Genomic DNA, 46247 nt, shown 5'->3' with positions numbered 1-46247 from the left:
GGAGATGCCCGGCAGGGCAGAGGGGGGTGTGACGGCCGTGACGCTGGTGCCTCGCTCACGTCGCCAACTTTGTAACGGTCACATTTTTTCATTGGTGCGCAACGTGCCTTTGCGGGCATCATGAGAAGACACCCTCTCTTTTGCTGGACCTCGCATGACCGCCACCACCCCTCCCGGCATCGCCGACATCCATGCCGCCGCAGCCCGGCTTTCCGGCCTGATCGTCGAAACACCCCTGATCGAATCGGCTGAGCTGAACAAGCGCTTCGGCGGGCGTATCCTGTTCAAGCCTGAGACGCTGCAGCGCACCGGTTCGTTCAAGTTCCGCGGCGCCTACAACAAGCTGTCGTCGCTGAGCGAAGAGGAACGCAGCCGTGGTGTCGTCGCCTTTTCCTCAGGCAATCATGCGCAAGGCGTCGCTGCTTCGGCCGCCATGTTCGGCGTCAAGGCGGTTATCGCAATGCCTGCCGACGCGCCGGCGATGAAGATTGGCAATGTCCGCAAGATGGGCGCGGAGGTGGTGCCGTTCGACCGTTTTCGCGACGACAGGATGACCGTGGTTCGCCCCTATATCGAAAGGGGCATGGTGCTGGTGCCGCCCTTCGACGATCCGGCCATCATTGCCGGGCAAGGCACGATCGGCCTCGAGCTGATGCGACAGGCCAGGGCGTTCGGTGTCAGCCTCGATGCCGTCGTCATTCCCTGCGGTGGCGGCGGCCTGTCGAGCGGCATTTCGGTCGCGGTCAAGGATGCGTCGCCCGGCACCGATGTCTGGGCGGTCGAGCCCGAGCATTTTGACGACACGCGCCGCTCGCTCGCCGCCGGCGCCCGGGTTTCGAACGAACCGGGCTACAGCTCGATCTGCGACGCGATCCTGACCGCTGAGCCTGGCGCCATCACTTTCGAGATCAACCGCAAAAACCTCGCCGGCGCCATTGCCGTTTCCGACGGAGCGACCGCGCAGGCGATGCGCGACGCCATGGCCTATCTGAAGCTGGTGGTCGAACCCGGCGGCTGCGTCGCGTTTGCCGCGCTGTCTTCGGGCGAGATCGAACTGTCCGGCAAATGCGTTGCCGTGGTGCTGTCAGGCGGCAATGTCGATTTCGGCACCTATGCCGAGATCATGGCGGCCGCCTGATCGCAATTCCGGACGGAAACCGTTCCCACTTTCCTGGAACAGCCCTAGTCCAGCGTGCGCCTGAAGCGTAAAAGCGCTGTGCCCGCGAACACCAGCACGAACACGACCAGCCAGCCGATCTCGGCGGCGATGGCATGGAAGTCGGCGCCCTTCAGCATGACCGCGCGGGTGATGCGCAGGAAATGCGTCAGCGGGAAGATTTCGCCCAGCGCCTGGGCCCAGCCCGGCATGCCGCGATARGGGAACATGAAGCCSGACAASAKSAKCGACGGCAGGAAGAARAAGAAGGTSAGCTGCAKCGCCTGCATCTGCGWGCGGGCSATGGTCGAGATGGTATAGCCGAGCAGCACCAGCGACAGCACGAAGACAAGCACCGACGACAACAGCAGCGTCAGGCTGCCGACGAACGGGATATCGAACAAAAGCTTCGCCGCCACCAGCACCACCGCGACCTGCACCGCGCCGACGACAAGGAAGGGCAGCACCTTGCCCAGCATGATCTCGGCCGGGCTGGACGGCATGGCGAGCAGGTTTTCCATCGTGCCGCGCTCGGTTTCGCGGGTCAGCGCCATCGCGGTCATCATCACCATGGTCATCTGCAGGATGACGCCGAGCAGGCCGGGCACGATGTTGTACTGCGAAATGCCTTCGGGATTGTAGCGCTGGTGCACCACCACTTGCAGCTGCTGCCTGGCATTCTCGGCGGCAGCGGCCTGCATGCCCTGGGCGCGCAGCAGCGCCTGGCTCGCCACCTTGCTCAGCGTGGAAATGGCGCCGCTCGCCGCCGACGGATCGGTCGCGTCCGCCTCGATCAGGATCTGCGGATTGTCGCCGCGCTCGACACGGCTGGCGAAGTCGGCCGGGATGGTGACGACGAAGGAAACGTCGCCCCGCGCCATCAGGAATTCCGCCTCTTCGGCGCTCGCGGTCACATGGTCGAAACGATAGTAACCCGTCACCTGCAGCGCGGAGACCATGGCGCGCGTATACTGGTCGTTGCTCATCGCCACCAGCGCCGTCGGCAAACCCTTCGGATCGCTGTTGATGGCAAAGCCGAACAGAACCAGCTGCAGCAGCGGCACGCCGAGCATCATGGCGAAGGTGATGCGGTCGCGCCGCATCTGGATGAATTCCTTGATCAGCAGCGCGCCGAGCCTGGCGAAGGAGAAGATGCTGTTCATGCCATATTGTCCTTCGACCCCGACATGAACTGGATGAAGACGTCCTCCAGGCTGGTTTCGCCCGGTGCCACCGTCACGCCCTTGTGCTCCTTTTCGACATCGGCAAGCGCTGCTTCGAGCTTCTTCCTGTCGGAACCGACGACATGCAGCGTGGCACCAAACGGCGCCACCTGGTCAACGCCGGGGCGGCCCTGCAGTTCTTCGGCCACCTTGGCGAGCTGCGGACCCTGCACCACGAAGGTGGTCAGGCCGGCGTTTTTCACCACCTCGGCGACGGTGCCGGTGGCCAGCATCTTGCCGTAGGAGATGTAGCTGATGCGGTGGCAGCGCTCGGCTTCGTCCATGTAGTGGGTGGAGACCAGCACGGTCAGCCCGCCGCTGGCGAGGCGATGGATCTCGTCCCAGAACTCGCGTCGCGCCTTCGGGTCGACGCCGGCCGTCGGCTCGTCGAGCAGCAGCAGCTTCGGCTTGTGCATGATGCAGGCGGCCAGCGCCAGCCGCTGCTTCCAGCCACCGGACAGCGTGCCGGCCAACTGGTTGCGGCGCGAGGTCAGGCCGAGCTCTTCCAGCGTCCTCGCAACGTACTCGCCGACCGGCCTCAACTGGTAGAGCCGCGCCACGAATTCGAGGTTCTCGCCGATGGTCAGATCCTCGTAGAACGAGAATTTCTGCGTCATGTAGCCGACTTCGCGCTTGATGCTGAGCGAGTCGGTGCGGATGTTGAAGCCCAACACCGTGCCTTCGCCCTCATCCGGCGTCAGCAAGCCGCACATGATGCGGATGGTTGTCGTCTTGCCTGAACCGTTGGGGCCGAGGAAGCCGACGATCTCGCCTTCGGCGACCGACATCGTCACATGGTCGACGACGGTCTTGTCGCCGAAGCGCTTGACCAGGCCATGAACGTCGATGGCGTTCATTTTGTCGTTTCCGCAAGATCGACGTCGACGATCTGGCCGGGCTGCAGCAGGCCGGCATCGCCTTCCGGCCGCGCCTCGACGAGATAGACCAGCTTCTGGCGGTTCTCCAAGGAATAGATTACCGGCGGGGTGAATTCGGGATCGGGCGAGACATAGCTGACGCGCGCCTTCACGTCCGAACCGCAGCCGTCGCAATGAACGCTGAGCAGGCTGCCTATCTTGACCGAGGAGAAGGCGGCCTCCGGTATGTAGACGCTGAGCTTCACCGCGCCGTCAGGCAGCATCGAGATGACCGGCGCGGTCGGGCCGGCGGTGTCGCCGGGATTGCGGATGACGTCGTTGACGCGGCCGGGCGAGGGTGCCTCCAGCACCCGTTTCGACAGCCGCCATTGCGCTTGCTCGAGCGTCGACTGCGCCTGCTTGACCTGGTTGTCGGCGGCCTTGATCGTCTCGGGCCGCGCCGGCAGGCCGCCGACGGCGAGATTGGCCTCGGCCTGGCCGACCTGGGCATTGGCGGTCTCCAGCGTCGCCGAGGCGGTGTCGTAGTCGGCTTGCGTGCCGGCGCCACGCTTGAACAGATCGGCGGCGCGGTCGTATTTGCGCTTGGCGTCGGCCGCCTGGGCTCTCGCCATGTCGACCTCGGCCTTGAGCACGGCGATCTCTTCCGGCCGCTTGCCGACCTGCAGGTCGGCAAGCTGCGCCTGCGCCTGCGCAAGGCCGGCTTCGGCTTGTGCCACCGCGATCCTGGCGTCGGCGCTTTCCAGCGTCACCACGGGCGTGCCCGGCGTGACGCGATCGCCGCGCTTCACGGTAACCGTATCGACCTGTGCCACCTCGATGGGCGCCAGCAGCACATAGTCGCCTTCGACATAACCGACGGCGAGCGGAGCGGCGGGCGCACAGGCACCGAAGAGCTGAGCGGCAAGCGGTAAGGAGCAGAGGAAACTCATTGTCTTGGTCCTCTTGGGGGTTTTGATCCCAGTGGGGGTTTTGATCCCGTTCGGGCGGCCAGTATGGCGCTGAGATTGTCAGATACGGCGGACACCACCTTGGCCGCCTCGGCAGCGCCGATGTCGTGCCAGCCCATGCGGCGCATCACCGCCTCGCGGCCGATGCGGAAATAGATGACCTGGCCGATCAGCGTGAACACGGTGAGCCGGGTGCGCTCGCTTTCGGCCGGCTCGCCGGTCGCCTGCTCCCAGAGCTGGCACAGCCGGCGATGCGTCGGCTCGAACACGCCGTTGTAGATGCGGTCGAGCGCCGCCGTCGGATGCGAGAGTTCGCGCAGCACGAATTGCACGATCTCACCGGCCTGCGGCTGCGCCAGGATGAAGCTGCCCATCCGCTCCAACGCCGCGAACAGCTGCGCGCGCGCCGCCTCCGGATCGGGCGCGGACTGACCGCTGCCTGGCACCTGGCCGGCGCCCAGTGCCTGGCCAGCGACCGCCTGGATGGTCTCGACGATAAAATCGGCGGCAGCGGCGCGAAGGCCTTCCTTGCCGCCGAAATGATAGGCGATCGAACCGATATTGGCTTGCGCCTCGGCCGCGATCTCGCGGGTCGAGGTGCCGTCGAAACCCTGCCGCCCGAACAGTTTCAGCGCGGCGCGGACGAGTGCGGCGCGGGTGAGATCCGCGGGCGACGTCTCGCGGCGGGGATTTTTGGGGTCAGGCAATTTGATCATGATTGAACTTTAATCAATCGATTGATTAAAGTCAACTTGTGTTCGCTTCTGTCTTGCCATCGCCCACGGCAAACGCTTTAGTGCCCGGCCATGGGCAAGGAAGTCGAGCGCAAGTTCCTGGTCTCCAGCACCGCGTGGCGGAGCCTGGTCGAGGTGGATATCCGCATTCTCCAGTTCTATCTCGCCACCGCACCTGGGCGAACCGTCCGCATCCGCATCAGTGACGGCGCTTCCGCCAAGCTTACGCTCAAATTCGGCAGCGGCGCGCGTGAGCGTGACGAGTTCGAATATCCGATCCCACTTGGCGAGGCGGTAGAGATGCTGGATTTCGCCATCGGACGTGTCATCGAGAAGACACGTCACCATGTTAGGCATCGCGGCTATCTCTATGAAGTCGATGTCTTTGGCGGTGCACTCGCGGGACTTGTGGTGGCCGAACTCGAGACTCCGGAAGATGTGCCGGACGAAATGCTGCCTGACTGGCTCGGCCGTGAAGTSACCGGCCAGCAGAAATTCTACAACGCGTCGCTCGCCCTYGGGGGGRTWCCGGAGATCGCCGCATGAGCTTTCGCATCGACCCGCGCCTGCCGCTGACCGGCGAGGTCAGGCGCATCCTTGCCGAGGAAATCGGCAAGGCACTCCAGCATCTGGATGCGGCGCGCAGCCGGCCGGAACAGGGGCTGCACAAATGCCGCAAGCGGCTGAAGAGCGCGCGTGCCTTGCTGCGCTTGGTTCATTCCGGAGACGAAACATTCTGCACGACGGAGAACCAATGCTATCGCAACGTGGCGGCGCTGCTTGCCGGCCCGCGCGAGGCGACGGCGCTGATCGAGACCGTCGACCGGCTGGCGGCAGCTTTTCCCAGGGACAGCGCCGATGGCGGGCTCGATGCCGTGCGCGACAGGCTGATCGCCCGTCAGCACGATATGCATGAAGGCGCCGGCCTCGAAGCGGCGATCGGCGCGGCGACAGCCGCCTGCGAAGACGGCATGAAGCGGATCGAAAGCCTGGCCTTGCCCGACCAGCCGGAACAGGCGGCCGACGTGCTTGCCGAAGGCGCCCGCGTCACTCTGCGCCGTGCCAGGAAGGCACTCGACAGGGCCGGCGCGCGCGGCGAGGCCAATGATTTCCACGATTTGCGCAAGGCGGCCAAGACGCATGGCATGCACCTGTCGCTGCTGGGCAGGCTGTGGCCGACGCCGATCAAGGCGCGGCGCAAGGCCGTCGATGAGCTGGGCGAACGGCTCGGCGACCTGCATGATTTGTTCGTCCTGCGCGCGCTGCTCGAGGCGGACGGCGAACCGCTTGGGCCGCACGAGGACACAAAGCTTCTCGGCAAGCTCCTGAAGCGCTCGGAAAAGAGCCTGCGGAAATCCTGCCTTGCCGAGGCCGCCGAGCTGTTCGGCGACAGCCCCAAGCACGCGACGAAGAAGCTCGCCCGCAAGGCGCGCGATGATCTTGCCGGCGCGTCTGCGGAGGATTTGGCCACCGCGGCCAACTGATGTCTCAGCTTCTCCCGCGACGGGAGAAGGAAAGGCGGCGACCGTCGCGCTAGCACTTCCCCTCCGGCCTGTGCTAGTCACGCTCCATCATGACCGAGCCCAGCGATACGCTCCTGGACCGACTTGGCCGCTGGCTCGCCGGCCGGCTGCAGGAAGAGTCCTCCGGCTATGAACCCTACACCCCGTCGGACCCTGAAACGCTGCGCCGCACACTCGAACCCGGCGACATCCTGCTGATCGAGGGCAACCAGAAGATCTCGGCGGCGATCAAGTATCTCACCCAGTCGACCTGGTCGCATGCGGCCTTCTATGTCGGCGACACCTTGCCCGAGCCGGAGGACGGCTCGGAGCGGCCGCGGCTGATCGAGGTCACGATCGGCGAAGGCTGCGTGGCGGTGCCATTGTCGCGCTATCGCACCTACAACACCCGCATCTGCCGGGCGAATGGCCTGACACCGGAGGACCGCGACACGGTCGTCGCCTTCATGGTCGGCAAGCTCGGCCTGAAATACGACCTCAAGAACATTTTCGACATGTTGCGCTATTTCCTGCCGACGCCGCCGGTGCCTGTACGCTGGCGGCGCCGCATGCTGGCCTTCGGCTCCGGCGACCCGACGCGCGCCATCTGCTCGACGCTGATYGCCGAGGCCTATGGCCAGATCCGCTATCCGATCCTGCCCGAGATCACCCGCGCGCCCGGCCGTGCCTCGGCGCAGTCGAACTATWYGCGCAAGGAAATCCTGCATATCCGCCATCACTCGCTSTACACGCCGCGYGATTTCGACCTGTCGCCCTWTTTCCGYATCGTCAARMCRACGCTGGAATATGGCTTCGACTACCGGGCGGTGACMTGGGAYGACAAGGCCGCCGACGCAAAGGCCGCCGAATAGCATTCCTTTCAAGCCGGAAGCGGGCGGCGTCCTTTTGCGGCGGACTGCTCGGATGTCCGTGCGCCGGCATCTCGCGCGTACGGGCCTGCTTGAGGCGGACGACGCGCCGCTTGGGCCGCACGAGGACACAAAGCTTCTCGGCAAACTCATCAAACGTTCGGAAAAGAGCCTGCGGAAATCCTGTCTTGCCGAGGCCGCCGAACTGTTCGGCGACAGCCCTAAGCACTCGACGAAGAAGCTCGCCCGCAAGGCGCGCGATGATCTTGCCGCACCGCAGGAAGAAGCGAACGCGGCCTGATCATGACCGCCTTGCCTCGTTGCTGGCGCCTTAGCCTGGAGGTGCGCCGTCTTCTGCAGGGGGTGTCGGTGCTTCGGTCTCTTTGGGAGTGGGGTATCCGGTTTCTACGCAGACACCGCTTACTATTTTAAGGGCGATCCCGCCCGCCCAGTTGTGAGATCGCAAGATGGCGATGGATGTCTCAAGCTCGGCGGCGGCGATTTCTTTTCGACCGGCGTGGGAATGTGCCAATGCCCGGAAGGCAGCATTCAAGCAGCGATTGAAGTCGTCGGAGTCATCGGCCTGCGCAAGGATATTCAGCGCCTCCTCGTGGCGCCCCAATCGTGCCAGCGCCGCGCCGCGTGTGCCTTTCAGCGTAGGGAGCTCCGGAGACATGGCGACGGCACTTTCCGTCAAGCGATCGAGTAAAGCATCGAGACGAGAGCTCGGCTGGGTGGGTTGAGCGAGGATTTTCGTGGCGGCGGTGTCAATGAGGAGAAGTCGCTCGCTTGCGGACGCCGTGTGGGTCAGCTCATCTTCGAGCGCTGTAATGTCCTCGTCCGTCAGGTCAGGTTTGAACAAATAGAAAGCGATACGATCCGACTGACCCGTGGGGTGCCACGGCGGATCGTCCGGACTCATATACGGCCGCAACCGGTCCAGATAGTCCTGCCAGAGCACCTCGAACGGATCGCGACCTCGGGCAAGTTTCCACAAGGCCAGCATATCGTTGGGCAGTCGCTGGCCGTAGACCTTGGAACGAAGCGGAAGAACGTTGCCGACGACCATTGCCATCTGAACTATAACGGCCGGCGCCAAGATGGTGCCTACAAGTTCTGTGCCGTGAAAGATAGTCATTGCGCCGCTCAGAACACCCAACCAAACGATGTCCATAATCGGCCCTGCGGCCACAAAAAACAGGTTGGCGGGCTTCGAAAAGGATAATTGAGGAAACGTTCTTGTCCAGCCTCCTAGCGGGATAGTCCCTACATGGACCTCCATTCTCAGCAAGCGGGTGTCGAGTGTTGTTGGTCCCAAGCCGAGATGAATTTCTCTTATTTGCAATTTTGCCAGATGTCCGGCGAGAGCATGAGAAGACTCATGCAGGACCAGGCTTATCCAGGCGCCAATGAATGCGGAGGCAGCGACAAGGAGGGGCAAGAGCAAGGTCTTTCAGGAATGAGAGTGGCCCGAGGTATTGCGAATCGTATCTTTATAATTCAGCGCAATCCGCCCTTACGCCAGAAGATCTTGTACCCATCCGCCACCGTTTTCACCATCGCCGACGCTGGAGCGCGACTTCAACCCAAGGGCGGTGCCCTGAGACGCCGAGGCCGTCGAGCCTTCGGCCGGCCAATCGCTATGCCGGCATACGCGGCCTGCCCACCTGTGCACCCGCATCTCGCGGGTGCGGGCCGATCGGCATGATCGCCGGAAACGGCGTCGCGCCAAAGGCAAACGTAAATTTGTAGCCGGTGAGCCCGTCCTCGGGAGTGGTGTGCTGGTCATGATGGGCGAGCAGTTTCACGCGCTCGGCCAGATCTTCCGCCTCGCGCCGCACCATCTCCGCCGTTTCCGGCCGCATCCGTCTGGAGAAGCTGACGAAGGTCGCCTCCTTGTCGATGTGGGTGATGGCCCAGCCGATGAAATTCTTGTTGGTCATCTCGAACAGTGCCTTGAGCGGTCCTTCGAAATTCCACTGGATCGGCGTCTCGACCAGCAATCTTGCCGAAAGACCGCGCCCGATTTCGATCAGGCCGAGTTCCTCGAGGTCGCGCAGATAGAGGAACATCGAGGCYTCGCTCARGCCKTGCGAGCGCATGATGCCTTCGGGCGTGAATTTYTCCGACAGCATGACGAAGATGAACAGCAGTGCCGGCCGGCCAGCGAGCCTGCGCTCGATCTCAGGCGCGATGTGGTTGACCGGCCCCGGCCCGCGATTCATCGAGCCGAGCACGTTTTCCAGCTCGACGCCGGCAGCCGCGCAAATCTCCACCAGCCGGTCGAGCTTGCAATTGCGCTCGTGGAAGATGCGCTTCACCGTTGGCTCGGAAACGCCCATGCGTTCGGCAAGCTCGCGATAGGTGACACCCCTGGCCTTCAGCGTCCGCTTCAGCGCCTCGAAGATCAGAGCGTTCATGGCGTGCACCTCTTGCCCGCAGTTTCGTATCGATATTCGATACTAGCGGTAATCGGACTTCCCGAAAAGTATCGAAAATCCTAGCTGTCCGCCTGTCATCACAGGAGAACAGCCATGAACCGTCTCATCATCTCAGCCTTTGCCGCCACCATCGGCATCGCGGCCGCACCCTCCGCCCAGGCCGGCGAACTCTGGCGCGCCACCGGCTTCGAACAACCGGAATCGGCGCTGTTCGACGCTGCCAACAATCGCATCATTGTCTCCAACATCGTCGGTAATGCAGGCGATGTAGACGGCAACGGTTATCTCAGTGTGCTGTCCCTGGACGGCAAGATTGTCACCCAGCACTGGACCGACGGCATGGACGCGCCCAAGGGCATGGCGATATCGGGCGGCAAGCTCTATGTCGCCGACATCACCAAGGTTCGCGTCGTCGATCTGGCCAGCGGCAAGCTCGTTGACAGCATCGCGGTGCCGAATGCCGTCTTCCTCAACGACATGACCTCGGACAAGGCGGGCAAGGTCTATGTCAGCGACATGCTGGCCGACACGATCTACCGCATCGACGGCGACAGACCGGAGTTGTTCGTCAGGGATGCTTTGTTGGCCTCGCCCAATGGCGTCTTCGCCGACGGCGACAGGCTGATCGTCGCCTCCTGGGGCAAGGGCATCAAGCCCGACTTCAGCACGGCGGAGCCGGGCGGGCTGCTGTCGGTCGACCTCGCCAGCAAGGCGATTTCACCGTTGCCCGGGGCGCAAAAATTCGCCGACCTCGACGGCGTCATCGCCATTGGCGATACCATCTATGCCACCGCCTACATGACCGGCACGCTCTACCGATACAAGACCGGCGGAACGCCGGAAGCGGTGGCGCATTTCAAGCCGGGCAGCGCCGACATCGGCACCGACGGCAAGTCGATCCTCTACGTGCCGCTGATGAACGAGGGCGAGGTCGCGGCGTTGAAGCTCGATTGAGAGTTGTTCCTAGCGGGCCTTCCCTCTGGAAGGTCCGCTCGGGACCGGCGTATGGTGCAGCGGCCGACAGCCAAGGAGTTAAGATGGAAGATCGGGAGATTCGCGCCGCTCTGGATCGCCATTGGGCCGCCTCGGATGCCGGTGACTTCGAGACGGAACATGAGATCTACCGGGAGGATGCGGTGCTCGACTATCCGCAATCGGGCGAGCGCATTCGTGGGCGGCGCAACATCCAGTCGTCGCGCGCCGCGCAGCCGAACCGCAAGCGTTTTGCGGTGCGGCGGATCACCGGCACGGGCAACCTCTGGGTCACCGAATATGTCCTGACTTATGACGGGCGACCGTCCTACACGGTCAGCATCATGGAATTCCTGGACGGCAAGGTGGCTCACGAGACCCAGTATTTCAGCGACCCTTTCGAGCCGGGACCGTCGCGCGCGCAATGGGTCGAGCGGATACCTTGAGCCACAGGGACGATCATCCGCCGATCGCTCGTTTAGAGCTGCCTGAGGATACGGCCGCTCTCGCCCGTTATCTCATCGGCAAGCTGGTGATGCGCGACTTGCCCGAAGGCATCGTCAGCGGCCGCATCGTCGAGACCGAAGCCTATGTCGTCGGCGACGCCGCCGGGCATGGTTTCAGGGGAATGACCGCGCGCAACCGTTCGCTGTTCCTCGAGCGCGGCCACGCCTATGTCTATCTCGCCTATGGCATCTCCWAGATGCTGAATGTCTCGAGCGAGGCGTMGGGGATTGGAACCGGCGTGCTGATCCGGGCGCTCGAGCCGCTCGAAGGCATCGCCATCATGCGGCWSAACCGCGGCGTCGAGCGCTTGCGCGACCTGGCGCGCGGGCCGGGACGGCTGGCGGCGGCGCTGCGGATCGATCGTTCGCTCGACGGGCTCGATCTCTGCCGGAAAGGCCCGCTATGGCTCGCAAGCGATGACTTTGAGCCCGGCGAGATCGGGCAAGGCATCAGGATCGGCATTTCGAAAGATGCCGACCGACCGCTGCGTTTCTACGTCAGAGGCAGCCCGTTCGTCAGCGGCTCAAGGTCGCTTCGGGAATAAGAGACCAGTCAGCTTTAGCAGCGCGACGCGCTCAGACGGCGATTTGAAGCGTCCCGTAACGCTTCACCTCGGCCTCGATCTCCCTGACCAACGTCTCGAGCGCGGGGTTCCGGGGGGAGCGCGCGCGCCTGATKACATARGCYARGTCTGGAGGCTTGGGGAATTTGTTGTCGACAATCTCCATRTYGGGCTGCAGGTASCGCTGGCTCAAGAGGGCGACGCCGAGCCCGGCGGTCACGCCCGCAATGATCCCGGCAGCGCTGGAGCATTCGAACACGGTCTCCAGCACCGTATCCTCGTCCTGCCCGACATCGATGCCCCAGCGCCGGTAAAAGCAATTTTCATCGAAGGACAGAAACGGGACCGGCTTCCCGGACGACAGAACCAGGTCGCGCGATTTCACCCAATGCAGCGTCTCGCGGAACAGGAGGATGTCGGCGGGGCGGACCTCGTGCTGGAAGACCTGGATGATGGCGGCATCAAGGGCTCCCTGGCTCAGTTGCTCCTGCAACACAAGGCTCATGCGCACCTGCGTGCGGACGCTCACCTCCGGGTAGAGCCGGCGAAACCGGCCAAGAATGCGCGAAAGGTCCGTGCAGGTCGTATCCTCGGTCATTCCCAGCGCGATCTTGCCTTGCAAAGTGCTTTTCGACAGGCTCAGGACCGCCTCGTCATGGATGCCCAGAATGCGCCGCGCATAGCCAAGCAGATCCTGCCCGGCCGTGGTGAACATCGGCGCGTTTGCTTTCCGGGCGAGGATTTCGCAGTCGAGACTCGTTTCGAGTCTTCTGATCTTGTGGCTGACGGCCGACTGCGACAGACCGAGAATTTCGGCCGCGCGCGTAACGCCGCCGTGCTTCTCGATGGCGACCAGTGCGCGCAAGGCGTCGACATCCAGGCGGCGGTTCATCAGTCCGGCCATGACAATCCTCGTTCGAAACAAGAGCAGGGCGCCGATTTCTGATCCGCAGGCGCCTCTCAAGCAAGCTTGTATGCTCGTTTTAGCGGCTATTTCATGGACGTATCGAAATTTGTCATGTGCAAACGACCGTTGGTGTCTCCAATAGTCCGAGCCAACACCGGCCGTGCTCCGCTTCGGGGGCCACGGGCGGGCCTGAATAAGAGATCCCATGACGCTCCTGCCCACCAAAGCCCATCGCCTCCTGTGGCCAATGATGGCGACGGCGCTGGCCGTAAGCTGGAGTTCCGGCTTCGTCGGCATCCGCTATGCCAGCGAGAATGCCGATGTCATGCTGGTGCTGTTCTGGCGGACATTGATGTCCGGGTTGATCCTCTTGCCGTTTGCTCTCCTGATCGGACCGCGCATRARCGCSCGTGCCYTKRTCCAGCAGATGRTCTTCGGCGTGGCGATRATGTTCCTCTATCTMGGCGGATTCGCRCTTGCCATCGGYCAGCGCGTGCCAACCGGGCTTGTCGCGCTGATTTCCGATCTTGTGCCTCTCGCCATCGCGGCCTTGTCGCAGCCGGTTCTGGGACACCGGTTGACCGGGAGACAATGGATCGGAACGGCGCTGGGTGTGACCGGTGTTCTCATCGTCTCGCTGGACAGCCTGAGCCTCGGGACGGCCCCGGTCTGGGCATATGTGTTGACGGTCGCTTCCATGATGGTTCTGGCGCTGGCCACCCTGGTGCAGAAGCGGATGGGGACGATCAATATGCCCATCCATCAAAGCCTGTGCATTCAATGCCTGACGGCGGCGATCCTTTTCGCCGGTTGCGCCCAATGGAATGGCGGGCTGATGCCGCCCCTCGATGCCCGTTTCGGGTTCGGCATCGCCTGGCTGGTGCTGTTTTCGACCTTCTTCTGCTACGGCACCTATTATGCGAGCCTGCGCCTCTACACGGCCTCACAGGTCAGCAGCGTGATCTATCTCAGCCCACCGGTGACGATGCTCTGGGGTTGGTCGATGTTCGGCGAGCCGCTTTCGAAAGCGATGTTGGCTGGCCTTGCGGTGACACTGTTCGGTGTCTGGTTCACCTCGTCGGGCAGCGCGGCGTCGAAGGACATTCAGCTCAATCAGCAGCAGATCGGCTAATCCCCGAGGCGAAATCGACTTCATGATCGATCCCGATCCACGCCGGCATCGCTCACTCACGGACATTCACTCATGGACATCAAGGAGAGGTACCTCATGAAGCTCACAGATTTCAAAGCCCTGACCTTCGACTGCTACGGCACGCTGATCGATTGGGAATCCGGCATGATCGACGGCCTGAAGCCGCTGACCGAACGGGCCGCCCGCAAGTTGAGCCGGAACGACATTCTGGAGGCGCAYGCCCGGCACGAATCCAGYCAACARARATGGACKCCRGGGAARCGYTAYCGCGACCTYCTGSCGRTCGTTTACAAGCGACTTGCGGAGGAGTGGGGTGTCATCGYMACSCKAGAGGAATGCSTGGCGTATGGCGAGAGCGTGAAGGATTGGCCGGCYTTTGCCGAYTCMGCGGASGCCTTGCARTAYCTCARAARGCACTACAAGCTGATCATCCTCTCCAACGTCGACAACAAAAGCTTCTCGTTCAGCAACAGGAAGCTCGGCGTGGATTTCGACGCGATCTACACGGCGGAAGATATCGGCTCCTACAAGCCTTCCGACCGGAATTTCGACTATATGCTCGAAAAGCTCGGCACGATCGGGATAGAGAAGCCAGAGATCCTGCACACCGCGGAAAGCATGTTCCAYGATCACGCTCCCGCCAACCGCTTCGGYCTKACATCGTGCTGGATCTATCGCCGGCATKCSGATCAGGGTTTTGGCGCGACGATGAACCCCGGCGACGTCCCGACGGTGGATTTCCGCTTCGACAGCATGGCCGACCTAGCGAAGGCGCACGCTGAGGAAATGCGGGGCGGCTGACATCCGAGCCGCGATGCAGCTATTGCGTGACCGCACGCGCCGACGCCCCAGCCAACTGCGCCCGCGCGTCCTTGATCGAGGCGGCGTAGGTCACCAGCGGTCGTTTGACGCCATGGTTGATCAGGGTGCGCCGGATCTGCGGCGAGGCGCCCGCTATGATGAAGCGGACGCCGGCACGGCTGGCCTTGTGAGCCGCGCTTTCGATGACATTGGCGGCCGTCGAATCGAAAAGCGGCACGGCGGAACAGTCGAGGATGAAATTCTTGCGCTGGTCGGCGATGCGGTCGAGCACGGTGCCGACGGTGGAGGCGGCGCCGAAGAAGAAGGCGCCGGAGATACGGTAGACGACGGTGTCTGTGTCGCTCGCCTCGCTGGCATCATAGGCGCGGCCACTGCTGTCGGCGACATCGTCCTGCACCAGCGGCACATCCGCCTCAACCGCGATCGACTTGGCCATGCGGTCGATGAACAGGATCGAGCCGAGCGCGAAACCGACGACGATGCCTTCGGTCAGGTCGCGGAAGACGACGATCAGGAAGGTCGCCAACAGCACCAGCGCGTCGCCGCGTGAAGCGCGCAGCAGCGTGGCGAAGGCCTGTTTCTCGAACATGTTCCAGCAGACCACCGCCAACACGCCGGCGAGAGCGGCAAGCGGGATGTAGCTGGCCAGCGGTGCCGCCACCAGCATGAAGACCAGCAGGAACAGCGAGTGCAGCATGCCCGAGACCGGCCCATGCGCGCCGGCCCGCACATTGGTGGCGGTGCGGGCGATGGTGCCGGTGGTGCAGATGCCGCCGAACAGCGCSGAGGCGATGTTGGCGAAACCTTGCGCCACCAGYTCGCAATTGGARCGGTGCCGCCGYCCGGTCATGCCGTCGGCRACSACGGCCGACAGCAGMGATTCKATGGCGCCGAGCARGGCAAAGGCAATGGCGTCCGGCAGCACCGCGACCACTTTACCCAGGCTGAGCGCCGGCAGCGCCGGAAACGGCAGGCTGCGTGGAATGCCGCCATAGCGCGTGCCGATGGTTTCCGCCGGCAGTGCCAGCAGCGCCACCACCAGCGAGGCGAGCCCAACGGCGATCAGCATGCCCGGCCAGCCCGGCCGCCAACGCTTGACCGCGACGATGGTGACGATGGTCAGCACCGCCACCAGCGTCGCSGAGATGTTGACCGTGCCGGCTGCATGCCCGATCGCCATCAGTTTCGGCAGCAGCGGCCCGGGCTCCGGCCCCGCAAGCTTCAACCCGAACAATTCGACGATCTGGCCGGAGAAGATGATGATTGCGATGCCGGCGGTGAAGCCGACCGTCACCGGATAGGGAATGAATTTGATGTAGGTGCCGAGCCTGAGATAGCCGATGGCAAGCAGGAAGAGGCCGGACATCATCGTTGCCAGGAGCAGTCCATCGACACCTTCGCGCTGCACCGTTGCCGCCACCAGCACGATGAAGGCGCCGGCCGGCCCGCCGATCTGGAAGCGGCTGCCGCCGAGCGCCGAGACGATGAAGCCGCCGACGATTGCGGTGAACAGGCCGCGCTCCGGCGTCACGCCCGAGGCAATCGCGATCGCCATCGACAGCGGCAACGCGACGATGGCGACGGTCAGCCCGGCCATGAAGTCGGCCTTGAACTGCGGCAGGTGGTAGCCCTCGCGCCAGACCGTCACCAGCTTGGGCGTGAACAGTTCGGCGAATGTCGGCTTTGTCGACCCTTGGGCCGACTTTTGGGCCGACCCAGGGGTCGATTTGTGGGCTGGCTTATGGGCAGGTTGATGCACTGCCTGACGGGTCTGATCCATGGACTGCCTTCCGAACCTGAAAGGCGGCGGGATCGTCGGCAGSACTGTCGGCGGTCGCCGTCGCGACTTATGCCGGCTCAGCCTTGGGATCTGGCGGCACGGCGGGCTTGAGGCGCACGCCCCTGCCGCCGCGCTCGCTGGCCTGGTTCTCGCCGATCAACTCCACCCCGGCCTCGTCGAGCGCCTGGATGACCTTCATCAGCGTATCGACCACGCCCCGGACCACGCCGTCGCTCGCTTCCATGCGCTGGATGGTTGGAAGCGAAACACCGGCACGCTCGGCGAGCGTCTTCTGATCGATGCCGGCCAGCGCCCTTGCGGCGCGCATCTGCGCGGCAGTGATCATCGGTCGGAACCCATGTCTGAGTCTGCTGAAATAACGTATAATACCATTATCATGATGTTTCAAGCATCAATATGAATGTCTGAGACGTAAGCACCGCCGCCTGATTGCCCATTTTTCGATACTTCCCGAGGAATGCAAGCTAGGGTCTCGTCCATCTAAGGCAGGGGGTAACGCGGTGAACATTTTCAAGGCTTTGATGACGTCGGCATGCTTGCTGTCGATGGTATTGGCGCTGGCAGGCTGTGGTGGACACCTGATCAACAGATTGATCTGAGCGCAAGCCTGAGCGGTGCGGTCAGGCGCCATCAGGCATCGTCGCTGACCACCTTGCGCCGCTGCAACACCCGCGCCACCAACCAGCACAACATCGCCCAGGCGAAGCCGGCGCACCAGCCGGCCAGCACGTCCGACGGCCAGTGGACGCCGAGATAGATGCGGCTGACGCCGACCAGTACCGTCGTCAGCACGGCCAGCGACAGGACGTAGATCTTGGTCGCCCGGCCATGCAGGAAGCGCGCCGCGAGCGAACCGAGCGTGAGATAGGTAACCGCCGACAGCATGGCATGGCCGCTCGGGAAGGAAAGCGACGTCTCGCTGACCAGATGCGAAACGAGTTCGGGCCGCGGCCGGTCGACGCCGAGCTTCAGCAGGCTCGACAGCACCTGGCCGCCGGCGACAGCGACGAAGATGAGAAGCGCGGTGCCGGGCCTGCGGATCAACAGGAGATAGAGGATCGTTGCCGTCGTGATCAGCACCAGCACGCTGGCGCTGCCRAGGCTGGTGATGTCGCGCATCGCSCCTTCCAGCCATGGCGGCCCGATCGGGACGCCGGGCTGGCCGGCCTGGCGGAAAGCGAGCAGGATCTCGGTGTCGAAGGCGTGCGGGGTGGTGGCGCGCGCCACCTCCATCAGTTCCTCAAAACCCCACAGCCCGCCGGCGATGACCAGGCCGGCCAGCAGGACCGGGAATTCGATGCGGTTGAGCAGGGTGCTTGCGGTGTCTTTCATCGGAGCGGTGTCGCAGTCCTCATCTCGGTCAACGCCCTTGCAGATAGGGCCCGAGCGTGATCAGCGCCACCGCGGCGATCGCCAGCACGATGCCGCTGGCCTGCAGCGCGTTGACGCGCTCGCCGAAGAACACCAGCGCCACGACGTTGACCGAGACCAGCTGGATGACCGCCGAGAGGCTGAACGACACCGACATGCCGAATTCGCGGATCAGCCGCAGCATGATCAGGTTGCCCAGCGAATAGAGCGCGAGCGTCAAAAGGATCTTGCCCAGGCTCGGCGCCAGTCCCCATTGCTTGGCGGCGGTCGCCGCCAGAAGGAAGATGACCGTTGAAAAGCCAAGCTGCAGCAGTCCCGAAAAACTCAACGTCCCGTCCCCCTCGAAGCGGCTCTGGCGGCATCTGCCGCGGACCTTGTTTCCGACGCACGCCGAGACGTCAAGTAACCTCGTTCTAACGAAGGTCTTGGCAACGGCACGACTGAAGCTCAATGTGCTGATGTCGCCCGGCTGTCGATGGAAGGGCGGTCAGGGGCACATGATTCGTATTCTGCAGAACTTGGCGCGGCGCTGGAGCGAGCTTTCTCTTGCCCTGCAATTCCTCGTTGCCGGCGGCTTTGGCCTTCTGGCCGTCATGCTGGTGGTGGGCGCCTGGGTGACGTCGCAGATCCGGGACGGCGTCATCCGCAATTCGGCCGCGTCGACGGCGCTTTATGTCGACAGCGTGATTGCGCCGCTGCTGCCTGACCTGCGCAAGAGCGAGGAGCTCAGCGAATCCGCAAAGCAGGCACTCGATGAGACGCTCGGCCAGGGTGCGCTCGGCAAGCGCCTGGTCTCGTTCAGGCTCTGGCGCCGCGACGGTACCGTGCTCTACGCGAAAGACTCGGCGCTGATCGGCCGCCGCTTCGACCTGACCGACAATCTGCRGGCCGCCTTCCAGGGCAACGTCACCGCGCAATTCGATACGTTCGACGAAGACGAAGAGAAGGAGCGGGCCGCCGGCGTGCCGCTGCTGGAGATCTACAATCCCGTGCGCGCGCCCTGGTCCGGCGAGGTGGTGGCCGTCACTGAATTTTTCGAGGTCGCCAGCGATTTCAAAGCCACGCTGGCTTCCGCCCTGTTGTCGAGCTGGCTGGTCGTGGCCGGCACCACCTTGGCGGCGTTTCTGCTGTTGTCGGGCATCGTGCTGCGCGCCAGCCGCACCATCGACGACCAGCGCGGGGCGCTGCGCCGTCAGGTGTCGGAGCTGCAGGGCCTGGTGACGCAAAACAGCGCCTTGCGGCAGCGTGTGCAGCGGGCGTCCCGCCGCGCCACCGCATTCAACGAAAGATATTTGCGCCGGATCGGCGCCGACCTTCATGACGGACCGGCGCAACTCGTCGCCCTGGCGGCGCTGCGCATGGACAGCCCGGTATTTTCCGGCGACGGCAATTGGGGCGAAAGCCGCTCGACCGAGGTCACGATGATCCGCAAGACGCTGGAGGATGCGATGCGCGAAATACGCGGCATCTGCACCGGCCTCGTGCTGCCGCAGATAGAGACGGCCGCCGCGATGGACATATTGCGGCTGGCAGTCGACGAACACCAGCGCCGGACGGGAACGTCGGTGACGCTCACGCTGCCCAGGCATCTGCCCGAACCCGGCGCCTCCGAGAAAATCAGCATCTATCGTTTCGTGCAGGAAGGGTTGAACAATGCCTATCGCCACGGGCGGGGCAAGGATCAGGCGGTGCATGCCGAAATGAAAGGCGGCAGGCTCTTCGTCGAAGTATCGGACGGCGGGCCAGGCTTTGATCCAGCGGCACGGGTCGAAGGATTGGGGCTGGCTGGCCTCAGGGATAGGGTTGAAAGCATTGGCGGCCAGTTCGAAACCCGGACTGGACCGCAAGGCACGCGGCTGGTGATCAGCCTGTCAGTCGAGGAGCAAGCATGATTGGCGCCATTCGCATCGCTATTGTCGACGACCATCCGCTTTTTCGCGAAGGCGTGACGCGCAGCCTGTCGGAACTCGGAGGCTTCGAGATCGTCGGCGAAGGTGCGACGGCGCAGGATGCCGAACGCATCGCCTCTACGGTGCGGCCCGACCTATTGCTGCTCGACATCTCCTTGCCGGGCGGCGGCCTGGCCGCGGTTGCAACCATCCTTGCCGACCATCCCGCCCAGAAGATCGTCATGCTGACCGTKTCGGAGGCCAATGCCGACGTAACCAGGGCCCTGAACGCCGGGGTGCAGGGCTATATCCTGAAGGGTGTCGGGTCGCGCGCGCTGGCCGACATCCTGCGCAACGTGGCGGCCGGCGAGAGCTATCTTACGCCGACCCTGTCGGCGCGGCTGCTTTCGGATCTCCAGTCCCCGCAGCCTGCCAACGGCGTGGCGGACCGGCTGCGGCAACTGACCGAACGACAGACGGAAATCCTGCAGCTGGTGGCGGAAGGGCTCAGCAACAAGGAGGTCGCCCTGCGCCTGGAGCTGCAGGAGAAGACGGTCAAACATCACATGACCGGGGTGCTGTCGAAACTCAATGTGCGAAACCGCACTGAAGCGGCTCTCATGATGCGCGAGTTTCACGACCGGGACCGGAACCGCTCGTAGAGCAATTCACCGTTTCACGGAAACGGCGAATTGCTCTAACTCTTTGTTTTGACGCAATTCGCAAGGGAAAGCGCTACGCGCTTTTCCCGGGAAAACCGTTTCACACTTTTCCTGGAATTGCTCTGGGCCATTCTCTTAGGGCCATCGCGGACCCGTACGAGGGCCAGACAAAGAGAGGTCACCTCCGCCGGGGGCGGCGGAGGTGACATGCGAAGCTGGTCGTTGCCTGTTGACCAGCCTCACATAGCCTTCAGACGGCTGACATCGGCCGGCGTGGCCCGGCGGTCGATGATTGTGCGGCCCAGCGCATCCTGCATCTTGAACCGGCCGCTATCGACCTTCTCGACGATGCCGTCGGGGTGCGTGACCGTGATCTTGTTGCCGGTCACGTCGACCTTGTCACCGGTCGTGGTGTTGACATGGCTGGCGCCTTTGTCGCTTTGGCCATTGCTGGATCCCGAGCCGTCGCCATCTGTTCCGGAATTGCCGCCGTTTCCATTGCCGTTGCCACTATTGCCGCCGCCGCTGTTACCGCCATTTCCATTGCCGCTATTGCCGCCGTTTCCGTTGCCGCTATTGCCGCCGCTGCTATTGCCGCTGTTACCACCGTTACCGCTATTGCCGCCGCCGTTACCGTTGCTGCCGTTGCCGCCACCGTTGCCGTTTCCATTGCCGTTGTTGCCGCCGCCATTGCCGCCCTTGGCGGCCTGCGCGGTGGCAGCGTCGATTCCGGGGGCGGAGCCGTGCAGGGAAATTCGATAGGGGATGGTGGTCAGCGCCAGAGCAGCCGCCGAAACAAGCGTCAGCCGGCGACAACGGGCCGTGATCGATCCGTGCATCCCTGATCTCCGTCGATTGAGCCGGCGCGCCCACCCCAACGTTGCAACCAACAACATCGCCGAAAGATGTGGTGACCGGAAGCGACCTCCGACCGTTGCGGTTGTCCTCCAGGACCTTTGCCAACGCAAGATTGGACCAAAGTCTGATGTTCGGGTGAGTGAGTCGCCTCGCTCCCAGCATTGGAGCTTGTATGATGTCACGAAAATGTGATCGGCCTGGCGTAAGGGGTCGAACAGGCAACAAGCTCCAGCCACTCCAAAGCCAGAGGCCCTGATGACCGAACATCGTTCCCCCGACGCCCGATTCCGCACCAGCCTGCTCGAGGAAAACGAAGGACCGGCCGTCAACCCCACCGACAACCGCACCATGGGCGAAATCATCGCCGCGCGGTTCTCGCGCCGGGGTTTCCTGAAGGGATCGCTCGCCGTCTCAGCGATCGCCGCCACCGTCAGCCCGCTGGCCATGATCGCGGCAGACGATGCCCGCGCCGCGGAAGGCTCAGCCTTCAAATTCGACGAGCTCCAGGCCGGCATCGACGACAAGCACCATGTCGCGCCGGGCTATGATGCCGACGTGCTGCTGCGCTGGGGCGATCCGCTGTTTGCCGATTCACCGGAGTTCGATCCGACCAAGCAGTCGGCGCAGGCGCAGGCCAGGCAGTTCGGCTACAACAACGACTATGTCGGCTACATCGCGATCGACGGCTCGGCCGAGCACGGCCTGCTGGTGGTCAACCACGAATACACGAACCCGCATCTGATGTTCCCGGGCATTGTTTCGATCGTCGAGAAGGACGGGAAGAAGAAGGCCGAGGTCGCGCCGCTCTCGAAGGAGCAGGTCGATGTCGAAATGGCGGCGCATGGCGGCACCATCGTCGAGATCCGCAAGGTGTCTGGCAAATGGCAAGTGGTGCGTGACGGCAAGCTCAACCGCCGCATCACCTCGACCACCGAAATGGCGCTGTCCGGTCCGGTCGCCGGCCACGACCGCGTCAAGACCAATGCCGATCCGTCCGGCACGAAAGTCTTCGGCACTTTCAACAACTGCGCCGGCGGCGTCACGCCGTGGGGCACCTATGTGATGGCCGAGGAGAACATCCACGGTTATTTCTCCGGCGAACTGCCGGAAGGCCACAAGGAAGCCGCCAACTACAAGCGCCTCGGCATTCCGGAAGGCGCCTATGAATGGGGCGCGCATTACGACCGCTTCAACCTCGCCAGGGAGCCGAACGAGGCCAATCGCTTCGGCTGGATCGTCGAGGTCGACGTCAACGATCCGACCTCGACGCCGAGGAAGCGCACCGCCATGGGCCGCTTCAAGCATGAGGGCGCCGAATCGATCGTCGCCAAGGACGGCCGCGTCGTCTTCTATCTCGGCGACGACGAGCGCTTCGACTATGCCTACAAGTTCGTCACCAAGGGCACGTTCAACGCCAACGACCCTGCCGCCAACAAGGACCTGCTCGACGACGGCACACTGCATGTCGCCAAATTCGCCGAGGACGGCACGGTCGACTGGCTGCCGATCGTCTTTGGCCAGGGGCCGCTGACGGCGGAAAACGGTTTTGCTGGCCAGGCCGACGTGCTGATCGAGACGCGCCGCGCCGCCGATCTGCTCGGCGCCACCAAGATGGACCGGCCCGAGGACATCCAGCCCAATGGTGTCAACGGCAAGGTCTATGTCATGCTGACCAACAATTCGAAGCGCAAGGCAGACCAGGTCGATGCCGCCAACCCCCGCGCTGAAAATGCCTTCGGCCACATTATCGAGATCACCGAGAGCGATGGCGATTTCACGGCCACCAAGGGCAAGTGGGAAGTGCTCTTGAAATGCGGCGATCCTTCGGTTGCCGATGTGGGCGCTACCTTCTCTACGGCAACGACGGCCAATGGCTGGTTCGGCATGCCCGACAATTGCGCGGTCGATTCGGCCGGTCGCCTGTGGGTCGCCACCGATGGTCAGGGCCCGAAGGCCACCGGCCGCACAGACGGCCTGTGGGCGGTCGACACGGAAGGGGCGGCACGGGCGACCTCAAAGCTGTTCTTCCGCGTGCCGATCGGTGCGGAAATGTGCGGCCCGCTGTTTGCGCCCGACGACCAGACCGCGTTCGTCGCCGTCCAGCATCCGGGCGATGGCGGCGAGGATTGGGAAGGTTTTGGCCGCCCGTCCTACTATGAGGATCCGTCGACGCGCTGGCCGGATTTCAAGCCAGACATGCCGGTGCGGCCGTCGGTCGTCGCCATCACCAGGCAGGGCGGCGGCAAGATCGCGGTCTGAGTTCGGGCCTCGGTTTGCAGCCTTGGGAGGGGTTTCGGTTCCCGAACGCCCCTCCTTCGTGGCATGAAGCCCATTCAAGCTCCGGGAAAGATTGGCAATTTACAGGTGGCGCCCTAGGTCGTTCTCAGGAGACCGCCACCATGTCGAAGTCCATCTATGATCGTGGCCTGCTCAAGCCCGGCGACATCGCCAGGCTTCAGCGCGTCTTTGACGAAGCCTGCCTCAAGCGCGAAGCGCACCCCGATTCGCCGGAAGCGCGCGAAATCGCCCTGACCCTGCTCGCCCTCCACAATGCCGGCATGGTCGACGAGGAGATGCTGACGGACGCCGTCGGTTTCCGCCGGCTGGAGCCGAAATCGGCCTGAGATTGAAGAGCCACTTCCAGCCTGCCGCTATCCCTGACGTTGGACGATAGCCACATTGATCGCGCTTCGCAATTTGAAGCCGATGGATTCGTACAGCTTTATCGCGCCGGCGTTGGTCGCGTAGGCGTGCAGGTAGGGTACCTCGCCGCGTGCGAAAATCTGATTGGCCACGACCACGGACAGCAGCCGGCCGAGGCCGCCGCCGCGGACATCCGGATGCGAGCAGACGCCGCTGAGTTCGCTGTAACCCGGCTGCTTCATCCGTTCGCCGGCCATCGCCACCAGCCGGCCGCCGGCCTTCACGCCCCAGAAGTCGCCAAGGCTCAACGCTCCGGACGTGAATGGGCCGGGCTTGGTGAGCGCCGCCAGGGCCACCATTTCCGCCACATCGTCTTGTGTCAGGCGTTGCACCCGATCATCCGACACCAGCTGTAACGGCGCATCGGCAACCATTTGCACGGCTGCGGCTTGCGAGATTGCCGAGAGGCCGGCCGGAAGGGCTATGGGGTCGGCCTGAGCCATGATGACGCTGTCACCGGGGCCGACAAGGTCGTTGAGCGCCTGCAGGCTTTCGGCATCGTCCGCGGCGGTGGCGGCGAAGAGGGCGAATGACGGCGAATAGCGCCTGGCGAGCTCGCCACCTTGCGCGAGGGCTTGATGGCGCGTCGCAAGCGCGCTCCAGACGGGCCGGTCGAGGACATGTTTCACTGCGCGACACCCTTTTTCACACGGCGATCGAGTGGAGCGGCGGAGAGCCCGTCCTCGATAGCGGCGAGTTGATCGAGAAGCGGCCCCGAGAGGTCCCGGCACAGATCCGCGACGGCGCGCTCGATGCGCGGCCAGACGTCCCGCTTCGCCACGTCGACCAGGCGCTGGCCCTTGCCCGTCAGGGAGACCATCTTGCGGCGCTGGTCACCTTCCGACTGGACGGCTTCGACCAGCCCCAACTCGACCAGCAGCGACACGCTTCGCGTCACGCCTGGCTGGGTCAGCCCGAGCGATTGCGCCAGTTCGCCGACGGCCAAAGGCCCCAGCCTGTCGAGCGCAGCAAGCAGCGGGTATTGGCTCGATTGAAGCGGGACCTCCAGGCCGTCGAGCAGATGCTGCGCGTCGGCCTGCAATTGTTCACCGATGCGCTTCAGCCTGCTGCCCAGGCAGAGATAGCCAAGCGACCGAATAACGTCTTCCATGATCAATCTGTCCCTAGAGCAGTTCACGGTTTCACGGAAACGGCGAACCACTCTAACTCTTTGTTTTGACGCAATTCCGAACGGAAAACCGTTCACACTTCTCCTGGAATTGCTCTAAATCCATAACATGTTATATAACATGGCAAGGAACGAGTCAAAGCCGCCTCCAGTCAAATCAGCGTGAGTCACCCGAGGGCAGGGACGCACCGGCGATCCGCCTGGCGATCGCCTTGCCCAATATGCCGGCATTGGCAAAGCAGCCGCGAATGCTCGGCCGCATACCAGTGAACCACAGGCCGGGCAGTTTCGGATCGGCGTCGCCGCCATTGAAGAGCGGGACGCCCTTGCTGTCGAGGACGCCGAGACTGCCGACCATGCGCTCCAGCCCGGTGCGGTAGCCGGTCGCGGCAATGACGATATCGGGATCGATCAGGCTGCCATTGGCCAGGATCACGCCGTCGCGGCTGAACTCGCGTATCGCCGGCACGACGGTGATCTTGCCCGATTTGATGGCGTCGACGGCGCCATCGTCCGCGGCAATCGCGGTGTAGTCGGAGGTCAGGCGGCTGGCGCCGCCCGACGGCGCGGGCGGCATGCCGAATTTGGTCAGATCGCCGAAAACCAGGCGCTGCGTCGCGGCGATCGCCGCATCGGCGACGCGCAGCGGCAGGCGCGCCATCAGCGGCGAGAGCCGGTGCACGGCGATCTTGCCGATCCGCTTGGGCAGAATGGCGGGGCCGTTGCGGGCCGACAGCCAGAGAGCCGCCACATCCACGCCAGCCAGGTGATTGAGGGCGTCAAAGCCCGAATTGCCGGCGCCGACAACCAGCACCTTCTTGCCGGCATAGGACCTGGCGTCGCCGAAATCCGCCGAATGGATGATCCGGCCCGCGAAGGCCTCCGCGCCCTTCCATTGCGGCGTGAACGGCTCCTTGTCGCGGCCGGTGGCGACGACGACATGACGCGCCAGGCGTGAGCCGGTGCTGGTGCGCACGGCCCAGTGGTCGCCCCTGAACACGATGGTCTCGACGGCGACGCCAAACTCCACCGGCAGCCGGTTCGCGTCCCGGAAATCGTTCATATGGCGGATAACGACGCTCTTGGGTGGAAAGGCTGGCGTATCGCCGGGATAGGAAAGGCCAGGCAGTGCCGAGAGATCGCGATGGGTGTTGAGATGCAGTTGCTGGTGCCGCCGATGCCAGGGCTCGGCCAGCCGGCTCTCCTTTTCCAGGATCGACGCCGGCACGCCGGCCTTCATCAAAGCCTGCGCGGCGGCCAGTCCCGCAGCACCGGCGCCAATGACGATCGCCGGCTCGATCGCCACCAACTGCTCCACCATCGGTCTGGTCGTCGTATCAGTCATTCACTCTCAAAACCCATTCAACCGCCACGGCATCCCGACAAGGTTTGCAGGACGCTGTAACCGTTTGATCGCGCGCAAACCCATGCAGCGGATCGGTACCCATTGCCGAGGCCCCGCGCCGGGCCGCGCTTGCGCTCCAGAGCATTGCGCCGCCAAGCGGAAACAACTTCCATCGCAAAAATGCGGCCAAAACAACGACATGAAGCGGGATGCCCGCTTCTGTCCGAAACCATGCAGCCCTATATGGCATATCCGCGGCATCGGCGATAATCAGGTCGCGGCAATGTGATTGATTCGAGCTCCGGGGGCTGGCGGATCTCGTTACCCACGCAGGAATTCGAAATCGCAGCGATTTTGGCTTCCTACGAAAAAACAGGACGCCGTGGCGCGTCCAGCGTGTCGAAAGACACGTCGCGCCACAGACGGCACGCGGAATCTCGACCATGCCCTCCTTGCGGATCTATTTCGACAACATCCTCGAGGGCGCCTCGCCCAAGGTCGAGCGCCTTGCGCTGACACATGTCGAACGGCTGGCGCTTGTCCGCCGCCATGGCGATTTCTCGCTCGCCTATTCCACCGCGGTGCAAGCCAAGCTTTCCTATTTTGGCGACGCCGACGGCTACATCGCCTTCGGCACCAAGATGAAGCATCACTTCGCTCTCGGCGACCCGGTGGCGGCGCCGGCCCGGCGGGCCGACTACATCAGACGCTTCGTCGAGACCGCCGGCGACCCATGGTTCGTGCAGATCGGCGAGGAGACCGCGCGCGTGCTGGCCGGGCTCGGCTACAAGGTCAACCGGCTGGGCATCGACACAAGGCTCGTCCTGCCCGAGCATGATTTTTCCGGCAAGCGCAACGAGACCGTGCGCTATTCCGAGCGCTGGCTCTCGAAGAAGGGCTTTTCGTTCGAGGAAGACAAGCGGACGGTGTTCCTCGACGAAATCGCCCGGCTGTCCGAAAACTGGCGCGGCGACCGCATCGTCAAGCGCTGGGAGATGGGCTTCCTCAACCGCCCCTTCAACGATCACCTCGGCACCGACATGCGCCGCTTCGTCCTGCATGGACCCGATGGCGAGCTGATCGCCCTGCTCGATTTCGATCCGCTGTTCCGCGACGGCAAGGTCATCGGTTACACCACCGCCTTCAAGCGCAAGCATATAGATGCTTCGCCGCACGCCGAGATCGGGCTGACCAAATTCGCCGTCGACCGGTTTCGCGAGGAGGGCATGGAGGTGGTCACGCTTGGCCTGTCACCGCTCGTCGACGTCGACCCGAGCGGATTTGCCGAAAGCGATTTCTGGCGCAACGTCTTCCAGCGCGCCTACTCTTCGCCATGGGTCAACCGCCGCCGGTTCAACCTGCAGGGCCAGGCGGCATTCAAGCGCCGCTTCCACGGTATGGAGGAGCCGGTCTATATCGCCTTCCGCGAGGGGACCTATATCGAGATGCTGGGGCTGCTGCGGCTGGTCAAGGCCATCTAGATCTGCCGATATTCAGGTGAGGCCGGCCTGACCTGAATCTCTACAGATCTCGGCGGCGTCTCAGGGCGCCTTTGCCGCGTCAGTTCCGCAGCCGGTAGCCGGTCTTGAAGATCCAGGCGACGATCGCGATGCAGACGGCCAGGAACACCAGCGTCATGCCGAGGCTGATGCCGACCGAGACGTCGGACTTGCCGTAAAAGCTCCAGCGGAAGCCGCTGATCAGGTACACTACCGGATTGAACAGCGTGATCGTCTTCCAGATGCCGGGCAGCATGTTGATCGAATAGAAGCTGCCGCCGAGGAARGTCAGCGGCGTGATGATCARCAGCGGCACCAGYTGCARCTGYTCGAARCTTTTCGCCCAGATGCCGATGATGAAGCCGAACARGCTGAAGGTCACCGCCGTCAGCACCAGGAAGGCGAGCATCCAGAACGGATGCAGGATGGYGAGCGGCACGAACAGCGAKGCGGTGGCGAGGATGATCAGGCCGAGGATGATCGATTTGGTGGCGGCGCCGCCGACATAGGCGATGACGATCTCCAGGTAGGACACCGGCGCCGACAGCAATTCGTAGATCGAGCCGACGAATTTCGGGAAGTAGATGGCGAAGGAGGCATTGGAGATCGACTGCGTCAACAGCGACAGCATGATCAGCCCCGGCACGATGAAGGCGCCGTAGCTGATGCCGTCGATCTCGGTGATGCGCGAGCCGATGGCCGAGCCGAAGACGACGAARTASAGCGATGTCGARATSACCGGCGAGACGATGCTCTGCAGCACGGTGCGGAAAGCACGTGCCATTTCCATCCGGTAGATGGCCCAGACCGCGCGCAGGTTCATGGCTCTCTCCTCACCAGATTGACGAAGATCTCCTCGAGCGAGCTGTTTTGCGTGTCGATGTCGCGGAACTGGATGCCGCCGGCCTCGAGGTCGCGGATCAGCGAGGCGACGCCCGGCCGCTCGGCCTGGTTGTCATAGGTGTAGATCAGTTGCCCGCCATCCGGCGACAGCTCCAGCGCATAGCGCGAAAAGGCCTCCGGAATGGCGGTCAGCGGGTTGCGCAGTTCCAGCACCAGCCGCTTGCGGCCGAGCTTGCGCATCAGTTCGGCCTTGTTCTCGACCAGGATGATCTCGCCGCGGTTGATGACGCCGACGCGGTCGGCCATCGCCTCGGCCTCCTCGATATAATGGGTGGTGAGGATGATAGTGACGCCATCCTCGCGCAGCCGGCGCACCATCTCCCACATGTCCTGGCGTAGCTCGACGTCGACGCCGGCGGTCGGCTCGTCGAGGAACAGGATGCGCGGCTCATGCGACAGCGCCTTGGCGATCATCAACCTGCGTTTCATACCGCCCGACAGCGTGATCGCCTTGGCGTCCTTCTTGTCCCATAGCGAGAGATCCCTCAGCACCTTCTCGACAAAGGCAGGGTTGGCCGGTTTGCCGAACAGGCCGCGGCTGTAGCTAACGGTTGCCCAGACGCTCTCGAAGGCGTCGATGGTCAGTTCCTGCGGCACCAGGCCGATCAGGCTGCGCGCGGCGCGGTAGTCCTTGTTGATGTCGTGGCCGTCGACGGTGAYGGTGCCGGTCGAGCGGTTGACGATGCCGCAGACGATCGAGATCAGCGTCGTCTTGCCGGCGCCATTGGGCCCAAGCAGCGCGAAAATCTCGCCGCGCTGGATGTCGAGACTGACTTCCTTGAGCGCGGTGAAACCAGTGGCGTAGGTCTTGGAGACCCCGGAAATGGACAGAATGGAGGGCATGGGCTGAAAACGGCTGCCTGAAAGAGGTCCCCTGATATAGGCCGAATGTCGGTGCGTGCAACCGCAAGTCGATGGTGCTGCTGACAGTTCTGGACAGCCAGTGCGGGACGATCATTGCAGTGCCATCACCAATGCCGCTGCAGCGAAGGCCGCGAGTTCTGAGGATCGGGCGTGCCGCGATGCAGTTTCGGACAGAGACCCGTTTGCTTCAGCCCAGCGTGAACACGGTGCGCCTTGTGCTGTCATCCTTGGCCCATGCCTGTCCGACATCGGCCAGCGGAACCGGCGTGGTGGCGATTTGAAGGCCGGCCGGCACCACGGCGCGTAGCAGATCGCCGGTGCAGGCGATGAAGCGGTCGAGCGGCACGCTGCCGATACCGCTGCCCATCAGGGCAATCGCGGATGAGCGCAGAACCGCGCTCGGCAAGGTGATGTCGGAGCCACTGACGGCGCTGATCTGGACGAAGCGGACCGGTACCGCATCAGGGCTGGCCTTGGCGGCGGCGACCAGCAGGCGTTCGGCGCTGTTGCCCCAGAGATAGTCGATGACGACATCCACGCCCTCCTTGAACTGCCGCTTGAAAATTTCCTCAAGAGCCGCCCCGTCCTCGACGAGCGGTATCGTCACATCCGCGCCGAGCGCCGCGACCGCATCGAGTGCGGCTGCGTTGCGGGCGGTGGCGATGATTTTCTTGGCGCCGAGATGCCTGGCGATCTGGACGGCGAGGCGACCTGCCGTGCCGGTGGCGCCGTTGACCAGCACGGTTTCTCCCGGCTTCAGCTTCGCCCGCTCGGTGAAGGCAGCCCATGACGACATGCCGGGATTGGCGATGGCGGCGGCGGTGATATCGTCCAGCCCGTCGGGCAGTGCCACGCAATGCGCCTCGGGCACGACGGTCCACTCCGCCATGCTGCCGTTGGGCGCCCTGGGCAGCGCGAAATAGACCTTGCTGCCGTCCTCGAGCCGGCCAACGCCATCGATGCCGACGACGAAGGGGAACCGGCCGGACGAGCTATAATGCGCGCCCGAGGCGCGGCTCTTGACGACATGGCTGATGGCGGCGGCGGTGACCGTGACGCGGCTTTCGCCCACCGCCGGCACCGATTCGGAGAAATCACCGTAGATGGGCGCCTGCCCGGCGCTCGAAACAATCGCGGCTTTCATGATGGTTTGCCTTTCTGGCTTCCAGATTATGTGTATAATGCACATATAAGGAGTTTCGGCATGCCGTCAACAAAAACCGTGCAAAATACACATATCTCCGATCAGCTGCGGCAGATACATGGGGCGGTGCTCGATATTGTCGGCGTGATGAACCGGCCGCAGCGCGACGAGCTGCTGATCAAGGCGGCCGGCATTCCGCTCGACCGGGCGCTGTTCCCGCTGCTTGTCGGCATCGAGCGTTTCGGGCCGATCGGCGTCGTCGAGATGGCCGACCGTGTCGGGCGTGACTACACGACCGTCAGCCGCCAGGTCGCCAAGCTGGAAAGCCTCGGCCTCGTGCAGCGCCAGGCCAGCGCCGCCGACCGGCGCGTGCGCGAGGCCGTGATCAGCCCGAAGGGCAAGGCGATGACCGACCTCGTCGACGCAGCGCGCGAAAAGATCGGCCGCGCCATTTTCGAAACCTGGGAGGCGCATGACATCGAAGAGCTGGTGCGCCTGATGCGCAAATTCGCGGATGCGCTTGGCGCTGTGCCGGAGACCAGTCCTTAAGCGCGGCATGGACCGGTAAAATTGTCCTGTGGCGTTCAGCCTCGCGGCAGGACGCCGCTTTGACCTGAACCGGCTTCGGGCCTATCGTTCCCGAGTACTTGCAGCAGCCGGAGCCCGCCATGGACCCGCTCATATTGTCGCGCATCCAGTTCGGCGCGAATATTTCGTTTCATATTCTGTTTCCGACGATCACCATTGCACTTGGCTGGGTGCTGCTGTTCTTCAAGCTGCGCTACAACGCGACCAATGATTCCGCCTGGATGCGCGCCTATTTCACCTGGGTGAAGGTGTTTGCGCTGTCCTTCGCCATGGGCGTGGTTTCCGGCGTCACCATGAGCTTCCAGTTCGGCACCAACTGGCCGGGCTATATGGAAAAGGTCGGCAACATCGCCGGGCCGCTGCTGGCCTACGAGATCCTCACCGCCTTCTTCCTCGAAGCGGCCTTCCTCGGCATCATGCTGTTCGGCTTCCGCCGCGTCTCCAACCGCGTGCACACGCTGGCGACGGTGCTGGTGGCCGGCGGCACCACGCTGTCCGCCTTCTGGATCATCGCGCTGAATTCCTGGATGCAGACACCGGCCGGCTTCGAGATGCGCGATGGCGTGGCGCATGCCGTCGACTGGTGGGCGATCGTTTTCAACCCGTCCATGCCCTACCGGCTGGTCCACATGCTGCTCGCCTCCGGGCTGACGGTATCGTTCCTCATATCAGGCCTGTCGGCGCTGCGTTATCTCAACGGCGACCGCTCGGAATCGATGTGGAAGGCGCTGCGCACCGGCGTCTTCGCCGCAGCGGTCCTTATTCCCATCCAGATCTTTGCCGGCGACCAGCACGGGCTGAACACGCTGGAGCACCAGCCGCAGAAGATCGCTGCCATGGAGGCCAACTGGAACACCGGCCCCAACGTGCCGCTGGTGCTGTTCGCGCTGCCCGACGAAGCCGCGAAGGAGAACAGGTTCGAGATCGCCATTCCCGACGGTGCCAGCCTGGTGCTGCGGCACTCGACCAGCGGTGTGGTGCCGGGGCTGAACGATTTTCCAGGCAACCATCCGCCGGTCTTCCCGCTGTTCTGGAGCTTCCGCATCATGGTCGGCACCGGGCTGCTGATGCTCGCCGTTTCGTGGTCGGCGGCCTTCTTCCTCAAGCGCCGGCATAGCCTGCCGAAGCCGCTCGCCATGCTGATGGTGCCGATGGCGCTGTCGGGCTGGCTGGCGACGTTGGCCGGCTGGTACACGACCGAGATCGGCCGCCAGCCCTGGCTGGTGACGGGCGTGCTGAAAACCGCCGACGCCGTCGGCCCGGTGGCGGGCAGCCATGTCGCGCTGACGCTCGCCATCTATCTCATTCTCTACGTGCTGTTGCTGATCGCCTATCTCGGCGTGCTGGTGCATCTGGCGCTGAAGGCGGCGAAAGATGGCGACACCTCACCGCTGCCGGGTGTGATGAAGACGGCCATGTCGCAACCGGCCGCAGGAGAGTGACATGACTTTCGACTGGCCAACCCTGCTCCCCCTGATCTTCGCCGGTCTGATGGGCCTTGCCATCCTGATCTATGTCATCCTCGACGGTTTCGATCTTGGCATCGGCATCCTGTTCGCCGCTGCAGAAGACGCCGAGCAGGACACGATGATCGCGGCGATCGGTCCGTTCTGGGATGCCAACGAGACTTGGCTGGTGCTGGCTGTCGGCCTGCTGCTGGTCGCTTTTCCCCTGGCGCATGGCGTCATCCTGACCGCGCTCTACATTCCCGTCTTCGTGCTGCTGGTCGGGCTGATCCTGCGTGGCGTCGCCTTCGATTTCCGCGCCAAGGTGCCGAGTGGCAAGAAGCATCGCTGGAACCGCATCTTCTTCATGGGTTCGGTCATCGCCTCGCTGGCGCAGGGCTATATGCTGGGCGTCTATGTGCTTGGCCTCGATGTCGGCTTTGGCGGCATGGCGTTCGGCGCGCTGGTGGCATTCTGCCTGGCCGCGGCCTACGCAGCGATGGGCGCCGCCTGGGTGATCTACAAGACCGAAGGTGAGTTGCAGAAGAAGGCCGTGCTCTGGCTGCGCACCGCACTGGTGCTGACCGCTTTCGGCATGGCGGCGGTGTCGCTGGCGACGCCCTTCGCCAGCCCRCGYATCTTCGMCAAATGGTTCGTCTGGCCGCAGATGCTCTATCTGTCGCCRCTGCCGATCCTSTCGGCGCTGCTGTTCCTGTGGCTGTGGCGGCAGACCTTCCATCTGCCGAAGCCCGACGACCGCCATGCGCTGACGCCGTTCCTGACGCTGGCCGCCATCTTCACGCTCGGCTTTGCCGGTCTCGCCTGGTCGTTCTACCCGTTCGTGGTGCCGGACAAATTGACCATCTGGCAGGCGGCGTCGGCGACCGAAAGCCTGGCCATCATCCTGGTCGGCACTGTCGTCGTGCTGCCGGTCATCATCTTCTACTCCTTCTATGCCTACCGGGTGTTTGGCGGGAAGGCGACGGACCTGACTTACGACTGATCCGCCGCGGTTTCAGATCAATCCGGAATCGCGCGCGGCGGCTGTGGCCTCTCCTCGCGAGACCGCATCCAGCTTGCCCAGGACCGCCGAGACATGGTGATCGACGGTCTTCGGCGAAATGGCGAGGTGGTCGGCGATACGCTTGTTGGACAGGCCGCGCTCGATCAGCTGCAGCACTTCCATCTGGCGCTGGGTCAGGCCGGCGCTGTTGGCGCGGGTGGTGCGGCGCGGGCCCCTGGCAATGCGAATGACGCCGTTCTGCCGCATGAGCTCACGCACATGGTTTGCGACCGGACGGGCGCCGAGCGCCTCGAGAATCTCCAGCGCCTCCCGCTGCGCGGCCTCGTCGCCCTGGGCGAGCGCCAGCGCGCGTTCGTAAGGGGCGTCGAGTTCCGCCCAGACCATGGCAGCGCCCCGCCAGTCTCCGGCCATCAGCATCCGGTAGGGCGCGGCCATGCCTGTGGTGTCGCCCGGATCGGCATCGGGTGCCAGCAGCAGCAGCCAGCAGGCCAGCTCGGCGAAGACCGCGCGCGTCGGCGACAGGCTCTCGGCAAGGCCGATCAGCCGCAGCGCCTCGTCCCTGTCCGCCTCGCCGAGCCAGGCCTGTTCGGCAATCACCGCCGCATAGGGCGACAGGCGCTGCAGCTCGGCTCCCTTTTCCAGAAATTGCTTCATCTCGGCCAGAAGCGGCTCTGCCGATGGGTCGCCGCGACGGACCCTTAGCCTCGACAGTGCCACCAGAGAGGGATAGCGCACCAGGGCGGTCGCCCGGTCGTTGGCAATCACATCCAGTGCCTCGGCAGCCGCCTCATCCCAGCATCCCTGACGCAGCAGCAACTGTGCCCGTACACCACGCATGTAATCGCGCCAGGTCGCCAGATCGTTCTCGACGCAATAGTCGATGCCGCGATCGAGGAAGGATTGGGCCTGGCTGTAGCCCAGCTGGTTCATTTCGCCACAAGCGCAATTGGTGAACGCGCGGGCCGCATGTTCCTGGAAATTCTCTTGCAGCGCGATTTCGAGGCTGCGGGCAAGATGCAGACGGCTCGAGTCCAGGTCGAGCCACTGCTCGGCGGCGCCGACATTGTTGAGCGCATGGCAAACGACTTCCGGCCTGTTCAACCGTTCGGCGAGCTCGATGGCCCTGGCGCCCAGCGACAAGGTCTCGTCCAGCCTTTCGGCCAGCATCGCCAGTTGCGAAAGGTTCGAATAGGCCATGGCAAGCTCGGCACTGACCGGCACGGTCTCCAGCAACGCGACCGCCTGGGCGCCGAACATGTCGGCCGCCTCTCGGTCGCCTAAGAGATAGGCGAAGCGTGACAGCCATCTGAGGCTGTCGCCTTCCTTCAGCGTGTTGCCAAGCGCCTGTCGCAAGACACGCGCCTGTTCCTGTGCCTTGATGGCCTCGTCGATGCGCGCAATCAAATGGCACTCGAAGGCATAGTGCTCGTAAAGCTCGGCGCGCTCTTCCTCAGGCAAGGTATCGGCCTGGCGCAAGGCCACCTCATAGTAGCCGGCGGCGTCGCGATGGGCGCCGACACGCGAGGCCTCCCGCGCCGCGATCGGCGCGAATTCACGCACCGCCTGCAGATTGTTTGCCTCCACGGCGTGGTGGACCAGGCGCGCCGTCGCAACGGACCCGTTCTCGAGCAGCGCGGAAAGGGCGCGCTGGTTGAACTCGCGCCGCTGGCTCGTCGTCAGCATCGTCTCGATGGCGCGGCGGGCTATTTCGTGGCGGAAGGCGTAGCCGTCGCCGAGATCGTCGAGCAGGCCATTCGAGACACATTCGGCGAGCTGGCCGGCGGCGGCCACGCCGCACAGGCCCTGCAAGGCCCAGGCGTCGGCGCGCCTTGGAAACACCGACACTGCGTCAAGCATCGAACGGGCGCCCTCAGACAGGCGTTCGGCGCGCGCCAAAACGGCGTCGCGCACGCTGGCTGGCAGTGCCGTTTCATTCTCGGCGCTCAGCAATTCGGTGACGAAGAAGGCGTTGCCGGCGGTCGCCCGGTAGATGGCATCGCCGTCACGGCCGGCGCCGGCGGCGAGCGACAGCACCGCTGCTTCGCTGAGCAGCGGCACGTCGATGCGGGCGATGCTGCCGGCCGGGATTTCGCCCAGCGCCCGGCGCATGCGCATCTGGCTCTCGCTGCGGTCGGTGCGCGCCGTCACAAGCAGCAGGATGTGGGTGCTGGCAATGCGGCGGCCGAGAAAGCGGACGAAATCGAGCGTCGCGTCATCGGCCCAGTGCAGGTCCTCGATCACCAGCAGCGTTGCGCCGGTCCTCGCCTCGAACACATCGAGCGCGTCCGAAAACAACGGCAACCGCCGACCTTGCCGGGCGTCGACCGCCTGCGGCATCGCCCATTGCGCCTCGCGCGCCAGATCGTAGAGAGGCCCGAGCGGGTCGGGTATCGACAGGTCCTCGCAAGCGCTGCGGAAGATGCGCGCATCTGGCCCGGCGCGGCTGGTAAAGGCTTCGACCAGCGCCGACTTGCCGGCCCCGGCCTCGCCCGATAACGCCGCAACGCGTCCGCGTCCGCGTCCGGCTTCAGCCAAAAGTTCGTCCAGTTGCGCCAGCTGCGCCTGCCGTTCCAGAAGCATCGTCATCGCTCAAATGGGGTCGGTTTCACCGCTGCGCCGGACATCCGCCACGACTGTCCAAGGCGCTTGCCCGGAAATGTGACCCTCCACACATTCCGGTGCCATTCTCCACATAACGACCCCAATATAGGGAATCTTCCCACAAAATATAGGGAAAGGTTCCGATGCGCGCCCTTTGCGAGCGTGATCAATGTCCCGTCGCGCTCAAATCGAGCGTGAATCACCACAAAAGGGAAACCTGATATGCCTCGCTATGTCGTTGAACGCACATTTCCAAATGGCCTCAGCGTGCCGATGAACGATGCCGGCGCCGATGCGCTGGGCGGCGTCATCATGCGCAACGCCGAAAAAGGCGTGACCTGGGTGCAGTCCTTCGTCTCGCCCGACAAGAAGCAGAGCTTCTGCATCTATGACGCGCCGTCGCCCGAGGCGATCCGCAGCACCGCCCAGAAGAACGCGCTGCCGGTCGACAAGATCACGGAGGTGCGGGTCCTTGACCCTTACTTTTACCGTTGATCCCGACAATGACCATGCAACTGCCCTTCGCAGCGGTGGCGGCTTGCCTGACAACGCGTCCAGCGCGGTGTTGGCGGGTTCGAGACCAGTCGGACGAGGCCCGCTACTGGGCCGGATTCTCCGGCGGCTTGCCTCGCTGCTGTTCGCACCATTGCGCAAGAGCCGGCGCCGGCTGCCTCCGCAGGACGACTATCTGAGACGCGACATCGGCCTGCCGGATCTCGAGGAGCTGCCGCAGTACTGGGACTTCACCCGGTTCGACTGACAGCCATCGACTTCGCAGCGGGAGCGGCTGCTTCCGCGCATCAACAACGAGGAGAGAAAATGAACATCCATCTGTGGACCAGACATCTCATCAATCTGTCGATCCTGTCGATCGCGGCCACGGCGGCGAATGCCCATGATACCGGCACGCTGGATGAGAAAGTGCGGGCGGCCAACAGCCGTTTCGAGAATGTGGCGATGGCCACCGCGGAAGGCTATGCGCCGATCCCTTGCGCCAGCGGCATCACCGGCGGCGCCATGGGCATCCACTATGTCAATGCGGCCTATCTGAAAGACGATGCAGTCGATCTGGCGAAGCCGGAAGCGGTGATGTACGAGCCGATGGCGGACGGCACGCAGAAGCTGGTGGCGGTGGAGTACATCACCTCGAAAGGCCCGGCCTCGCTCGAGGGGCAGCTGTTCAACTTCAACAGCGCGCCCAACCGATATGGCCTGGGCGCCTTCTATGAGCTGCATGTCTGGGCCTGGAAGAAGAACCCGACCGGCACGTTCGCCGACATGAATCCCGATGTGTCGTGCGATGCGATGAAGGCCGGCGGCATGTAGCCGGCCTTCGCCCCGGGACTGGCCGGCATCCATAGCCCATCCCAGGCGGGGGCGGGCGGATACGGCAAGTCCCGGGGGTCACTCACCCCCCAGCGAGCGGCAAAGATCAGTTGCTGGCCGAAAGCACCAGCACCGGCTTGTCGCTGTACAACGCCGGGAACAGCTGCTTCAGGTTCGCCACCTTGGGCAGGTCGTTGTAGACGATGTAGGGATAGGTCGGGTTCAGCGTCAAAAAGTCCTGGTGGTAGTTCTCGGCCGGGTAGAAAGTTTTTCCGGTTTCGATTGTGGTGACGATCGGCGCGCCAAACAGCTTGGCCTTGTCGAGCTGGCCGATATAGCTCTGCGCGATCTTCTTCTGCGCGTCGTTCTCGGCGAAGATCGTCGAACGGTACTGGGTGCCCGAATCCGGACCCTGGTAGTTGAGCTGCGTCGGATTGTGGGCGACCGAGAAATAGACCTGCAGCAACTGGCCATAGGTGACCTTCGAGGGATCATAGGTGACCTCGACGGATTCGGCATGGCCGGTGCGGCCGGTGCCGACGGTCTCGTAGACGGCGTCATCCTTGGCACCGCCGGTGTAGCCGGAAACGGCCTGGCTGACACCCTTGACGTGCTGGAACACGCCCTGGACGCCCCAGAAGCAGCCGCCGGCGAAGATCGCCGTCTCGCTGCCCGAGGCTGCCTTTTCGTCGAGCGCCGGCGGCGGGATGACCACGGCGTCTTCCGCCGAGACGGCCGGCGTCAGCCAGAAGGCGGCGCCCGCGGCGGCAAGGGCCATCGCCGCCAGCGCGCCCCTGACAAAGCCGGTCGAACGGTTCTTGGTATTGGTCATGGTTGCACTCCTCATGGCTTCCATTTGGGATCAGTCTAGTGGATCAGCTACGATGGCGCGATGCGCGAGTTGCGGCGCAGCCTCACATTCGTGCGATGCTGCATCAACTGTCCCCGGCTGGACAGGGAGCCCGCCAGGGACAGAAGGCCACGCGCCAATCTCAATTGGCCGGTGCAGTGGCATCCGTTGCCGGCTTCATCGCATCGGTCGCCGGTTTCATGGCGTCCGCAGCAGGCTTCATGGCATCCGCAGCTGGCTTCATGGCATCGGCGGCGGGCTTCATCGAATTGGTGGCCATCGGGTCCGCCGGCTTCATCGCATCGCTTGCCGGTTTCATGGCGTCGGCCGCCGGCTTCATGGCGTTGGCGGCGGGCTTCATGGCATTGGTGGCGTCGTCGGCGCGGGCGATGCCGCCGGCCAGCAGCGCCGTCGAGCACAAAGCAAGCGCGAGTGCGGGCAGCGTCAGGCGGGAAAGAATGGTCATGGTGGTCTCCTTGGGTTGTCGATTGGGGTGGCGGGTTTCTTGGCCGCCGGTATTTTGCGACGCAGCCCATGCGGCGTTGCGCAATCTCTTGCAGAAGCGTGATTTCTAGTTGGTGGCGGCGGCCAGGATCGGCCCGCCGCCCGGTGATTGCACCAGCACGGCGGTGCTCAAGCCCCCGGACGCGGCTGGCAGCGCATAGGCGGTCGCGTCGCCGGTCCAGCTGCCGAGTTTTGTCAGCGCATGCACGACATTGGCGTGCGGCAACGTGCGGCCGGTGTTTTCGCCGCGCGCCACCGGCACCTGGACGACGCCCTTGGTGTAGCGCACCAGCCAGACATCGGCCTTGCCGCCCGGCACAGCACCGGCGCCGATCGCGACCTTGCCACCCTGGAGCGACAGCGAGGGGCCGCCGGTCCTGGCCGTCGCCGCGATCAGATGCTGGATTTCGCCGGGCGCGGCGCCGACGACATCGGCATGGCCGTTGACCACGACTTGCGGCGTGAACGGCCCGTCATGGCCGAGCGGCGGCTCGTAGGAAACCTGGCGCTGGGTGAATTCCTGTTTGCCRAAYGTGTCCTTCCAGCCGAGATAATCCCAGTAGGTGACGTTGAAGGACAGCGCCAGAACGCCGGGCTGGTCCTTGACCTTGATCAGGTTGGCGTTGGCCGGCGGGCAAGACGAGCAGCCCTGGCTGGTGAACAGCTCGACGACGCTGAGCGGCTGCGCGACAGCGGCACCGAGCGAGGCGGCGAGCGCCAGCGCACCCAGGCTGGACAATGCGACGAATTTTCTGGAAGGCGATCTCGGCATCGGCTGGCTCCGTGTGGGACGGCGCTCAGATGCGCCGGTCATTCCCCCACTTCGCTGCCACTCGCCGCTTCGTTACAGCGCTCACCGGTTCGTGATCGTGGCCTACGCGAGTTGTCCGAAACGCCACAGCGAGGTGTAGTGCATGATCGGCCGCTCAAACCTTGCGCCTTCGGCGACAAATCGCTTTCCCGCATCCAGCATGGGCTGGAAGGTATCGAGCTGCCTGGCATGCTCCAGCGTGTCCCAGACACTGGTGTTGATCAGCGACAGTGTCGCCTCGTCGGCGCCGGCGTCGAAGACGAGCAGCCCTGGCATGGCCTCGATGCCAGGCCGAAGCGCTGCCTCGGCCTCCAGCATCATCTCTCGCAACAGCGCAAACTTCGTGGCATCGCAGCGCAAGATGGACACACGCAGCACGGGGTCTGACATCGCGTTCTTCTCCAGGAGCTGACGCACCGCACGCTAAGCCATGCCGATACGGGCCGCCAATACGCTGCCTCATCAAGATTGAGTGCGCATCTTTGCTACGGAGATAGGCGAAGGCCGTGCCGACGGCCATCTCCCCCACGAGGGGGGAGATCGGCTGCATCACCCTACTGCGTCAGCGCGGTCAGCGAGGGGCGCTGGTCGAAGTCGCATTTGCCGGTAACGTTGTAGAAGAAGTCGGCATTGGAGGACGGCGCCGGCACCGTGGTTCCGCCGTCTTCCCATGCCTGATAGCTCGTCTGGCCGCATGGCACGATGGTGAAGATGTCGACGATCTGCCCGGTGGGGGTCTCGACCAGGCTGTTGGCGGCTGTTCCGCTGTAGAGCCGGTTGGAGGTGGCCGCGTCGTTCGAATAGAGGTTTTGCGGGTTGCCCGACGGCACGTTCATTTGCAGATACAGACCGCCCATCTGGCTGACATCGATCGCCGCGCCGGCGCTGTTGGCCGGATACATCGTGTCGACACAGTAATATCTCGTGCCATACGCATCCTGCTGAAGCGACACCCCGTTGGGAGGGTTGTTGCCGACGGTGCAGACCTGTTTCTGGACCATGGTGGTGACGGTCTGGCTGCCCGAACCGGTAATGGTGCTGACGATGGTGGTGCCGTAGCCCTTGGGATCCTTGGTGTTGCCATAGGTATAGGCGATCGTCATCAGCGGCTTGGCCGCCGTGGCACCGAATTGCGTCCCGTAGAGCGTCATCGTCTTGCTCCACCAGCCCGACACCCCGGTGACCTTGAACGTCGCCTGCACCAGGCCCGGCGCCTTGTTGACGCCAGACGTGACGGCGACCGGCACGGTGTTGATCCGGGCAATGGTCATGAAATCGGTCGGCATGGCAAAGCTGRCCGAGGTGGTGGCGGTGACGGTGCCGTCGGGGGCGACGTTGAAGCTCGCCAGCGTCGCGGTGCCCTGGCCGTTGTTGGCGACAAAATTTGTTTGCAGCGCTACCTGGCGGTCGCTCAGCGCCGTGGTCGTCGGCAGCGTGGTGATGGCCAGCGTCGCGGCATCCAGCGCTTCCTGCATGTCGGAGCGGGTCTGGACGGCATCGGTGTAGTCGACGGAGAAGCCGACAGCGGTGATCAGCGGCACCAGGCTCAGGAAAAACAGCGGCAGCATCGAGCCGCTGCGCGAACGGACGAACCGGCCTGCAACCTTCAACATTTTCTACCCCCAGGAGACATTAGTCACCGCGCAGGTACCACCCAGCCGGCAAATCAAGGTCTAATGGGATCGATCAAAGTTTAAGCATCTTCGGCCGCCAGGCTGGTGTTCACCGCTTTGTGATCGCCGGGGCAGCCCCCGCAAGCGCTGCCCGGGCCGCGCGACCGCGCGACGCAAAATCGCCATAGGCGATTGCCCTGCGACGAGGGGGGCGATCGGCAGTTCCGGCCTTACTGCGTCAGCGCCGTGTCCGAGGGCCGCTTGTTGAAGTCGCACTTGCCGGTGACGTTGTAGAAAAAGTCGGCATTTGCAGACGGAGTCGGCACCGTTGTGCCACCGTCCTCCCAGGCCTGGTAGCTGGTGACGCCACAAGGCACGATGGAGAAGATGTCGACCTTCGTCCCGGTCGTGGTCTCGATCAGGGAGTTCGCGTCCACCCCGCTATAGAGTCGGTTGGAGGTGCTCGCATCGTCCGATTTGAGGTATTGCGGGTTGCCCGATGGCACGTACATCTGCAGAGAGAGGCCACCCATCTGGCTGACATCGATCGACGCGCCGGCGCCGTTGGCCGGATACATGGTGTCGACGCAGGTTGTCGAATATTTCTTGTTGCCGCTGGTCTGGAGGATCGCATTGGCGGGCAGGCCGGTGAAAGTGGTCACGATGGCGGTGGTGCAAACTTGCGACTGGACGAGCGTCTTGATGTCCGCGCCACCATTGTTGGTGATCGTATACACGTTCGTGGTGCCGTAGCCCTTCGGATCCCCGAAACCGTTATAGCTGTACTCGATGGACATCAGCGACTTGGCCGTCGTCGCTGTAAATTGGGTGCCGTAGAGCGTCATCGTCTTGTTCCACCAGCCCGACACCTTGGAGATCTTGAAGGTCGCATTGACCAGCGCCGGCGGCTTGCTGACCGCCGCCGCGACGGCAATCGGCACGGAGTCGATTCTGGCGATCTTCATGAAAATGGTCGGCATGGGGAAATTTGCCGAGGCCTGGCCGGTGGCGGCGGCCGTGGTGGTACCAGCCACAAAACTGTTCAGCGTCGCAGTGCCCAGGCCACCATTGGCGACGAAGGAATCCTGCAGCGCCGTCTGGCGCTGCGCCAGCGTCGAGGTGGTGTCCATGCTGGTTATCGACAGCAGCGCGGCATCCAGCGCCTGCTGCTGGTTGGACCGGGTTTGGATGGCGCTGGTATAGTCGACCGAGAAGCCGACCGCGGATATAATCGGCACCAGCATGAGAAAGAACAATGGCACTATCGAGCCGCTGCGCGACTCCACGAACCTGACTGCAATCCCCCGCATTTTCAGCCCTTTCAACGCAATATCTTGCAGAGCTAACATACAGGTCTGAAATTATGCTCTAATGCATTTGGTTAAATTTTATCGATATTCCCGCAATTCGGCAGAAATGGTCGGCCGAAATGGTCGGCAGAGGCCGCCGCTTGCCGCAGCTTTCCGCCCCTGCTAAAGCGCGCGGATGAGCACGCCCCTCGACCACATCCGCAATTTCTCCATTGTCGCCCATATCGACCATGGCAAATCCACGCTCGCCGACCGGCTGATCCAGTCCACCGGGGGGCTGGAGCTGCGCGACATGAAGGAGCAGGTGCTGGACTCGATGGATATCGAGCGCGAGCGCGGCATCACCATCAAGGCGCAGACGGTGCGGCTGAAATACCGCGCCAACAATGGCGAGGACTATATCCTCAACCTSATCGACACGCCCGGMCATGTCGACTTCGCCTATGAAGTGTCGCGYTCGCTCGCCGCCTGCGAGGGCTCGCTGCTGGTGGTCGACGCCTCGCAGGGCGTCGAGGCGCAGACGCTGGCCAATGTCTACCAGGCGATCGACAACAACCACGAGATCGTCGTGGTGCTGAACAAGGTCGACCTGCCGGCCGCCGAGCCCGAGCGCATCCGCGAGCAGGTCGAGGAGGTGATCGGCATCGACGCGTCCAACGCCGTGCTGATCTCGGCCAAGACCGGGCTTGGCATTCCGGATGTCCTGGAGGCCATCGTCCACCAATTGCCGCCGCCGCGCGAAGGCGATGCGACCGCACCCTTGAAGGCGATGCTGGTCGATAGCTGGTACGACGCCTATCTCGGCGTCATCGTGCTGGTGCGCGTCATCGACGGCGTTTTGAAGAAGGGCCAGACCATCCGCATGATGGGCACCGGCGCAAAACATTTGGTCGAGCGCACCGGCGTGTTCACGCCCGCCCGCATCAATGTCGACGAGCTCGGCCCCGGCGAGTTCGGCTTCTTCACCGGCTCGATCAAGGAAGTGGCCGACACACGCGTCGGCGACACCATCACCGAAGACAGGCGCCAGACGGCAAAGGCCTTGCCCGGCTTCAAGCCGGCGCAGCCGGTGGTGTTCTGCGGCCTGTTCCCGGTCGACGCCGCCGATTTCGAGGATCTGCGCGCCGCCGTCGGCAAATTGCGCCTCAACGACGCTTCTTTCTCATACGAAATGGAAACCAGTGCCGCGCTCGGCTTCGGCTATCGCTGCGGCTTCCTCGGCTTGCTTCATCTGGAAATCATCCAGGAGCGGCTGGAGCGCGAGTTCAACCTCGACCTGATCGCCACCGCACCCTCCGTCGTCTACCGGCTGCAGCTCAATGACGGCACGGAGAAGGAGCTGCATAACCCGGCCGACATGCCCGACGTGGTGAAGATCGCGTCGATCGAGGAGCCGTGGATCCGCGCCACCATCCTGACCCCCGACGACTATCTCGGCGGCATCCTGAAGCTCTGCCAGGACCGGCGCGGCATCCAGGCCGACCTGTCCTATGTCGGCAAGCGCGCCATGCTGACCTACGATTTGCCGCTCAACGAAGTGGTCTTCGATTTCTATGACCGGCTGAAGTCGATCTCCAAGGGCTACGCCTCGTTCGACTATCACCTGACCGACTACAAGGAGGGTGACCTCGTCAAGATGTCGATCCTGGTCAATGAGGAGCCGGTCGACGCGCTGTCCATGCTGGTGCACCGCACGGCGGCGGAAAAGCGTGGCCGGCAGATGGTCGAGAAGCTGAAGGAGCTGATCCCCAACCATCTGTTCAAGATCCCGGTCCAGGCCGCGATCGGCGGCAAGGTCATCGCCCGCGAAACCATCTCGGCGCTGCGCAAGGACGTGACCGCCAAATGCTACGGCGGCGACGTCTCACGCAAACGCAAGCTGCTCGACAAGCAGAAAGAAGGCAAGAAGCGGATGCGGCAGTTCGGCAAGGTGGATATCCCGCAGGAGGCGTTTATCCAGGCGTTGAAGATGGGGGATTGAGAAGCCGGTTGGCGCGCGCAGAGCGCGCCAAATCGTCGATCCGGTGGATCGATGGCAGGCTTCGAAAGCGGGGGAGCTGCCGGAGGCAGCGGGCCACACCCCGGGGTTTCGGTAGTGCGATGACCTTGCCGCCGCTCGCACTCTGTACGCCAGTGGCTGCTACCGACCGCTGTCCGTTTTATGCGGAGGGTTCATGAGTAGATCCAATGGCCCCAACGTATCGTCTCTCATCCAGATATTGATTGGCTCTAGGCTATCCATTGGGAAGTGACTGACTTTTGCCCAGCCCGAGTCGTCTCGACGGACATACACAGGCCTATTTGTATCAAGGTCTAGGATTTCCATTGTTCCGAGGTGAAGCGCGGTAGGTGTGTCCCACATCACACCATGCAAAATAGAGCCGCCGTTGATCCTCTCGACTCTTCTCACGATTAGCGGAAGGAAACCGTTCTCCTCTAGTACGGTTTTGAGCACCCTTAACTTTGGCCGGCCAGTACGGCCGAAAGGCGAATATACGAGCCTTTTGTTGGTGCAAGGGTGTAAAGTCCATGGTGGACCAAGGCAGTCAAAAAAGGCACCCCCGCCCCGCGGTCCAGAAATGTAATAGACGCCAATTTGACACTCGGGGCATTTGGACCACGGTCCGTTGCTGTAACTACGGATAGAGGCGCGCTTCCATCCTTTCCATCGGAATGTGTGTGATCGCGAATGTCGCCCACCGCTAAAGCCGCATGTGCAACTAGGTTGATGGTTCCGACCGTTACAGGGCATGCTTGCCTCCGATACACCTCACCATACGCGAGTCGCACACCACAGCGAAGTGCTCCACAATATGCCCGAATCCAGTGGCTCGTTGCTTTGGATTAAGTGAAATCGTTGGCGCAGAGCCGCAGCTAGCTCGAGTCTCCTGTCGCCATCCTCACTACGCCCACCTGCTGCAAAAATTGCCCTGCAGAAGCTAATCGGCGGCCAAAATTATAGATTGATGATTGACGGACACCCGCCCGCTAAAATGGTGAATGAAGATGGTTAAGATTCGGCTGATTCCATGGATTCGAATCATTATATATGGATTCGAGGCTGGATTCGAACGAGATATAGAGACGGAATGCGGACGCGCGAAATCGACTTAGTAATACCTGCCCTTAAAATACTCGCGGATTCCGAGAATCCGGAGGTGGGGATTCCGACTGTCGAACTGGCCAAAAAACTACGTCTAGGGACGGAGCCGACGGAAGAGGATTTAGAGATTCTTCAGGGCCGAAACGACGATCGCCTCAGCCAAGTTATTCGAAATTTGGTGAGCCACCGCACGTTGGAGCGCCGTGGCTTAGCTACTTACTACATAAATCC

47 protein-coding genes and 1 pseudogene are annotated in these 46247 nt (G+C 63.4%); 23 read left to right on the top strand and 25 right to left on the bottom strand.

The window, feature by feature from the left end:
• The first annotated feature begins 154 nt into the window (after positions 1-154).
• Complete coding sequence (locus tag AC1DX0_RS05185; protein WP_477219037.1) at positions 155-1138, top strand: threonine/serine dehydratase; 984 nt, start codon at positions 155-157, stop codon at positions 1136-1138.
• Between the two features lie 44 nt (positions 1139-1182).
• Here AC1DX0_RS05185 and AC1DX0_RS05180 read toward each other — a convergent pair whose 3' ends face one another.
• Genes AC1DX0_RS05180 through AC1DX0_RS05165 form a run of 4 tightly spaced genes read right to left on the bottom strand, consistent with a single transcriptional unit; the run spans position 1183 to position 4920 of the window.
• Positions 1183-2319 (bottom strand): ABC transporter permease, encoded by a 1137-nt coding sequence (locus AC1DX0_RS05180; protein ID WP_477354488.1) that lies wholly within the window; start codon positions 2317-2319, stop codon positions 1183-1185.
• Complete coding sequence (locus AC1DX0_RS05175; RefSeq protein ID WP_477219039.1) at positions 2316-3236, bottom strand: ABC transporter ATP-binding protein; 921 nt, start codon at positions 3234-3236, stop codon at positions 2316-2318. The genes AC1DX0_RS05180 and AC1DX0_RS05175 overlap by 4 nt, the downstream gene beginning before the upstream one ends.
• Entirely contained in the window at positions 3233-4186 is a 954-nt protein-coding gene (locus AC1DX0_RS05170; protein ID WP_477219040.1) for an HlyD family secretion protein, read from the bottom strand. Before AC1DX0_RS05170 ends, AC1DX0_RS05175 begins: the two co-directional genes overlap by 4 nt.
• Positions 4183-4920 (bottom strand): CerR family C-terminal domain-containing protein, encoded by a 738-nt coding sequence (locus tag AC1DX0_RS05165; protein WP_477219041.1) that lies wholly within the window; start codon positions 4918-4920, stop codon positions 4183-4185. Before AC1DX0_RS05165 ends, AC1DX0_RS05170 begins: the two co-directional genes overlap by 4 nt.
• Positions 4921-5010: 90 nt before the next feature.
• On the opposite strand from AC1DX0_RS05165, the gene AC1DX0_RS05160 reads away from it, so the two are divergent.
• The 4 genes and pseudogenes from AC1DX0_RS05160 to AC1DX0_RS05145 all read left to right on the top strand — a co-directional run.
• Positions 5011-5484: a CYTH domain-containing protein gene (locus AC1DX0_RS05160; protein ID WP_477354485.1), complete on the top strand. Its 474-nt coding sequence runs from the start codon at positions 5011-5013 to the stop codon at positions 5482-5484.
• Complete coding sequence (locus AC1DX0_RS05155) at positions 5481-6422, top strand: CHAD domain-containing protein (protein WP_477219043.1); 942 nt, start codon at positions 5481-5483, stop codon at positions 6420-6422. The genes AC1DX0_RS05160 and AC1DX0_RS05155 overlap by 4 nt, the downstream gene beginning before the upstream one ends.
• A gap of 89 nt (positions 6423-6511) precedes the next feature.
• Positions 6512-7312 (top strand): YiiX/YebB-like N1pC/P60 family cysteine hydrolase, encoded by an 801-nt coding sequence (locus AC1DX0_RS05150; RefSeq protein WP_477354482.1) that lies wholly within the window; start codon positions 6512-6514, stop codon positions 7310-7312.
• A gap of 85 nt (positions 7313-7397) precedes the next feature.
• Positions 7398-7610 (top strand): annotated as a pseudogene (locus AC1DX0_RS05145) (CHAD domain-containing protein); the annotation flags it as partial.
• A gap of 30 nt (positions 7611-7640) precedes the next feature.
• Here AC1DX0_RS05145 and AC1DX0_RS05140 read toward each other — a convergent pair.
• Both AC1DX0_RS05140 and AC1DX0_RS05135 read right to left on the bottom strand, forming a co-directional pair.
• A complete protein-coding gene (locus AC1DX0_RS05140; protein WP_477354479.1) occupies positions 7641-8756 on the bottom strand; it encodes a site-2 protease family protein in 1116 nt (371 codons plus the stop codon).
• A 193-nt stretch (positions 8757-8949) separates the two neighbouring features.
• A complete protein-coding gene (locus AC1DX0_RS05135; RefSeq protein ID WP_477354476.1) occupies positions 8950-9729 on the bottom strand; it encodes a helix-turn-helix domain-containing protein in 780 nt (259 codons plus the stop codon).
• A gap of 114 nt (positions 9730-9843) precedes the next feature.
• Here AC1DX0_RS05135 and AC1DX0_RS05130 point away from each other — a divergent pair, with 114 nt between their 5' ends.
• The 3 genes from AC1DX0_RS05130 (at position 9844) to AC1DX0_RS05120 (ending at position 11773) form a co-directional block, all read left to right on the top strand.
• Positions 9844-10704, top strand: coding sequence for an SMP-30/gluconolactonase/LRE family protein (locus AC1DX0_RS05130; protein ID WP_477219047.1), 861 nt, complete (start codon positions 9844-9846; stop codon positions 10702-10704).
• Positions 10705-10787: 83 nt separating this feature from the next.
• Positions 10788-11168 carry a nuclear transport factor 2 family protein gene (locus AC1DX0_RS05125; protein ID WP_477219048.1) on the top strand — a complete coding sequence of 127 codons (381 nt, stop codon included), beginning with the start codon at positions 10788-10790 and terminating at the stop codon, positions 11166-11168.
• The gene (locus tag AC1DX0_RS05120; RefSeq protein ID WP_477354473.1) at positions 11147-11773 is read left to right on the top strand and encodes a DNA-3-methyladenine glycosylase; all 627 of its coding nucleotides are present in this window, start codon (positions 11147-11149) and stop codon (positions 11771-11773) included. Before AC1DX0_RS05125 ends, AC1DX0_RS05120 begins: the two co-directional genes overlap by 22 nt.
• A 31-nt stretch (positions 11774-11804) precedes the next feature.
• On the opposite strand, the gene AC1DX0_RS05115 is transcribed toward AC1DX0_RS05120, so the two are convergent.
• Positions 11805-12695, bottom strand: coding sequence for a LysR family transcriptional regulator (locus tag AC1DX0_RS05115; RefSeq protein WP_477354491.1), 891 nt, complete (start codon positions 12693-12695; stop codon positions 11805-11807).
• Between the two features lie 208 nt (positions 12696-12903).
• Between AC1DX0_RS05115 and AC1DX0_RS05110 the strand changes: the two genes are divergently transcribed.
• Both AC1DX0_RS05110 and AC1DX0_RS05105 read left to right on the top strand, forming a co-directional pair.
• Positions 12904-13830, top strand: coding sequence for a DMT family transporter (locus tag AC1DX0_RS05110; RefSeq protein WP_477354470.1), 927 nt, complete (start codon positions 12904-12906; stop codon positions 13828-13830).
• 96 nt (positions 13831-13926) lie between these two features.
• The gene (locus tag AC1DX0_RS05105; protein ID WP_477354467.1) at positions 13927-14652 is read left to right on the top strand and encodes a haloacid dehalogenase type II; all 726 of its coding nucleotides are present in this window, start codon (positions 13927-13929) and stop codon (positions 14650-14652) included.
• Between the two features lie 19 nt (positions 14653-14671).
• On the opposite strand, the gene AC1DX0_RS05100 is transcribed toward AC1DX0_RS05105, so the two are convergent.
• The 4 genes from AC1DX0_RS05100 to AC1DX0_RS05085 all read right to left on the bottom strand — a co-directional run bounded on the left by AC1DX0_RS05100 (position 14672) and on the right by AC1DX0_RS05085 (position 18173).
• A complete protein-coding gene (locus AC1DX0_RS05100; protein ID WP_477219053.1) occupies positions 14672-16453 on the bottom strand; it encodes a SulP family inorganic anion transporter in 1782 nt (593 codons plus the stop codon).
• Positions 16454-16520: 67 nt separating this feature from the next.
• Positions 16521-16799: a helix-turn-helix domain-containing protein gene (locus tag AC1DX0_RS05095; protein WP_013528670.1), complete on the bottom strand. Its 279-nt coding sequence runs from the start codon at positions 16797-16799 to the stop codon at positions 16521-16523.
• Positions 16800-17104: 305 nt separating this feature from the next.
• The gene (locus tag AC1DX0_RS05090; protein ID WP_477219054.1) at positions 17105-17806 is read right to left on the bottom strand and encodes a phosphatase PAP2 family protein; all 702 of its coding nucleotides are present in this window, start codon (positions 17804-17806) and stop codon (positions 17105-17107) included.
• A 28-nt stretch (positions 17807-17834) separates the two neighbouring features.
• Positions 17835-18173: a hypothetical protein gene (locus AC1DX0_RS05085; RefSeq protein WP_027054900.1), complete on the bottom strand. Its 339-nt coding sequence runs from the start codon at positions 18171-18173 to the stop codon at positions 17835-17837.
• A gap of 169 nt (positions 18174-18342) precedes the next feature.
• Between AC1DX0_RS05085 and AC1DX0_RS05080 the strand changes: the two genes are divergently transcribed.
• The gene (locus AC1DX0_RS05080; protein WP_477354464.1) at positions 18343-19737 is read left to right on the top strand and encodes a sensor histidine kinase; all 1395 of its coding nucleotides are present in this window, start codon (positions 18343-18345) and stop codon (positions 19735-19737) included.
• The gene (locus AC1DX0_RS05075) at positions 19734-20396 is read left to right on the top strand and encodes a response regulator (protein WP_477219056.1); all 663 of its coding nucleotides are present in this window, start codon (positions 19734-19736) and stop codon (positions 20394-20396) included. Before AC1DX0_RS05080 ends, AC1DX0_RS05075 begins: the two co-directional genes overlap by 4 nt.
• 239 nt (positions 20397-20635) lie before the next feature.
• Here the strand turns inward: AC1DX0_RS05075 and AC1DX0_RS05070 are convergent, their stop codons facing one another.
• On the bottom strand, positions 20636-21235 hold the full coding sequence (locus AC1DX0_RS05070; RefSeq protein WP_477219057.1) for a hypothetical protein: 600 nt from the start codon (positions 21233-21235) through the stop codon (positions 20636-20638).
• Positions 21236-21509: 274 nt separating this feature from the next.
• Here AC1DX0_RS05070 and AC1DX0_RS05065 point away from each other — a divergent pair, with 274 nt between their 5' ends.
• Both AC1DX0_RS05065 and AC1DX0_RS05060 read left to right on the top strand, forming a co-directional pair.
• Positions 21510-23513 carry a PhoX family protein gene (locus AC1DX0_RS05065; RefSeq protein ID WP_477219058.1) on the top strand — a complete coding sequence of 668 codons (2004 nt, stop codon included), beginning with the start codon at positions 21510-21512 and terminating at the stop codon, positions 23511-23513.
• Positions 23514-23653: 140 nt separating this feature from the next.
• Positions 23654-23878, top strand: a complete 225-nt coding sequence (locus AC1DX0_RS05060; protein ID WP_477219059.1) for a hypothetical protein — start codon at positions 23654-23656, stop codon at positions 23876-23878.
• A gap of 27 nt (positions 23879-23905) precedes the next feature.
• Here the strand turns inward: AC1DX0_RS05060 and AC1DX0_RS05055 are convergent, their stop codons facing one another.
• From AC1DX0_RS05055 to AC1DX0_RS05045, 3 genes are all read right to left on the bottom strand, one after another.
• Entirely contained in the window at positions 23906-24586 is a 681-nt protein-coding gene (locus AC1DX0_RS05055) for a GNAT family N-acetyltransferase (protein ID WP_477219060.1), read from the bottom strand.
• The gene (locus AC1DX0_RS05050) at positions 24583-25068 is read right to left on the bottom strand and encodes a MarR family winged helix-turn-helix transcriptional regulator (RefSeq protein ID WP_477219061.1); all 486 of its coding nucleotides are present in this window, start codon (positions 25066-25068) and stop codon (positions 24583-24585) included. The genes AC1DX0_RS05055 and AC1DX0_RS05050 overlap by 4 nt, the downstream gene beginning before the upstream one ends.
• A 175-nt stretch (positions 25069-25243) precedes the next feature.
• Positions 25244-26431, bottom strand: coding sequence for a flavin-containing monooxygenase (locus AC1DX0_RS05045; RefSeq protein ID WP_477219062.1), 1188 nt, complete (start codon positions 26429-26431; stop codon positions 25244-25246).
• 443 nt (positions 26432-26874) lie between these two features.
• Between AC1DX0_RS05045 and AC1DX0_RS05040 the strand changes: the two genes are divergently transcribed.
• On the top strand, positions 26875-27912 hold the full coding sequence (locus AC1DX0_RS05040) for a phosphatidylglycerol lysyltransferase domain-containing protein (protein WP_477219063.1): 1038 nt from the start codon (positions 26875-26877) through the stop codon (positions 27910-27912).
• Between the two features lie 79 nt (positions 27913-27991).
• Here the strand turns inward: AC1DX0_RS05040 and AC1DX0_RS05035 are convergent, their stop codons facing one another.
• The 3 genes from AC1DX0_RS05035 to AC1DX0_RS05025 form a co-directional block, all read right to left on the bottom strand.
• Positions 27992-28753 carry an ABC transporter permease gene (locus AC1DX0_RS05035; RefSeq protein ID WP_477354461.1) on the bottom strand — a complete coding sequence of 254 codons (762 nt, stop codon included), beginning with the start codon at positions 28751-28753 and terminating at the stop codon, positions 27992-27994.
• Positions 28750-29676, bottom strand: coding sequence for an ABC transporter ATP-binding protein (locus AC1DX0_RS05030; RefSeq protein WP_477354458.1), 927 nt, complete (start codon positions 29674-29676; stop codon positions 28750-28752). Before AC1DX0_RS05030 ends, AC1DX0_RS05035 begins: the two co-directional genes overlap by 4 nt.
• 208 nt (positions 29677-29884) lie before the next feature.
• Entirely contained in the window at positions 29885-30841 is a 957-nt protein-coding gene (locus AC1DX0_RS05025; protein WP_477219066.1) for a quinone oxidoreductase family protein, read from the bottom strand.
• Between the two features lie 60 nt (positions 30842-30901).
• Here AC1DX0_RS05025 and AC1DX0_RS05020 point away from each other — a divergent pair, with 60 nt between their 5' ends.
• The 3 genes from AC1DX0_RS05020 (at position 30902) to AC1DX0_RS05010 (ending at position 33877) form a co-directional block, all read left to right on the top strand.
• Positions 30902-31390 carry a MarR family winged helix-turn-helix transcriptional regulator gene (locus tag AC1DX0_RS05020; protein ID WP_477219067.1) on the top strand — a complete coding sequence of 163 codons (489 nt, stop codon included), beginning with the start codon at positions 30902-30904 and terminating at the stop codon, positions 31388-31390.
• A 119-nt stretch (positions 31391-31509) separates the two neighbouring features.
• Positions 31510-32871, top strand: coding sequence for a cytochrome ubiquinol oxidase subunit I (locus AC1DX0_RS05015; protein ID WP_477219068.1), 1362 nt, complete (start codon positions 31510-31512; stop codon positions 32869-32871).
• Between the two features lies 1 nt (position 32872).
• Positions 32873-33877 (top strand): cytochrome d ubiquinol oxidase subunit II, encoded by a 1005-nt coding sequence (locus tag AC1DX0_RS05010; protein WP_477354455.1) that lies wholly within the window; start codon positions 32873-32875, stop codon positions 33875-33877.
• Between the two features lie 12 nt (positions 33878-33889).
• Here the strand turns inward: AC1DX0_RS05010 and AC1DX0_RS05005 are convergent, their stop codons facing one another.
• A complete protein-coding gene (locus AC1DX0_RS05005) occupies positions 33890-36478 on the bottom strand; it encodes an ATP-binding protein (RefSeq protein ID WP_477219118.1) in 2589 nt (862 codons plus the stop codon).
• A 243-nt stretch (positions 36479-36721) separates the two neighbouring features.
• Between AC1DX0_RS05005 and AC1DX0_RS05000 the strand changes: the two genes are divergently transcribed.
• Genes AC1DX0_RS05000 through AC1DX0_RS04990 form a run of 3 tightly spaced genes read left to right on the top strand, consistent with a single transcriptional unit; the run spans position 36722 to position 37825 of the window.
• A complete protein-coding gene (locus AC1DX0_RS05000; RefSeq protein ID WP_095202994.1) occupies positions 36722-36994 on the top strand; it encodes a DUF4242 domain-containing protein in 273 nt (90 codons plus the stop codon).
• Entirely contained in the window at positions 36972-37259 is a 288-nt protein-coding gene (locus tag AC1DX0_RS04995; protein ID WP_477219070.1) for a hypothetical protein, read from the top strand. The genes AC1DX0_RS05000 and AC1DX0_RS04995 overlap by 23 nt, the downstream gene beginning before the upstream one ends.
• Before the next feature lie 59 nt (positions 37260-37318).
• The gene (locus AC1DX0_RS04990) at positions 37319-37825 is read left to right on the top strand and encodes a hypothetical protein (protein WP_477219071.1); all 507 of its coding nucleotides are present in this window, start codon (positions 37319-37321) and stop codon (positions 37823-37825) included.
• A gap of 106 nt (positions 37826-37931) precedes the next feature.
• Here the strand turns inward: AC1DX0_RS04990 and msrA are convergent, their stop codons facing one another.
• The 6 genes from msrA to AC1DX0_RS04960 form a co-directional block, all read right to left on the bottom strand.
• On the bottom strand, positions 37932-38657 hold the full coding sequence (gene msrA, locus AC1DX0_RS04985) for a peptide-methionine (S)-S-oxide reductase MsrA (protein ID WP_477219072.1): 726 nt from the start codon (positions 38655-38657) through the stop codon (positions 37932-37934).
• A 160-nt stretch (positions 38658-38817) separates the two neighbouring features.
• Positions 38818-39141, bottom strand: coding sequence for a hypothetical protein (locus AC1DX0_RS04980; protein WP_477219073.1), 324 nt, complete (start codon positions 39139-39141; stop codon positions 38818-38820).
• 105 nt (positions 39142-39246) lie between these two features.
• Entirely contained in the window at positions 39247-39951 is a 705-nt protein-coding gene (locus AC1DX0_RS04975) for a DUF1223 domain-containing protein (RefSeq protein WP_477219074.1), read from the bottom strand.
• A gap of 102 nt (positions 39952-40053) precedes the next feature.
• A complete protein-coding gene (locus AC1DX0_RS04970) occupies positions 40054-40380 on the bottom strand; it encodes a hypothetical protein (protein WP_477219075.1) in 327 nt (108 codons plus the stop codon).
• Between the two features lie 164 nt (positions 40381-40544).
• The gene (locus AC1DX0_RS04965) at positions 40545-41603 is read right to left on the bottom strand and encodes a TadE/TadG family type IV pilus assembly protein (protein WP_477354452.1); all 1059 of its coding nucleotides are present in this window, start codon (positions 41601-41603) and stop codon (positions 40545-40547) included.
• 230 nt (positions 41604-41833) lie between these two features.
• A complete protein-coding gene (locus tag AC1DX0_RS04960; RefSeq protein ID WP_477219077.1) occupies positions 41834-42913 on the bottom strand; it encodes a TadE/TadG family type IV pilus assembly protein in 1080 nt (359 codons plus the stop codon).
• Between the two features lie 175 nt (positions 42914-43088).
• Here AC1DX0_RS04960 and lepA point away from each other — a divergent pair, with 175 nt between their 5' ends.
• Both lepA and AC1DX0_RS04950 read left to right on the top strand, forming a co-directional pair.
• Complete coding sequence (gene lepA / locus AC1DX0_RS04955) at positions 43089-44894, top strand: translation elongation factor 4 (protein ID WP_477219078.1); 1806 nt, start codon at positions 43089-43091, stop codon at positions 44892-44894.
• Positions 44895-46002: 1108 nt separating this feature from the next.
• A partial coding sequence (locus AC1DX0_RS04950) for a hypothetical protein (RefSeq protein ID WP_477354449.1) occupies positions 46003-46247 on the top strand: 245 nt, incomplete at its 3' end.

This window comes from Mesorhizobium sp. P3_A9 (genome assembly GCF_056402975.1).
Note: the sequence above shows the minus strand (reverse complement) of the source record. Positions and strands in the feature narration are given on the sequence as shown.

Bases quoted from the DNA above. Each gene is read 5' to 3' on its own strand.
- AC1DX0_RS05185 (WP_477219037.1), top strand. From the start codon at position 155: ATGACCGCCACCACCCCTCCCGGCATCGCCGACATCCATGCCGCCGCA.
- AC1DX0_RS05175 (WP_477219039.1), bottom strand. From the start codon at position 3,236: ATGAACGCCATCGACGTTCATGGCCTGGTCAAGCGCTTCGGCGACAAG.
- AC1DX0_RS05170 (WP_477219040.1), bottom strand. From the start codon at position 4,186: ATGAGTTTCCTCTGCTCCTTACCGCTTGCCGCTCAGCTCTTCGGTGCC.
- AC1DX0_RS05165 (WP_477219041.1), bottom strand. From the start codon at position 4,920: ATGATCAAATTGCCTGACCCCAAAAATCCCCGCCGCGAGACGTCGCCC.
- AC1DX0_RS05155 (WP_477219043.1), top strand. From the start codon at position 5,481: ATGAGCTTTCGCATCGACCCGCGCCTGCCGCTGACCGGCGAGGTCAGG.
- AC1DX0_RS05130 (WP_477219047.1), top strand. From the start codon at position 9,844: ATGAACCGTCTCATCATCTCAGCCTTTGCCGCCACCATCGGCATCGCG.
- AC1DX0_RS05125 (WP_477219048.1), top strand. From the start codon at position 10,788: ATGGAAGATCGGGAGATTCGCGCCGCTCTGGATCGCCATTGGGCCGCC.
- AC1DX0_RS05095 (WP_013528670.1), bottom strand. From the start codon at position 16,799: ATGATCACTGCCGCGCAGATGCGCGCCGCAAGGGCGCTGGCCGGCATC.
- AC1DX0_RS05070 (WP_477219057.1), bottom strand. From the start codon at position 21,235: ATGCACGGATCGATCACGGCCCGTTGTCGCCGGCTGACGCTTGTTTCG.
- AC1DX0_RS05065 (WP_477219058.1), top strand. From the start codon at position 21,510: ATGACCGAACATCGTTCCCCCGACGCCCGATTCCGCACCAGCCTGCTC.
- AC1DX0_RS05060 (WP_477219059.1), top strand. From the start codon at position 23,654: ATGTCGAAGTCCATCTATGATCGTGGCCTGCTCAAGCCCGGCGACATC.
- AC1DX0_RS05050 (WP_477219061.1), bottom strand. From the start codon at position 25,068: ATGGAAGACGTTATTCGGTCGCTTGGCTATCTCTGCCTGGGCAGCAGG.
- AC1DX0_RS05045 (WP_477219062.1), bottom strand. From the start codon at position 26,431: ATGACTGATACGACGACCAGACCGATGGTGGAGCAGTTGGTGGCGATC.
- AC1DX0_RS05040 (WP_477219063.1), top strand. From the start codon at position 26,875: ATGCCCTCCTTGCGGATCTATTTCGACAACATCCTCGAGGGCGCCTCG.
- AC1DX0_RS05025 (WP_477219066.1), bottom strand. From the start codon at position 30,841: ATGAAAGCCGCGATTGTTTCGAGCGCCGGGCAGGCGCCCATCTACGGT.
- AC1DX0_RS05020 (WP_477219067.1), top strand. From the start codon at position 30,902: ATGCCGTCAACAAAAACCGTGCAAAATACACATATCTCCGATCAGCTG.
- AC1DX0_RS05015 (WP_477219068.1), top strand. From the start codon at position 31,510: ATGGACCCGCTCATATTGTCGCGCATCCAGTTCGGCGCGAATATTTCG.
- AC1DX0_RS05005 (WP_477219118.1), bottom strand. From the start codon at position 36,478: ATGCTTCTGGAACGGCAGGCGCAGCTGGCGCAACTGGACGAACTTTTG.
- AC1DX0_RS05000 (WP_095202994.1), top strand. From the start codon at position 36,722: ATGCCTCGCTATGTCGTTGAACGCACATTTCCAAATGGCCTCAGCGTG.
- AC1DX0_RS04990 (WP_477219071.1), top strand. From the start codon at position 37,319: ATGAACATCCATCTGTGGACCAGACATCTCATCAATCTGTCGATCCTG.
- msrA (WP_477219072.1), bottom strand. From the start codon at position 38,657: ATGACCAATACCAAGAACCGTTCGACCGGCTTTGTCAGGGGCGCGCTG.
- AC1DX0_RS04980 (WP_477219073.1), bottom strand. From the start codon at position 39,141: ATGACCATTCTTTCCCGCCTGACGCTGCCCGCACTCGCGCTTGCTTTG.
- AC1DX0_RS04970 (WP_477219075.1), bottom strand. From the start codon at position 40,380: ATGTCAGACCCCGTGCTGCGTGTGTCCATCTTGCGCTGCGATGCCACG.
- AC1DX0_RS04960 (WP_477219077.1), bottom strand. From the start codon at position 42,913: ATGCGGGGGATTGCAGTCAGGTTCGTGGAGTCGCGCAGCGGCTCGATA.